Annotated in this window: 50 protein-coding genes, 4 tRNA genes and 1 pseudogene; 21 read left to right on the plus strand and 34 right to left on the minus strand. The window is 60.3% G+C overall.

Annotated features, from left to right (window positions below):
• Positions 1-39 precede the first annotated feature (39 nt).
• The 4 genes from K9857_RS07060 to K9857_RS07075 all read right to left on the minus strand — a co-directional run bounded on the left by K9857_RS07060 (position 40) and on the right by K9857_RS07075 (position 4345).
• Positions 40-1377: a sigma-54-dependent transcriptional regulator gene (locus K9857_RS07060; RefSeq protein WP_224534175.1), complete on the minus strand. Its 1338-nt coding sequence runs from the start codon at positions 1375-1377 to the stop codon at positions 40-42.
• Positions 1374-2963 carry a sensor histidine kinase gene (locus K9857_RS07065; RefSeq protein ID WP_224534176.1) on the minus strand — a complete coding sequence of 530 codons (1590 nt, stop codon included), beginning with the start codon at positions 2961-2963 and terminating at the stop codon, positions 1374-1376. Before K9857_RS07065 ends, K9857_RS07060 begins: the two co-directional genes overlap by 4 nt.
• Positions 2953-3186, minus strand: coding sequence for a PP0621 family protein (locus tag K9857_RS07070; protein WP_224534177.1), 234 nt, complete (start codon positions 3184-3186; stop codon positions 2953-2955). Before K9857_RS07070 ends, K9857_RS07065 begins: the two co-directional genes overlap by 11 nt.
• A gap of 136 nt (positions 3187-3322) precedes the next feature.
• Entirely contained in the window at positions 3323-4345 is a 1023-nt protein-coding gene (locus K9857_RS07075; protein WP_224534178.1) for an outer membrane protein assembly factor BamD, read from the minus strand.
• A 151-nt stretch (positions 4346-4496) separates the two neighbouring features.
• Here K9857_RS07075 and rluD point away from each other — a divergent pair, with 151 nt between their 5' ends.
• The 9 genes and pseudogenes from rluD (at position 4497) to K9857_RS30505 (ending at position 11360) form a co-directional block, all read left to right on the plus strand.
• Positions 4497-5459, plus strand: a complete 963-nt coding sequence (gene rluD / locus K9857_RS07080; RefSeq protein WP_224534179.1) for a 23S rRNA pseudouridine(1911/1915/1917) synthase RluD — start codon at positions 4497-4499, stop codon at positions 5457-5459.
• Positions 5456-6181 (plus strand): peptidoglycan editing factor PgeF, encoded by a 726-nt coding sequence (pgeF, locus tag K9857_RS07085; RefSeq protein ID WP_224534180.1) that lies wholly within the window; start codon positions 5456-5458, stop codon positions 6179-6181. The genes rluD and pgeF overlap by 4 nt, the downstream gene beginning before the upstream one ends.
• A gap of 130 nt (positions 6182-6311) precedes the next feature.
• On the plus strand, positions 6312-8876 hold the full coding sequence (gene clpB, locus K9857_RS07090; RefSeq protein ID WP_224534181.1) for an ATP-dependent chaperone ClpB: 2565 nt from the start codon (positions 6312-6314) through the stop codon (positions 8874-8876).
• Positions 8877-9182: 306 nt separating this feature from the next.
• Positions 9183-9258 (plus strand) — tRNA-Asn (locus K9857_RS07095).
• Between the two features lie 9 nt (positions 9259-9267).
• Positions 9268-9344: transfer RNA gene (locus K9857_RS07100), tRNA-Pro, on the plus strand.
• A gap of 5 nt (positions 9345-9349) precedes the next feature.
• Positions 9350-9425: transfer RNA gene (locus K9857_RS07105), tRNA-Lys, on the plus strand.
• A gap of 93 nt (positions 9426-9518) precedes the next feature.
• Positions 9519-9595, plus strand: a tRNA-Pro gene (locus tag K9857_RS07110).
• A gap of 139 nt (positions 9596-9734) precedes the next feature.
• Positions 9735-10505 (plus strand): annotated as a pseudogene (locus K9857_RS30500) (MCP four helix bundle domain-containing protein); the annotation flags it as partial.
• Positions 10497-11360 carry a methyl-accepting chemotaxis protein gene (locus K9857_RS30505; protein WP_411961549.1) on the plus strand — a complete coding sequence of 288 codons (864 nt, stop codon included), beginning with the start codon at positions 10497-10499 and terminating at the stop codon, positions 11358-11360. The pseudogene K9857_RS30500 and the gene K9857_RS30505, both read left to right, overlap by 9 nt.
• A gap of 264 nt (positions 11361-11624) precedes the next feature.
• Here K9857_RS30505 and K9857_RS07120 read toward each other — a convergent pair whose 3' ends face one another.
• Genes K9857_RS07120 through K9857_RS07135 form a run of 4 tightly spaced genes read right to left on the minus strand, consistent with a single transcriptional unit; the run spans position 11625 to position 14359 of the window.
• Positions 11625-12923 carry an NAD(P)/FAD-dependent oxidoreductase gene (locus tag K9857_RS07120; protein WP_224534183.1) on the minus strand — a complete coding sequence of 433 codons (1299 nt, stop codon included), beginning with the start codon at positions 12921-12923 and terminating at the stop codon, positions 11625-11627.
• Positions 12924-12983: 60 nt separating this feature from the next.
• Positions 12984-13157, minus strand: a complete 174-nt coding sequence (locus K9857_RS07125) for a DUF3094 domain-containing protein (protein ID WP_008022453.1) — start codon at positions 13155-13157, stop codon at positions 12984-12986.
• Between the two features lie 51 nt (positions 13158-13208).
• Positions 13209-13736 carry an MOSC domain-containing protein gene (locus K9857_RS07130; RefSeq protein ID WP_224534184.1) on the minus strand — a complete coding sequence of 176 codons (528 nt, stop codon included), beginning with the start codon at positions 13734-13736 and terminating at the stop codon, positions 13209-13211.
• Complete coding sequence (locus K9857_RS07135; RefSeq protein ID WP_007970534.1) at positions 13733-14359, minus strand: DUF1780 domain-containing protein; 627 nt, start codon at positions 14357-14359, stop codon at positions 13733-13735. The genes K9857_RS07130 and K9857_RS07135 overlap by 4 nt, the downstream gene beginning before the upstream one ends.
• A 208-nt stretch (positions 14360-14567) precedes the next feature.
• Between K9857_RS07135 and K9857_RS07140 the strand changes: the two genes are divergently transcribed.
• Genes K9857_RS07140 through K9857_RS07150 form a run of 3 tightly spaced genes read left to right on the plus strand, consistent with a single transcriptional unit; the run spans position 14568 to position 18423 of the window.
• Positions 14568-15920, plus strand: a complete 1353-nt coding sequence (locus K9857_RS07140) for an aromatic acid/H+ symport family MFS transporter (protein WP_224534185.1) — start codon at positions 14568-14570, stop codon at positions 15918-15920.
• Positions 15917-17137: a benzoate/H(+) symporter BenE family transporter gene (locus K9857_RS07145; protein ID WP_224534186.1), complete on the plus strand. Its 1221-nt coding sequence runs from the start codon at positions 15917-15919 to the stop codon at positions 17135-17137. Before K9857_RS07140 ends, K9857_RS07145 begins: the two co-directional genes overlap by 4 nt.
• 17 nt (positions 17138-17154) lie before the next feature.
• Positions 17155-18423: an OprD family porin gene (locus K9857_RS07150; RefSeq protein WP_224534187.1), complete on the plus strand. Its 1269-nt coding sequence runs from the start codon at positions 17155-17157 to the stop codon at positions 18421-18423.
• A gap of 8 nt (positions 18424-18431) precedes the next feature.
• Here K9857_RS07150 and K9857_RS07155 read toward each other — a convergent pair whose 3' ends face one another.
• Positions 18432-18674 (minus strand): DUF2790 domain-containing protein, encoded by a 243-nt coding sequence (locus K9857_RS07155; protein WP_224534188.1) that lies wholly within the window; start codon positions 18672-18674, stop codon positions 18432-18434.
• 270 nt (positions 18675-18944) lie between these two features.
• Here K9857_RS07155 and K9857_RS07160 point away from each other — a divergent pair, with 270 nt between their 5' ends.
• Positions 18945-19634 carry an energy-coupling factor ABC transporter permease gene (locus K9857_RS07160; RefSeq protein ID WP_224534189.1) on the plus strand — a complete coding sequence of 230 codons (690 nt, stop codon included), beginning with the start codon at positions 18945-18947 and terminating at the stop codon, positions 19632-19634.
• Between the two features lie 37 nt (positions 19635-19671).
• On the opposite strand, the gene yacG is transcribed toward K9857_RS07160, so the two are convergent.
• Genes yacG through pilB form a run of 5 tightly spaced genes read right to left on the minus strand, consistent with a single transcriptional unit; the run spans position 19672 to position 24283 of the window.
• Positions 19672-19875, minus strand: coding sequence for a DNA gyrase inhibitor YacG (yacG, locus tag K9857_RS07165; protein WP_175378811.1), 204 nt, complete (start codon positions 19873-19875; stop codon positions 19672-19674).
• Entirely contained in the window at positions 19872-20495 is a 624-nt protein-coding gene (gene coaE, locus K9857_RS07170) for a dephospho-CoA kinase (protein ID WP_224534190.1), read from the minus strand. The genes yacG and coaE overlap by 4 nt, the downstream gene beginning before the upstream one ends.
• Positions 20492-21364: a prepilin peptidase gene (locus K9857_RS07175; RefSeq protein ID WP_224534191.1), complete on the minus strand. Its 873-nt coding sequence runs from the start codon at positions 21362-21364 to the stop codon at positions 20492-20494. Before K9857_RS07175 ends, coaE begins: the two co-directional genes overlap by 4 nt.
• 1 nt (position 21365) lies before the next feature.
• Entirely contained in the window at positions 21366-22583 is a 1218-nt protein-coding gene (locus K9857_RS07180; protein WP_224534192.1) for a type II secretion system F family protein, read from the minus strand.
• Positions 22584-22585: 2 nt separating this feature from the next.
• Positions 22586-24283: a type IV-A pilus assembly ATPase PilB gene (gene pilB / locus K9857_RS07185; RefSeq protein ID WP_224534193.1), complete on the minus strand. Its 1698-nt coding sequence runs from the start codon at positions 24281-24283 to the stop codon at positions 22586-22588.
• A 227-nt stretch (positions 24284-24510) separates the two neighbouring features.
• On the opposite strand from pilB, the gene K9857_RS07190 reads away from it, so the two are divergent.
• Complete coding sequence (locus K9857_RS07190; RefSeq protein WP_224534194.1) at positions 24511-24924, plus strand: pilin; 414 nt, start codon at positions 24511-24513, stop codon at positions 24922-24924.
• 321 nt (positions 24925-25245) lie between these two features.
• Complete coding sequence (locus K9857_RS07195; protein WP_224534195.1) at positions 25246-25599, plus strand: BON domain-containing protein; 354 nt, start codon at positions 25246-25248, stop codon at positions 25597-25599.
• 264 nt (positions 25600-25863) lie between these two features.
• Here K9857_RS07195 and K9857_RS07200 read toward each other — a convergent pair whose 3' ends face one another.
• The 15 genes from K9857_RS07200 to dksA all read right to left on the minus strand — a co-directional run bounded on the left by K9857_RS07200 (position 25864) and on the right by dksA (position 46209).
• On the minus strand, positions 25864-26160 hold the full coding sequence (locus K9857_RS07200; protein ID WP_224534252.1) for a DUF2845 domain-containing protein: 297 nt from the start codon (positions 26158-26160) through the stop codon (positions 25864-25866).
• Complete coding sequence (locus K9857_RS07205; protein WP_224534196.1) at positions 26160-29114, minus strand: DUF748 domain-containing protein; 2955 nt, start codon at positions 29112-29114, stop codon at positions 26160-26162. The genes K9857_RS07200 and K9857_RS07205 overlap by 1 nt, the downstream gene beginning before the upstream one ends.
• Before the next feature lie 93 nt (positions 29115-29207).
• Positions 29208-30224, minus strand: a complete 1017-nt coding sequence (locus tag K9857_RS07210; RefSeq protein WP_224534197.1) for a class I SAM-dependent rRNA methyltransferase — start codon at positions 30222-30224, stop codon at positions 29208-29210.
• A 164-nt stretch (positions 30225-30388) separates the two neighbouring features.
• A complete protein-coding gene (locus K9857_RS07215; RefSeq protein ID WP_224534198.1) occupies positions 30389-31261 on the minus strand; it encodes an oxygenase MpaB family protein in 873 nt (290 codons plus the stop codon).
• 66 nt (positions 31262-31327) lie between these two features.
• Complete coding sequence (acs, locus tag K9857_RS07220; protein ID WP_224534199.1) at positions 31328-33265, minus strand: acetate--CoA ligase; 1938 nt, start codon at positions 33263-33265, stop codon at positions 31328-31330.
• A gap of 187 nt (positions 33266-33452) precedes the next feature.
• Positions 33453-35117: a glucose-6-phosphate isomerase gene (pgi, locus tag K9857_RS07225; protein WP_224534200.1), complete on the minus strand. Its 1665-nt coding sequence runs from the start codon at positions 35115-35117 to the stop codon at positions 33453-33455.
• A gap of 359 nt (positions 35118-35476) precedes the next feature.
• Complete coding sequence (gene panC, locus K9857_RS07230) at positions 35477-36337, minus strand: pantoate--beta-alanine ligase (RefSeq protein ID WP_224534201.1); 861 nt, start codon at positions 36335-36337, stop codon at positions 35477-35479.
• On the minus strand, positions 36334-37134 hold the full coding sequence (panB, locus tag K9857_RS07235; protein ID WP_224534202.1) for a 3-methyl-2-oxobutanoate hydroxymethyltransferase: 801 nt from the start codon (positions 37132-37134) through the stop codon (positions 36334-36336). Before panB ends, panC begins: the two co-directional genes overlap by 4 nt.
• Before the next feature lie 366 nt (positions 37135-37500).
• Positions 37501-37986 carry a 2-amino-4-hydroxy-6-hydroxymethyldihydropteridine diphosphokinase gene (gene folK, locus K9857_RS07240; protein WP_224534203.1) on the minus strand — a complete coding sequence of 162 codons (486 nt, stop codon included), beginning with the start codon at positions 37984-37986 and terminating at the stop codon, positions 37501-37503.
• A gap of 3 nt (positions 37987-37989) precedes the next feature.
• On the minus strand, positions 37990-39387 hold the full coding sequence (locus tag K9857_RS07245; RefSeq protein ID WP_224534204.1) for a polynucleotide adenylyltransferase PcnB: 1398 nt from the start codon (positions 39385-39387) through the stop codon (positions 37990-37992).
• Between the two features lie 756 nt (positions 39388-40143).
• Positions 40144-41586 carry a sigma-54-dependent transcriptional regulator gene (locus K9857_RS07250; RefSeq protein WP_224534205.1) on the minus strand — a complete coding sequence of 481 codons (1443 nt, stop codon included), beginning with the start codon at positions 41584-41586 and terminating at the stop codon, positions 40144-40146.
• A 22-nt stretch (positions 41587-41608) separates the two neighbouring features.
• On the minus strand, positions 41609-44563 hold the full coding sequence (locus K9857_RS07255; protein ID WP_224534206.1) for a sensor histidine kinase: 2955 nt from the start codon (positions 44561-44563) through the stop codon (positions 41609-41611).
• Positions 44547-44723, minus strand: coding sequence for a hypothetical protein (locus K9857_RS07260; RefSeq protein WP_003176118.1), 177 nt, complete (start codon positions 44721-44723; stop codon positions 44547-44549). Before K9857_RS07260 ends, K9857_RS07255 begins: the two co-directional genes overlap by 17 nt.
• Before the next feature lie 77 nt (positions 44724-44800).
• A complete protein-coding gene (gluQRS, locus tag K9857_RS07265) occupies positions 44801-45697 on the minus strand; it encodes a tRNA glutamyl-Q(34) synthetase GluQRS (RefSeq protein WP_224534207.1) in 897 nt (298 codons plus the stop codon).
• Positions 45698-45774: 77 nt separating this feature from the next.
• Positions 45775-46209 (minus strand): RNA polymerase-binding protein DksA, encoded by a 435-nt coding sequence (gene dksA / locus K9857_RS07270; protein ID WP_224534208.1) that lies wholly within the window; start codon positions 46207-46209, stop codon positions 45775-45777.
• A gap of 333 nt (positions 46210-46542) precedes the next feature.
• On the opposite strand from dksA, the gene K9857_RS07275 reads away from it, so the two are divergent.
• Together K9857_RS07275 and sfsA are read left to right on the plus strand one after the other, a co-directional pair.
• Positions 46543-47715: a pyridoxal phosphate-dependent aminotransferase gene (locus K9857_RS07275; RefSeq protein WP_224534209.1), complete on the plus strand. Its 1173-nt coding sequence runs from the start codon at positions 46543-46545 to the stop codon at positions 47713-47715.
• The gene (gene sfsA, locus K9857_RS07280; protein WP_224534212.1) at positions 47715-48428 is read left to right on the plus strand and encodes a DNA/RNA nuclease SfsA; all 714 of its coding nucleotides are present in this window, start codon (positions 47715-47717) and stop codon (positions 48426-48428) included. The genes K9857_RS07275 and sfsA overlap by 1 nt, the downstream gene beginning before the upstream one ends.
• Here sfsA and K9857_RS07285 read toward each other — a convergent pair.
• Positions 48425-48742, minus strand: coding sequence for a Rieske (2Fe-2S) protein (locus K9857_RS07285; RefSeq protein ID WP_224534214.1), 318 nt, complete (start codon positions 48740-48742; stop codon positions 48425-48427). The genes sfsA and K9857_RS07285 overlap by 4 nt on opposite strands.
• Before the next feature lie 156 nt (positions 48743-48898).
• On the opposite strand from K9857_RS07285, the gene K9857_RS07290 reads away from it, so the two are divergent.
• Positions 48899-49771: a hemin ABC transporter substrate-binding protein gene (locus K9857_RS07290; RefSeq protein ID WP_224534216.1), complete on the plus strand. Its 873-nt coding sequence runs from the start codon at positions 48899-48901 to the stop codon at positions 49769-49771.
• 282 nt (positions 49772-50053) lie between these two features.
• On the opposite strand, the gene K9857_RS07295 is transcribed toward K9857_RS07290, so the two are convergent.
• The 3 genes from K9857_RS07295 to K9857_RS07305 all read right to left on the minus strand — a co-directional run bounded on the left by K9857_RS07295 (position 50054) and on the right by K9857_RS07305 (position 52563).
• Positions 50054-50326 (minus strand): TfoX/Sxy family protein, encoded by a 273-nt coding sequence (locus K9857_RS07295; protein ID WP_007971093.1) that lies wholly within the window; start codon positions 50324-50326, stop codon positions 50054-50056.
• A 244-nt stretch (positions 50327-50570) separates the two neighbouring features.
• Entirely contained in the window at positions 50571-50915 is a 345-nt protein-coding gene (locus K9857_RS07300) for a pentapeptide repeat-containing protein (protein WP_224534217.1), read from the minus strand.
• Between the two features lie 91 nt (positions 50916-51006).
• Positions 51007-52563, minus strand: coding sequence for a bifunctional aminoglycoside phosphotransferase/ATP-binding protein (locus tag K9857_RS07305; RefSeq protein WP_224534219.1), 1557 nt, complete (start codon positions 52561-52563; stop codon positions 51007-51009).
• A gap of 116 nt (positions 52564-52679) precedes the next feature.
• On the opposite strand from K9857_RS07305, the gene mrcB reads away from it, so the two are divergent.
• Genes mrcB through K9857_RS07320 form a run of 3 tightly spaced genes read left to right on the plus strand, consistent with a single transcriptional unit; the run spans position 52680 to position 56105 of the window.
• The gene (gene mrcB, locus K9857_RS07310; RefSeq protein ID WP_224534221.1) at positions 52680-55004 is read left to right on the plus strand and encodes a penicillin-binding protein 1B; all 2325 of its coding nucleotides are present in this window, start codon (positions 52680-52682) and stop codon (positions 55002-55004) included.
• Positions 55005-55020: 16 nt separating this feature from the next.
• Entirely contained in the window at positions 55021-55770 is a 750-nt protein-coding gene (locus K9857_RS07315) for a tetratricopeptide repeat protein (protein WP_224534223.1), read from the plus strand.
• Entirely contained in the window at positions 55770-56105 is a 336-nt protein-coding gene (locus tag K9857_RS07320; RefSeq protein ID WP_224534225.1) for a YqcC family protein, read from the plus strand. The genes K9857_RS07315 and K9857_RS07320 overlap by 1 nt, the downstream gene beginning before the upstream one ends.
• Before the next feature lie 38 nt (positions 56106-56143).
• Here the strand turns inward: K9857_RS07320 and K9857_RS07325 are convergent, their stop codons facing one another.
• Positions 56144-56566: a DUF4124 domain-containing protein gene (locus tag K9857_RS07325; protein ID WP_224534226.1), complete on the minus strand. Its 423-nt coding sequence runs from the start codon at positions 56564-56566 to the stop codon at positions 56144-56146.
• Positions 56567-56643: the final 77 nt, after the last annotated feature.

A 56643-nucleotide genomic window follows, 5' to 3' on the forward strand; every position in this document is an offset into this window, starting at 1 on the left:
CACCGTCTGTAGGAGCGAGGCTTGCCCGCGAAAGGGCCCTCAATCCAGGCCCAATTTCTTCAGCCGGTAGCGCATCGACCTGAATGAAAGATTCAACCGCTGTGCCGCCGCCGTGCGGTTCCAGCGCGTCTCTTCCAGCGCCTGGAGAATCAGCTGGCGTTCGACATTTTCCAGATACGCCTCCAGATTATCGATCTGCGTGAGGTCCGGCACCCCGGCCTCTGCGCTACTGTTGCCCTCGGCCAGGCGCAGGTCGCCGGCTTCGATCTGCTTGTTCTCGCACAGCGTATGCGCCCGCTCGAGCATGTTCTCCAGTTCCCGTACATTGCCCGGAAAACGATAGCTTTTCAGCGCATCGAGGGCCTGCGGATGAAGTTTTGCCAACGGTTCGCCAGTGTCTGAAGCCAGGCGCTTGAGCATGTGGTTGGCCAGCGGTTCGATGTCGTCGCGACGCTCGCGCAAGGGCGGCACCCGCAGCTCGATCACGTTCAGGCGATAGTACAAATCCTGACGGAAGCGCTCGGCCGCGACTTCGGCAGCGAGGTCCTTGTGGGTAGCGCACAGGATGCGCACATCGACCACCACCTCCTGCTGTCCGCCGACGCTGCGCACGGCTTTCTCCTGAATCGCCCGCAGCAGTTTGACCTGCATCGGCAGCGGCAAGTCGGCAACTTCATCGAGAAACAGGGTACCGCCATGGGCGGCCTGGAACAGCCCGGGTTTGTCCTCGATGGCGCCGCTGAAGCTGCCTTTGCGATGGCCGAAAAACTCGCTCTCCATCAGCTCCGACGGGATGGCGCCGCAGTTGACCGGAACGAAGGGCTGATTGGCCCGTGGTCCGCGATCATGGATCAGTCTTGCAACCAACTCCTTGCCACTGCCGGATTCGCCGCTGATGTATACCGGCGCCTGGCTGCGCGCCAGCTTGTCGATCTGTTTGCGCAGGTTGCGCATGGGCAGGGAATCGCCCAGCAGGCGCCGGTCGATGGCAATGCCGGGAGCGGGCAGGAGCAGGGCGCTGGTGACCAGTTCGCGCAATCGGGTGAGATCCACCGGTTTGGTCAGGAAGTCGAACGCGCCGGCCTTGAGGGCATTGATCGCGGTGTCGACACTACCGTAGGCGGTGATCATCGCCACTGGCACGTTGGGGTAGCGTTGCTGGATGTGCTGGACCAGCTCAAGCCCCGTGCCGTCTGGCAGGCGCATGTCGGTCAGGCACAGGTCGAAGGCCTCGCGCTTGAGCAGGGCCAGGGCCTCCGCAGCATTGCGAGCGCTGCAGGTATCGAGTTTCATCCGTCCCAGGGTGATTTCCAGGAGTTCGCGGATATCCGGTTCGTCGTCGACGATGAGGACTTTTTGCCGTGGGCTCGTGTTCAACTTTGTTTCCGTCCGTGAGCAAAGGTGATGCGAAAGCAGCCGCCGCCTTGGCGTGGTTTGAAGTCTAGGCGGGCCTGGTTGCTTTCGCACAGCTCACGGGACAGATAGAGCCCCAGTCCAGTGCCTTGATGACTGGTAGTGAAGAACGGCTCGAACAGTTGCGCCTGATGATCGGGGGCGACACCGGGGCCGTCGTCGAGGATTTCCAGGATGGGCAGCTGGCTTGCGGCATCGATGAACAACTCAAGCCAGACCTGGGCCACATCGTGGTCCTGGGCGCTGTGACGCCAGCCGTTGCGGATCAGGTTGTCGAGAATCTGGTTCAGCTGGTTCGGGTCCATCAGGGTCGTGAAGTCCCCGGCAGCGATGCGCAGATGAACCTGTTGGCGCTCGGTCGCACCCTCGCGGGTTTCTGTGACGAATTGTTCCAGCCACGGCTTCAGGTCCAGGCGTTGCGGGACGCTTTGCTGGCGGCGGGACAGTTGCAGGACGTTTTCGATAACCCGATTCATTCGCTGAGAGTGATCTTGAATAATCTGAGTCAGACGTTGATCGGCGCTGCTCAGTTCCTCAGATTCTCGCAATAACTGCGCGGCATGACTGATGGCGCCCAGCGGGTTGCGGATTTCATGGGCGATACCGGCGGTCAGGCGCCCGAGGGCGGCGAGCTTCAGCTGTTGGGCCTGTTGAGCGATCTGGGCGAGATCTTCGAGAAACACCAGGGTCTGGTGCTGGGGGCTCGGGTCCAGCGCAATGAAGCTGGGTTGCAATTCCACGCCGCTGCCGGCGATTTTCAGGCTCTGGGGGCGCAGCGTCGGGTTGCTCAACCACAGCTCCAGGCGTTCGACCAGCGCGGGGAAATGTTCATCGATCAGGCAGCCTTCCAGATGGGCGCTGCCGAGCAGGGATCGGGCGCTGTGGTTGGCCAGTTGCACGCGCCGCAGTTCGTCGAGCACCAGAATCCCGGTGCGCATCCGTTGCAGAATAAGCGCATTGAGCGCTTCCAGGCCGACCACTTCGCTGGCCTTCTGCTCGGCCAGGGTTTCACTGACTTCCAGGCGTCGGATCAGGCCTTGCACCAGCAAGGCCGCGGCAAAGCACAGGGCGCCGTGGGTGCCGACCTGCAAATAGTCATTGGGGCTGGGAGGGTGGCTGAAGCTCAGCAGGAAACTCGAACCGATGATGCCAAGTGCGCCGATGGCGGCAATCAACAGGCCGATGCGTCTTCGCAACAGGGTGTTGCTGATGGCCACCGAGACGATCAGCAGATTGCCAAGCGCGCTGGCCACGCCACCGCCGGCGTAGAACAGCACGCACAGCAGCAGGACATCGAGCAGCGCCAGGCCAAACAATTGCGCCGGATGCCGGGTGTTCTCGAAGAACACCACCAGCAGGATATTCAGCACCAGATACAGCCAGCTGCCATTGCGCAACAGTTGGTCGTTGGCCGAGGTCAGCAACTGGTTGTCCATGTTGCTGGAGATCAGCAGCACCAGAAGGATGCCGACGCTTAAACGGTAGAGGTGATAAAGGCGCAGCAGTCGCTGGGCCTGTTTGTTGCCTTGACTGGACGCCTCAGCGATCACTGGAACCCGGGCCTTGCTCCAGGTGGGCCTGGCTGCAATACCATTGTTGTTGGTAGCTGACGGCGCGATCGCGCGGCAGGTGCACGCCGCAGTTGGCGCAGCGGACCATCGGTGCCGCTTCCAGCTCGGCGGGGGACTTGGGTACTGCGGCCTGGCCCTTGTACTTGCGCCAGAACCATACGGCGGCGGCAATCACCGCGATCCAGAATAATAAACGAAGCATGATGAGCAGCTTTCTGACTGATGAACCGGCAGTTTAGCCAAGGTCATGACGGGCGCACAGCGCAAATGCGCATGTCAAAAAAGGCGCAATAAAAAAGGGAGACTCAAGTCTCCCTTTTTCATTACCGCCGGTGTTTTCAGTCGAACACGCCGAAGGTCATGTAGCTGAACCACGAACGGTCATCGTTGTTGCCTTCCGCTTCATGGTTTTCTTCTTCGATCACGTCACCATCGGCATCTTTAGGCTTGAGCTCGTTCGGGATCGCGTCTTTCGCGTCCTGGAACTGCTTCTGCACGTCCTGGTTGGCGCGGGTTTCTCCCGGCGGCAGCGGCGGGCGGGATTCGATCAGGCCCAGGGTGGCCTTGCTCAGCCACGAACGGTTGTCGGCTTCGTCGACCGTCGGCACGAATTGACCGTCCACCAGGGTCGGGTGGTTCGGGTAGTTGAGCTTCAGGGTTTCGAGGCTGGTGGCAGCCAGTTCGTCCAGGTGCAGACGCTGGTAGGACTCGGTCATCACCGCCAGGCCGTCACCGACCGATGGGGTTTCCTGGAAGTTTTCCACAACGTAGCGACCACGGTTAGCGGCAGCGACGTAGGCCTGACGGGTCAGGTAATAGTCGGCAACGTGAATTTCGTAGGCGGCCAGCAGGTTGCGCAGGTAGATCATGCGCTGCTTGGCGTCAGGTGCGTAACGGCTGTTCGGGAAGCGGCTGGTCAGCTGGGCGAACTCGTTATAGGAGTCGCGCGCGGCGCCCGGGTCACGCTTGGTCATGTCCAGCGGCAGGAAACGGGCCAGCAGGCCAACGTCCTGGTCGAACGAAGTCAGGCCCTTGAGGTAATAGGCGTAATCGACGTTCGGATGCTGCGGATGCAGACGGATGAAACGCTCGGCAGCGGCTTTGGCAGCCTCAGGCTCCGCATTCTTGTAGTTGGCGTAGATGAGTTCCAGCTGCGCCTGGTCAGCATAACGACCGAACGGATAACGCGACTCCAGAGCCTTCAGCTTGGCGGTAGCGCTGGTGTAGCTGTTGTTGTCCAGATCAGCCTGAGCCTGTTGGTACAACTCGACTTCACTAAGGTTCTCGTCTACGACTTCCTTCGATGAGCAAGCAGCGGTCAATGCGAGGATGGCGATCAGCAGCAGGTGTTTCACTTGCATAGCGGCTTGCGTCCCTATGACGGCCGCTGTCTTGGGCGTGGCCGTCCTGTTATGATGAGCGCCCCGTTGAATAGCCTCGGGGCAAAAGACGCCGTATTTAACCACAAGCGCGCAGCCGAAACCAAAGGCTGTGCCGACGCCCAGTCCGAGCATGTCCGATAAAATTGAACTTCGCGCAGAGGTGCCGTCCGATTTGGGCGGCCAACGCCTCGATCAAGTCGCCGCCCAACTCTTCGCTGAGCACTCTCGCTCGCGCCTTTCCGCCTGGATCAAAGAAGGTCGCCTGACTGTGGACGGTGCGGTCATCCGCCCGCGCGACATCGTGCATGGCGGCTCCATCCTCGAACTGACCGCCGAGCAGGAAGCCCAGGGCGAATGGGTCGCCCAGGACATCGAGCTGGACATCGTCTACGAAGACGACGACATCCTGGTGATCAACAAGCCTGCGGGCCTGGTGGTGCATCCGGCTGCCGGCCACGCTGATGGCACCTTGCTCAACGCCCTGCTGCACCATGTGCCGGACATCGTCAATGTGCCCCGCGCCGGTATCGTGCACCGTCTGGACAAGGACACCACCGGTCTGATGGTGGTGGCCAAGACCATTCAGGCGCAGACCAAGCTCGTCGCCCAATTGCAGAGTCGCAGTGTCAGCCGTATCTACGAATGCATCGTGATCGGTGTGGTGACTGCCGGCGGCAAGATCAACGCGCCGATCGGCCGCCATGGCCAGCAGCGCCAGCGCATGGCCGTGATGGAAGGCGGCAAGCCGGCCGTCAGCCATTACCGCGTGCTGGAGCGCTTCCGCTCGCACACTCATGTGCGGGTCAAGCTGGAAACCGGTCGTACGCACCAGATTCGCGTGCATATGGCGCACATCAACTTCCCGTTGGTCGGAGACCCGGCCTACGGCGGTCGTTTCCGCATTCCGCCAGCCGCCAACCCGACCATGGTCGAGTCGCTGAAACACTTCCCGCGTCAGGCCCTGCACGCGCGGTTCCTGGAGCTGGAGCACCCGACCACGGGGCAGCGCATGAGCTGGGAGTCGCCATTGCCGGAAGACTTCGTCTGGTTGCTGACCTTGCTCAAGCAAGACCGCGAGGCGTTTGTCGGATGAGTGACTGGCTGATTCCAGACTGGCCCGCGCCGGCCGGGGTCAAAGCCTGTGTCACCACCCGTGCGGGCGGCGTCAGTCTGGCGCCGTTCGACAGCCTCAATCTGGGCGATCATGTCGAAGACAGCCCCGAGGCTGTCGCCGAAAATCGCCGTCGACTCACCGATCACTTCTCCATGCAGCCGGCCTGGTTGAAGCAGGTTCACGGCATTGCCGTGGCGCATGCCGACCCCAGCCAGGTCGTCACTGCCGACGCCAACTGGACGTCGACCCCCGGCATCGCCTGCGCGGCGATGACCGCCGATTGCCTGCCAGCGTTGTTTTGCGACCGTGCCGGTACTCGCGTCGCAGCCGCTCATGCTGGCTGGCGCGGACTTGCGGCGGGTGTGCTGGAAGCGACGCTGGATGTAATGGCTGTCGCGCCCGAGGACGTACTGGTCTGGCTGGGTCCGGCCATCGGCCCGCAGGCCTTTGAAGTCGGTCCGGAAGTGCGCCAGGTCTTCATTGAACAATTGCCTGAAGCCGCCAAAGCTTTTGTACCCAGTGCAAATGCCGGCAAATTCATGGCTGACATCTATACGTTGGCCCGCTTGCGCCTGGCCGCCCGCGGCGTCACAGCCGTTTACGGTGGCGGATTCTGCACCGTGACCGATCCACGCTTTTTCTCTTACCGCCGTGCATCGCGCACCGGCAGGTTTGCCTCCCTGGTCTGGCTCGACCGCTAGACTTGCCTGACCTGCATCAACACTCCGACGCTTGAATCTTCCAGAATCGGCCACATCTAGTGTGGTATCTGGCAGGTTTCTTCATTCAGGATGTTCTATAGGTCCGGCCTGCTCAAAAGGAAGGTGACCCATGCGTATAGATCGTTTAACCAGTAAATTGCAGTTAGCTTTATCCGACGCCCAATCCCTGGCCGTCGGTCATGACCATCCCGCCATCGAGCCGGCGCATCTGATGCAGGCCCTGCTCGAACAACAGGGCGGCTCGATCAAGCCCCTGCTGATGCAGGTGGGCTTCGACGTCAACAGCCTGCGTAAAGAGCTGACCAAAGAGCTCGACCAGCTGCCGAAAATCCAGAATCCAACCGGCGACGTGAACATGTCGCAGGACTTGGCGCGTCTGCTCAACCAGGCCGATCGCCTGGCCCAGCAGAAGGGCGACCAGTTCATTTCCAGCGAGCTGGTGCTGCTCGCCGCCATGGACGAGAACAGCAAGCTCGGCAAATTGCTGCTGGGCCAGGGCGTGAGCAAGAAAGCCCTGGAGAACGCGATCAACAACCTGCGCGGTGGCGAGGCGGTCAATGACCCCAACCACGAAGAGGCGCGCCAGGCCCTGGATAAATACACCGTCGACCTGACCAAGCGTGCCGAGGACGGCAAGCTCGATCCGGTGATCGGTCGTGACGACGAAATTCGCCGCACCATTCAGGTCCTGCAGCGCCGTACCAAGAACAACCCGGTCCTGATCGGTGAGCCTGGCGTGGGTAAAACCGCCATCGCCGAAGGCCTGGCCCAGCGCATCATCAACGGCGAAGTGCCGGATGGCCTGCGGGGCAAGCGTCTGCTGTCCCTGGACATGGGCGCGCTGATTGCCGGTGCCAAGTACCGCGGCGAGTTCGAAGAGCGGCTAAAAGCGTTGCTCAACGAGCTCTCGAAGCAGGAAGGGCAAATCATCCTGTTCATCGACGAGCTGCACACCATGGTCGGCGCCGGTAAGGGCGAGGGTTCGATGGATGCGGGCAACATGCTCAAGCCGGCTCTGGCACGTGGCGAGCTGCATTGCGTCGGTGCGACCACGCTCAACGAGTACCGCCAATATATAGAGAAGGACGCGGCCCTTGAGCGGCGCTTCCAGAAGGTATTGGTGGATGAGCCGAGCGAGGAAGACACCATTGCCATCCTGCGTGGCCTCAAGGAGCGTTACGAGGTTCACCACAAGGTAGCGATCACCGACGGCGCGATCATCGCGGCGGCCAAGCTGAGCCATCGCTACATCACCGATCGTCAGTTGCCGGACAAGGCTATCGACCTGATCGACGAGGCGGCCAGCCGCATCCGCATGGAAATCGACTCCAAGCCGGAAGTGCTGGACCGTCTGGAACGCCGTCTGATTCAGCTGAAGGTGGAATCCCAGGCACTGAAGAAAGAAAGCGACGACGCGGCGAAGAAGCGTCTGGAAAAACTGCAGGAAGAAATCGCTCGGCATGAGCGTGAGTACTCGGATCTCGAGGAAATCTGGAACTCGGAAAAAGCCGAGGTACAGGGTTCTGCGCAGATCCAGCAGAAAATCGAACAGTCCCGGCAGGAACTGGAGGCAGCGCGCCGCAAAGGCGACCTGAACCGCATGGCCGAGTTGCAGTACGGGGTGATCCCGGACCTGGAGCGCAGCCTGCAAATGGTCGACCAGCATGGCAAGAGCGAAAATCAGTTGCTGCGCAGCAAGGTGACTGAAGAAGAGATCGCCGAAGTCGTGTCGAAGTGGACCGGTATTCCCGTGTCGAAGATGCTCGAAGGCGAGCGCGAAAAACTGATGAAGATGGAAAGCCTGTTGCACCAGCGTGTGATCGGCCAGGAAGAAGCGGTAGTCGCGGTTTCCAATGCGGTGCGGCGCTCCCGTGCCGGGCTGGCCGACCCGAATCGTCCGAGTGGCTCGTTCATGTTCCTCGGCCCGACCGGTGTCGGTAAAACCGAGCTGTGCAAGGCGCTGGCCGAGTTCCTCTTCGATACTGAAGAGGCGATGGTGCGTATCGACATGTCCGAGTTCATGGAGAAACATTCCGTGGCTCGTCTGATCGGTGCACCACCGGGATACGTGGGTTATGAAGAGGGCGGTTACCTGACCGAGGCTGTGCGTCGCAAGCCTTACTCTGTGATCCTGCTGGATGAGGTCGAGAAAGCGCATCCAGATGTGTTCAACGTCCTGCTGCAGGTGCTGGAAGACGGCCGTCTGACCGACAGCCATGGCCGCACGGTGGATTTCAAGAACACCGTGATCGTCATGACCTCCAACCTGGGATCGGCGCAGATCCAGGAACTGATCGATGACCGTGAGGCCCAGCGTGCGGCGGTGATGGATGCGATTTCCTCGCACTTCCGTCCGGAGTTCATCAACCGGGTCGACGAAGTGGTGATCTTCGAGCCATTGGCACGGGATCAGATCGCCGGTATCACCGAGATCCAGTTGAGCCGTCTGCGCAGCCGTCTCACCGAGCGCGAGCTGAAGCTGGAGTTGAGCCCCGAAGCGATGGATAAGCTGATCGCGGTAGGGTACGACCCGGTGTATGGCGCACGGCCGCTGAAACGCGCGATCCAGCGCTGGATCGAGAACCCGCTGGCGCAGTTGATCCTCTCCGGTCGCTTCATGCCGGGAGACACGGCGAAGGGCACCGTGGAGAACGACGAAATCGTTTTCAACTGAGCCAAAACGGCGGTACAAAAAAAAAGGCCTCGCATTGCGAGGCCTTTTTTTCATTAGGTTGTTGAAGTTAAAGGAAAAGGCTTGTAAAGTGCGCCCCGCAGTAAGTCACCCGCCAGGGTTTCCGCTCACTGAGTAGAAATCTGAAATAAGTTGCAAATCATTAACTTGAAAGCAATTTAGGGGGTTGACAGAGGTGCTTAAGATTGTAGAATAGCGCGCCTCAGACACACGAACGCAGCGATGCGAACGAGTTGAAGAGAACGCTGTAAAGCACCAACGTTGTAGATGTAAATTGAAATGTGTAGTTCCGTGATAGCTCAGTCGGTAGAGCAAATGACTGTTAATCATTGGGTCCCAGGTTCGAGTCCTGGTCACGGAGCCAATTTCAAGCCGGGGTATAGCGCAGTCCGGTAGCGCGCCTGCTTTGGGAGCAGGATGTCAGGAGTTCGAATCCCCTTACCCCGACCATTTTTGGGTCGTTAGCTCAGTTGGTAGAGCAGTTGGCTTTTAACCAATTGGTCGTAGGTTCGAATCCCACACGACCCACCATTTTTGAGACCAGTTCGCTGGAATCGAATCTTAAGATCAGACGCCAAAAGCTCTGTTCGCAGAAGGCGCCTTTTAAAGGTGCCTTTTTTTTACCGGGGTATAGCGCAGTCCGGTAGCGCGCCTGCTTTGGGAGCAGGATGTCAGGAGTTCGAATCCCCTTACCCCGACCATATTAAAAATCCTCGTATCGAAAGATACGGGGATTTTTTTGCCTGCAAAAAAGCACTTCAAGTCATCGTACAACTTGCCGATAACGAGCTGTCGGGGTTCAGCCCTTCACTCAAGCCAATAAAAACAAAGGCGCTCGTTATGTTTCTTCGTCAGTTGAATATTGCCCCCCGTGCCGCACTGGGGTTTGCCTTGATCGCATTGCTCGTCGCACTGCTCGGGATTTTTGCCCTGGGACAAATGTCGAGCATCCGCGAAAGCGAGGTGGCGGTGGAGAAACAATGGCTGCCGAGCATTCGCGGCGGTGACGAGATCCGCGAAATCATGCTGCGCATCCGCACCATTTCCCTGCGCATGGCCCTGGACCAGGACCCAAAGAACATCGCGCAATACCGCAGCCAGATGGATACCCGGGACAAGGAGCTGAGCGAGAAAATCGCCGCCTACGACAAGCTGGTGACCTCGCCCGAAGGCAGGGCACTGTATGACCAGTTCAAAAGTACCTTCACCGCTTACCGCGCCGGCATTGCCCAGTCCTTCACGCTGGCTGAACAGGGGCGTCGCGACGAGCTGACCAAACTGTTGCTGGTCGATATGAAAACCGTGGTCGACGGCTCGGGCAAGCAACTCAGTGACCTGGCGGAACTCTTCACCCGTCAAGTTGCGGCCGAAAGCGAAAAATCCCGGGATCACTACGACACCTCGCGCACGATCGTCAGCCTGTTTATCGGCCTTGCGGCCCTGGCGACAGTCGCCCTGGCCTTGTTGCTGACCCGCAGCATCGTGCGCCCGCTGAGCGAAGCTGTGATCGCCGCAGAGCATGTGGCTCAAGGCGATCTGACTCGTCCGATCGAAACCCGGGGTAATGACGAAGTCAGTCGCTTGCTCAAGGCATTGGCCACCATGCAGCAGAACCTGCGGGAAACCTTGCAGGGCATCAGCCGTTCCGCGACTCAGTTGACCACCGCCGCTGACGAGCTGAACGCTGTGACCCTCGACAGCACTCAGGGCCTGCAACAGCAGAACAACGAAATCGAGCAGGCGGCGACCGCCGTGAATGAAATGACCAGCGCAGTGGAAGAAGTCGCGCGCAATGCGGTGTCCACCTCCGATGCCACTCGTCAGTCCAGCGAATCGGCGCAAATGGGGCAGGAGCGGGTCAGTGAGACGGCCAGTGCCATCAGTTCGCTGTCCGACGATGTGCAGAGCACCAGCGAGTTGGTGCAGTCCCTGGCCAATCAGTCTCAGGATATCGGCAAGGTATTGGATGTGATTCGTGCGATCGCCGAACAGACCAACCTGTTGGCACTGAACGCGGCCATCGAGGCGGCGCGGGCGGGGGAGAGCGGTCGCGGATTCGCGGTAGTGGCCGATGAAGTGCGGGCGCTGGCTTATCGCACGCAGCAGTCGACCCAGGAAATCGAGCAAATGGTGCAGGGCATGCGCAGCGGTTCGAGCCTGGCCCTGGATGCCATGAATGCCAGCGCGACTCGTGCTGCCAGCACCCTGGTTCTCGCTGAACGCGCAGGCCAGGCGCTGCAAACCATCACTGCTTCGGTGCACCAGATTCACGAGCGCAACCTGGTCATCGCCAGCGCGGCGGAAGAGCAGGCGCAAGTGGCGCGGGAGGTCGATCGCAACCTGGTGAACATTCGTGACTTGTCGGTGCGCTCGGCAGCCGGCGCGGATCAGACCAGTGCTTCAAGCCATGAGCTGTCGCAACTGGCCAATGCACTGCAGGGGATGGTGCGGCGTTTCCGAGTGTAAGCGCTGCTGAAAAAAACTGTGGGAGAAAAACCTGTGGGAGCGAGCCTGCTCGCGATAGCGTTCTACCAGTCGACATTGATGCCGCCTGATATGCCGTCATCGCGGGCAAGCCGCGCTCCCACAGAGTTTGTGTCGTAACCCGAAATTGCAGTCGACGCAAAACCTGTGGGAGCGTGGCTTGCCCGCGAAAGCGTTGGACCAGACACTCTGATGTTGGCTGATACTCCGCTTTCGCGAGCAAGCCCGCTCCCACACTGGACCGTGTCAGTGCAGCTTGAGCCTCGGCTCAGTCCCCCGCCCGATCTTGCTGCCCAGCATCAGCATGGCCGTGCGGAACCATCCGTACAGCGCCATCTGGTGCATGCGGTACAGCGACACGTAGAACATCCGCGCCAGCCACCCTTCCAGCATCACGCTACCGGTCAGGTTGCCCATCAAGTTACCCACAGCGGAAAAACGCGACAGCGAAATCAGCGAGCCGTAGTCGGTGTACTTGTACTCGGGCAGCGCCTTGCCTTCGATGCGCAGCTTCAGAGACTTGGCCAGCAGCGACGCTTGTTGATGCGCAGCCTGGGCGCGCGGCGGTACGTTGCGGTCGCTGCCCGGTTGCGGGCAGGCGGCGCAGTCACCGAAGGCGAAGATGTTCTCGTCGCGGGTGGTTTGCAGGGTCGGCAGCACTTGCAGCTGGTTGATGCGGTTGGTTTCCAGGCCGTCGATGTCCTTGAGGAAACCCGGAGCGCGAATGCCTGCCGCCCAGACTTTCAGGCCGGCATTGATGGTCTTGCCGTCGGCAGTAATCAGGGCGTCGGCCGTGACTTCGCTGACCGCGGCATTGGTCATCACGTTGACCCCGAGCTTTTCCAGGGTTTTATGCACTGGCCCGCCGATGCGCTCCGGCAGTGCCGGCAGCACCCGAGGACCGGCTTCGATCAGGGTGATGTGCATGTTTTCCGGCTTGATCCGGTCCAGGCCATAGGCTGCCAGTTCGTGGGCAGCGTTGTGCAACTCTGCGGCCAGTTCGACCCCGGTGGCACCGGCGCCGACGATGGCCACGCTGATCTGCTCGTCCTGAACGTTTTGCCCGGCGTGGGCGCGCAGGTAGTGGTTGAGCAATTGCTGGTGGAAGCGTTCGGCCTGTTTGCGGGTGTCGAGGAACAGGCAGTGCTGCGCCGCACCCTGAGTGCCGAAATCGTTGGTGGTGCTGCCGACGGAAATCACCAGGGTGTCGTAAGGCACTTCCCGCGCAGGCACCAGCTCCAGGCCGGCTTCGTCATAGGTGGCGGCCAGCTGGATTTTTTTCTGCGCGCGATCGAGCCCGCTCATGCGCCCCAGCTGGAACTCGAAATGGTTCCATTTCGCCTGGGCAACATAGTTGAGTTCGTCTTCGGAGGAGTTCAGGGAACCGGCGGCCACTTCGTGCAGCAGCGGTTTCCAGATGTGGGTCAGGTTCGCGTCGACCAGCATCACGCTGGCCGTGCCGCGCTTGCCCAGAGTCTTACCCAGACGGGTAGCCAACTCCAGACCGCCGGCGCCGCCGCCGACGATAACGATACGATGGGACATGGGGATAACTCGCAAGGCTAAAAGAAATCGGTGCGGTTACCCGAGCGAGCGCAAGGCAGCTCATAGCGTCAGGTAACTGATAAATCGGCTCAACAGGCCAAGGCCAATGGTCACTGCCAATACCAGCACAAGGAGCATCCACGGCCGGAATGGTCGGCGCTCGACTTGGTGCTGGGACAACTGCAGGTACTCTTCGACATGCTTTTGGTCATCGGGGTTCAGGCGGCTGGTCATAAAGGCCTCGTCAGGTAGACGTTGCTGAATGTGTAGAAGCTACAGGCAGATTCAATGAGCGATGAACGGAGCATAGCCGGTGTCCGGAATGGGCTCGACGCTCACCTTGTCGTCCAGGCGAATGATTCCACTTTGTAACACTCGGGCAGTGATTCCGCCATGTCCGCGCACCGCCTGAAATGTCCCGGGCCCGAGATTGCTCTGAAGGCGCGCGCACGGCTGACACCAGCCGGTGGTTTCAAAGATCGCCTGGCCGATGCGAAAACGCCGGCCCTTGAGGCTGAACAGGTTGATACCGCTGATAACGAGATTGCGCCGTAAATCTTCAGGCAGCACCGGTCTGTCATCAGGGCGTCCCATGAGCGAACTGATCACGGCCAGGTGTTCCCACTGAATCAAAGTCACCTGTCGCGCGTTGCGCACCCCGGGCTTGGCGCGATCACCGGTAAGTCCGGCCTCCAGTCGCGCTTCGACTGCATCGAGTTCGATCATCGGGGCGTGACGTTCAGGGCGTACACCGATCCATCGAACGCGACCGATTTGCGGGACTTCGGCAATTAGCTCCTGCAATGGACTCACAGACTGATCCCGACATCGAACACGATGCTTCGTCCCAGGTTGCTACGCAGAAAGTCCGGTGCATCGGGATGCGCGAACAGCACGCGAGCAAAGGTAGGTCCCACCAGCGACAGCGAGCGCCAACCCTGGCGCAGGTACTCGGTGGGCGGTGGAAAGTGGCTGTTGAGGTCCAGCACTTCGCGCTTGAGGCTGGCGAAGGCAATGATGTCCAGCTCCCCCAGATCCATGCCGCGTTCCTTGTAGTTGTGCGCTTTTTTGCGCAAGGTCGGCGCCAGTCGCAGCAGAAACTCGTTGGCCGGGATGCGCCGGGGCTTGGCTTCCCGGCGCACCAATTGGCTCAAGGAAAACGCACTGCGTCGACGTTGCAACTCATCGCGCCATTCATCGTTGAGGCGCCGTCCTTCGTCGAGGACGAAGAACACCTCGAAACTGGCATCACGAAACAGCACGTCCGGCGGCTCCCCGGCCGGGGCGAATTCGTCGGCGCGATAAGGAATGTTCAAGCCTTGCAGCAGGCGCTGGCAGACCCAACGCTCACGCTCCCATTTGCGGGCATTGGACAGGAAAGCGTTGGCCTGCTCGGCCGCAATGGTCAGCAGGCGTAAGTAATCTGAGTCATCCATAGGCCCAAGCTTAGCGCTCAAATGTGATCGCAAAGAAAACAGTTTGCCTCGCCAGTGCAATTCCTCGCTCGATATCCCCCTCTGCACAAAACGGATAACGATCTGCGCAACGCGGATATTGAGTCGCTTGCGGCATCTCTAGCATCGGCGGTACGGACGTTCGCCGTCTTACCGACGATCTGAAAAACAACAACAAGAGATAAATGCCATGCGCAAGATCGATGTACACAAGGTTATCGACAAGGCTCGATTCAACCGCTTTCACTGGATGGTGCTGTTCTGGTGTGCCCTGATCATCATCTTCGACGGTTACGATCTGGTGATCTACGGCGTGGTCCTGCCGATGTTGATGAAGGAGTGGGGGCTCAGTCCTCTGCAAGCCGGGGCACTGGGCAGTTACGCGTTGTTCGGCATGATGTTCGGTGCGCTGTTCTTCGGGCCGCTGTCGGACCGGATCGGCCGGAAAAAAGCCATCACCATCTGCGTGATCCTCTTCAGCGGTTTCACCGTGCTCAACGGTTTTGCCAGAAACCCCACGGAATTCGGACTCTGTCGTTTCATCGCCGGGTTGGGCATCGGTGGCGTGATGCCGAACGTCGTGGCGCTGATGAACGAATACGCACCTAAGAAAATTCGCAGCACCCTGGTGGCAATCATGTTCAGCGGATATTCGGTGGGCGGCATGCTGTCCGCCGGGCTGGGCATCGTGCTGATTCCGAGCTTCGGCTGGCAGTCGGTGTTTTACGTGGCGGTCCTTCCGTTGTTGTTGCTGCCGCTGATCATGTACTTCCTGCCCGAGTCGGTGGGCTTCATGCTGCGCCAGGGGCGTCATGAAGAAGCGCGCAACGTACTGCAACGCATTGAGCCGTCCTACGCCGCGAAAGCCGACGATCAACTGCACATGAGCGAAGTGAAGGGCACCGGCACACCGGTGTTGCAGCTGTTCCGCGAGGGCCGGGCACTGCGCACGCTGATGCTGTGGCTGGCGTTCTTCTGCTGTCTGTTGATGGTGTACGCCCTGAGTTCCTGGCTGCCGAAGCTGATGGCCAATGCCGGCTATAGCCTGGGTTCGAGCTTGTCATTCCTGCTGGTGCTGAACTTCGGCGCGATTTTCGGCGCGGTGGGCGGCGGTGTGCTGGGTGACAAACTCAACCTGCCGCGAGTGTTGGCTGTGTTCTTCGCGGTGGGCGCCGTCTCGATCACCTTGCTCGGCTTCAACAGCCCGATGCCGGTGCTGTACCTGCTGATCGCGATTGCCGGCGCCACCACCATCGGTTCGCAGATTCTGCTGTATGCCTGCGCCGCGCAGTTCTACTCCATGACCATCCGTTCCACCGGCCTTGGCTGGGCCTCGGGCATCGGGCGCAACGGGGCCATCGTTGGTCCGTTGCTAGGTGGTGCCTTGCTCGGGATCAGCCTGCCGCTGCAACTGAACTTCATGGCCTTCGCCTTGCCGGGTGCGGTTGCCGCCATCGCCATGACCGTGTTCGCCGTCAGCAGTCGACGTAGCGTCCGGCAATCGCTGGCGGCGCCTCAAAGCGCGGTTGGCGAGGTGTCATGAACAAGTTGCTCCGGGATTTTTCCCTGTCGGCAGCCGTGGCGGGATTCATCGCCACGGTGATTTCCTACGCCGGTCCCCTGGTGATCATTTTCCAGGCTGCCGATGCCGCCCATCTGTCGCGGGAGGTGTTGTCGTCCTGGGTTTGGGCGATTTCCATCGGCAGTGCGGTGCTGGGGATCGGTCTGAGTCTGCGCTACCGGGTGCCGGTGATCATCGCCTGGTCCGCGCCGGGCTCGGCGCTGCTGGTGGCGCTGCTGCCGGGGATTTCCATGTCCGAAGCAGTGGGCGCCTACCTGATCAGCAGCCTGATCGTGTTTCTGGTGGGAATTTCCGGAGCGTTCGACCGAATCATCGGCAAGCTGCCGGCAGCGGTTGCGGCCGCGATGCTGGCGGGGATTCTGTTCAGCTTCGGCACCGGGCTGTTCGTCTCGCTGCAGAGCAAACCGGCCCTGGTGCTGGCGATGTTTGCCACCTACCTGATCTGTAAACGGCTGGTGCCGCGCTATGCGGTGCTGATGGTCCTGCTGGTGGGATGTTCGATGGCGTTGCTCGCCGGCGATCTGCACCGCGAGGCGCTGGTCATCGGTTTTGCCACGCCGGTGTGGATCACGCCAGCATTCAGCCTGAGCGCGACGCTGAATATCGCGCTGCCGCTGGTGATGGTGGCGCTGACCGGTCAGTTCGTTCCCGGCATGGCAGTGTTACGCGCCAGCGGCTACGGCACGCCCTCCGGGCCGATCATCGCCAGCAGTGCCTTGGGCACTGCGCTGTTGGCGCCGTTCGGTTGCCATGGGCTGAACCTGGCGGCGATCACCGCAGCCATCTGCACCGGCCGCGAGGCCCATGAAGATCCCGGCAAGCGTTATGTGGCCGGGGTCGTGGGCGGCCTGTGCTACCTGGTGCTGGGCATCTTCGGCGCGACGCTGGTTTCACTGTTCTCGGCGTTTCCCAAAGAGCTGATTGCGGCCCTGGCCGGACTGGCACTGTTCGCCGCGATTGCCGGCGCACTGACCGGTGCGATGGCCGTGCCGAGTGATCGCGAAGCCGCACTGGTGACCTTCCTGACCACGGCCTCGGGCATGTCGTTGTTGGGGCTGTCCGCGGCTTTCTGGGGGCTGATTTTCGGCATGGTCACTCACCTGATATTGAGCGCCCGTCGTCCCGCCACCCGCAGCCAGAGCGCTGCACAAAAACAAGCTGTTCCTGTCGATCAATAAAAATAAGAGACAAAACGATGAAACAGATTTTTCCAGCAACCGGTTCCGTGTTGTCCCTGGCTGTCGCCTCGAGTTTTTCCACCGGCGCGATAGCCGCCGAAAAAGGCTTCATCGAAGACACCACCGCCACCTTGCAAGCGCGCAATTACTACTTCAGCCGGGACTACTCCGACATCGTCGGGACAAACCCGCAATCGAAGGCCGAAGAGTGGGCGCAGGGTTTCATCCTCAACGTCAAATCGGGTTACACCCAGGGCACCGTCGGTTTCGGCGTGGACGTGATCGGCCTGCTCGGGCTCAGGCTCGACAGCAGTCCGGATCGGGTCAACACCGGCTTGCTGCCGGTGGGCGATGACGGGCGTGCGCCGAGCAACTACAGCCGTCTGGAGGGCGCATTGAAAATGCGTTTCTCGAAAACCGAACTGAAAGCGGGGGAGCTGCAACCCAACCTGCCGGTGCTGGTGTTCAGCGATATTCGTCTGCTGCCGCCGAGTTACCAGGGAGCGAGCATCACCTCGAACGAGATCGCTGGCCTGACCCTGCAGGCCGGCCACCTGAGTTCAACCAGCCTGCGCAACGAGGCGGGGGATGAAAAAATGCAGGCCATGCTCGGCCATGTGCCGCAGCGTCAGGTCAGCAGCGACGGCTTCAATTTTGCCGGGGCCGATTACGCCTTCAATGAGAAACGCACTTCAGTGAGCGCCTGGTACGGGCAGATGGAAGATATCTACAACCAGCGCTTTCTCGGCCTCAAGCACAGCGAGCCAATGGGCGACTGGGTTCTGGGCGCCAACCTCGGCTACTTCGATTCCCGAGAAGACGGCAAGAAGCTGTTGGGCAATATCGACAATCAGGCGTTTTTCTCTCTGCTGTCGGCCAAGCGCGGCGGTCACACGTTCTATGTCGGCTATCAGGCGATGTATGGCGACACGGCGTTCCCGCGGGTCTTTGCCAACATCTCGCCGCTGGGCAACGAGGTGCCGACCTACGAGTTCGCCTTCACTGATGAGCGTTCATGGCAGGCGCGTTATGACTACGACTTCGCCGCCCTCGGCGTACCCGGCCTGACCAGTACCGTGCGTTACATCTCGGGCAACAACGTCGACACCGGCAAGGGCTTTGAGGGCAAGGATCGCGAGCGCGATCTGGATATTGGCTATGTCCTGCAGAGCGGCAGCCTCAAGGGCCTCGGCATCCGTGTGCGCAATGCCATGGCGCGCTCCAACTACCGCAGTGATATCGATGAGAACCGCTTGATCCTGAGCTACACCTGGACGCTGCTATGAGCGACTGATCACAGGTTGCTGGTGCAGTTGCCCATGACCTCGTAGGTCACGCGATGGGTCTGGCCCTGATGGTCCACATACACCATGGTCGCCGGCACCACGCCGCAGGCTGTCGCGGTATCCGATACGGAAACCACCTTGGCAATGTCCAGCGGTTGCGCGGGATTGTAAGGGACGGCCGAAGGCAGGTTGTCGGCGGCCATGGCCGTGGTGGCGATGAGGGTCAGAAACAGGCTGGTCAATGTTTTCATTTTTCTGCATTCCGGGTTGATCCTGATGTCTGAATTTTTAGGCATCGGCCTTGCGCGATAAAGATGGCTGGATCTGATTCAGTCTTGCGAAATACGTAACAATCAGCGCGCACTCCCCTGTAGGAGCGAGCACGCTCGCGATGGACGTCAACGATGATGCGGGCTGCCTGACACCCAGCGGTGTTCGGGCCTCCATCGCGAGCGTGCTCGCTCCTACAGGGGTTGTGGGTGCGGTGTAGACTGGGATCTCTTCCAGGGAGTGAGCCGCGCATGATCGGCGTCGAGTTGCTGTCACCCGAAACCCTCGCGCTGGGTTGGCTGATCTACGTACCGGTGCTGATCTGGGCGATCTGTCGCGCATCCTGGGTCGAGCTGTTCACTGACAGCCGTCGTCAGCATCTGGTGCTCGGCACGGTGTTCGCGCTGTTTCTGCTGTGGCTGGTGCGGCGGGATTTCGATACCGGCGTGTCTTATCACTTCATCGGCATGACGGCGGTAACGCTGCTGCTCGACTGGCCGCTGGCGATCGTTGGTGGGCTCATCGCGCAAACGGGACTGGTGCTGCTGGGGCGTCAGGACCTGACGGCGATGGGAGTCAATGGCGCACTGTTCATTCTGCTGCCGGTGCTGGTCACCGAGTGCTGTGCGATCGTGGTCGAGCGTGCGCAGCCGCGCAATCTCTTCGTATATATCTTCGTTTCCGGTTTCTTCGCCGCGGCGTTGTCGGCGTTGCTGTGCCTGTTGCTGGCGCTGACGGTGCTGTGGTTCGACGAGCGTTTTGCGATGCCGTACTGGCTCGAGGATTTCATCGGCTATTTATGGCTGATCATTTTTCCCGAGGCGTTCATCAACGGCATGGTGGTCAGCGCGCTGGTGGTGTTCTGCCCGGAATGGCTGGAGACCTTCAATCGTACGCGCTATCTGTCGGCGCCGTGGAAAGACGACGATCCCGGGTCCTGAGTCTGTTCAGGCCCGGGATCGGCAGGTGTTCCCGATATCAGTGATGGCGAGGTTCGAAGTCGCCACTGAACATTTCGTCTTCGGCATCCGGGGCCACCGGAATCTTGTGCTCTTCCGAAGCCCAGGCGCCCAGGTCGATCAGCTTGCAGCGGTCGGAGCAGAAGGGCCTGAACAGGCTTTCGGGGCTCCATTCCACAGGGGCGCCGCAGGTCGGGCATTCGACGGTTGGGTACTGGCTCATGACTGGCCTCCAGGCAAAGTAAGGTAAAAGTGATGCAGGCGTTCGACCTCGCTGCGCAGCCAGGCGAGGTCGCGGTCGTTGACCACCACATCGTTGGCATGACTCACGCGATCCTGGCGACTGGACTGGACCTTGAGGATCGCCTGGACCTGCTCTTCGCTGGTCTGGTCCCGCTGCAAGGTGCGTTCGATCTGCAGCTGTTCCGGGGCATCGATCACCAGCACCCGCTGGGTCATGGCGTACTGGCCGGACTCGATCAGCAGCGGTGAAACCAGAATGGCGTAAGGTGATTCTGCCAGTGCCAGGTGATGAGCGATTTCTTCGGCGATCAACGGATGCAGCAAGGCTTCGAGCCAGCGACGCTCATCCGCTACTTCGAAGATCAGTTTACGCAGGGCCGCGCGATCCAGCTGACCGTCGGCCTGCAACACGCCGGGGCCGAAGTGTTCGGCGATTTTCGCCAGCGCCGGACGGCCCGGCTCCACGACCCAGCGCGCGGCATGATCGGCATCGACCACGTGTACGCCCAGGTCGATGAAATGCTGGGCAGCAGCGCTTTTGCCGCTGCCGATGCCGCCGGTGAGGCCGAGAATCCAGGGTTTTTGCGCAGGGGTATTCATTTCAAACCGACAAACTGCCAATAGAAGTCGGTTATTTGACCACCCCAGAGCATGGCAATCCAGCCGGCAATTGCCAGATAGGGGCCGAAGGGGATGGGCGTGGAGGTTTTTGCCTTGCTCAGGCGCAGGTAAATCACGCCGATGATTGCTCCGACGAAGGACGCCAGCAGGATGGTCAGCGGCAGAATCTGCCAGCCACCCCAGGCTCCGAACATTGCCAGCAGCTTGAAGTCGCCATGACCCATGCCGTCCTTGCCGGTGATCAGCTTGAACACCCAGAACACCGACCAGAGCAACAGATAGCCGGCAATGGCTCCCCACAATGCGTCGTGCAGCGAGACGAACAGTTCGAGGCTGTTGACGATCAGACCCATCCACAGCAGCGGTAACACCAACACGTCCGGCAGCAGTTGATGGTCGGCATCGATCTGGCTCATCGCCAACAGACCCCAGGTCAGCAGCAGCGCCATGGCGGCTTGCCAGCCGAATCCGAAATGCCAGGCAACGAACGCCGACAACAGGCCGCAGGCGAGTTCCGTGAGTGGGTAGCGTTTGCTGATGGGGGTCGCGCAGGCGGAACAGCGTCCGCGCAGAAACAGAAAGCTGATGACGGGAATGTTTTCCCAGGCGCGGATGCGGTGTTCACAGCGCGGGCACTGGGAGTGTGGCAGCAGCAGATTGTAGGTGGGCTGCAGTGTTTCGTCGGGCATCCCGAGTATCTCGTGCGCCTGCATGCGCCATTCGCGTTCGAGCATCTTCGGCAGGCGCCAGATCACCACGTTGAGAAAGCTGCCGACCAGCAGCCCCACCAGCCCGGCAATCGCCACGAATGCCAGTGGGTAGAGCGTCATGATTTCGTTCAAGGGCATGTCAGATCGCTGATCCGAGTTGGAATATGGGCAGGTACATCGCAACCACCAGGCCGCCGACGATAACACCCAACACCACCATGATGAACGGTTCCATGAGACTGGTGAGACTGTCGACCATATTGTCGACCTCGTCTTCGTAGAAGCCCGCGACCTTGTCCAGCATGTCGTCCAGCGCACCGGACTCTTCGCCAATGGCGGTCATCTGGATCGCCATGGTCGGAAAAATGCCGGAGGAACGCATGGAGAAATTCAATTGCATGCCGGTGGAAACGTCCTGCTTGATCCGCAGCACCGCACGCTTGAAGACCACATTACCGGCGGCACCAGCCACGGAATCCAGGGCTTCGACCAGAGGTACGCCAGCGGCGAAAGTAGTCGAGAGGGTGCGGGCAAAACGAGCCACGGCGGATTTGTACAACAGGGTGCCTACCAGAGGCACTTTCAGCAGCCAGGCATCCATTCGGTCACGAAAGCCCTGGGAGGTCTTGAGTGCGTGACGAACCGCAAAAATCGCCGCGATCAACCCGCCCAGCATCATCCACCACCATTCCTGCATGAACCGCGACAGTCCGATGACCATCACGGTGAATGCCGGCAGCTCGGCGCCAAAGCCTTCGAACACCGACTGGAATTGCGGCACTACCTTGACCAGCAGAATCCCGGTCACGATGGCGGCGACGAAGATCACTGCCAGCGGGTAGGTCATGGCTTTCTTGATCTTGGCCTTGAGGCTTTCGCTTTTTTCCTTGTAGGTCGCCACTCGTTCCAGCAGCGTATCCAAAGCACCGGCCTGCTCGCCGGCATCCACCAGATTGCAGTACAGCTCATCGAAGTATTTGGGCTTTTTGCGCAGGGCCGCGGCGAAGCTGTTACCGGCCGCGACCTCCTGTTTGACCTCATCCACCAGCGCGCGCATGGCCGGGTTTTCAAAGCCCTCGCCGATGATGTCGAAGGACTGCAACAACGGCACGCCGGCCTTCATCATGGTCGCCATCTGCCGGGTAAACAGGGCGATGTCCTTGGCCTTGATGCCTTTGCCCAGACGGAGCAATGAGGGCGATTTCTTGCGGACTCTGCCCGGGTTGATGCCTTGCTTGCGCAGTTGCGCCTTGACCAGCGCAGGGTTCACGCCGCTCAACTCGCCAGTGATTTTGGTGCCTTTGCGGTCGGTGCCTTCCCAGAGATAGGTGCTGACTTTTGCTGCTTTGACCGCCATGTTCAATCCTTGGTAACCCGGTTGATTTCTTCAAGGCTGGTGATGCCCTGCATGGCTTTGTGCAGGCCCGAGGTGCGCAGATCATCGAAGCCGTCCTTGCGCATCTGATCATCGATCTGCAGCGCGTTGCCCTCGGCCATGATCAGCCGTTGCAGTTCTTGCGTGTTTTTCACCACTTCGTAAATCCCCACGCGTCCCCGGTAACCGCCGTTGCAGTGATCGCAACCGGCCGGCCCGTAGATCGTGAACGTGCCGATGCGTTCCTCGGGGAAACCTTCCTTAAGCAAGGCCTCACGGGGAATGTCCAAAGGAACGCGGCAGTGGCTGCACAGCTTGCGCGCCAGGCGCTGGGCGATGATCAGGCTGACGGAGGTGGCGATGTTGAAGCCCTGGATGCCCATGTTGTGCAGGCGGGTCAGGGTTTGCGCGGCGCTGTTGGTGTGCAGGGTCGACAGCACAAGGTGGCCGGTCTGGGCGGCCTTGATGGCGATTTCCGCGGTTTCCAGGTCGCGGATCTCGCCGACCATGATCACGTCCGGGTCCTGACGCAGGAACGAGCGCAGTGCCTGGGCGAAGTCCATGCCCTGTTTGGGATTGACGTTGACCTGGTTGATGCCTTCCATGTTGATCTCCACCGGGTCTTCGGCGGTGGAGATATTGATGTCGACGGTATTGAGAATATTCAGACCGGTGTAGAGCGAGACGGTCTTGCCGGAACCGGTGGGACCGGTCACCAGAATCATTCCCTGGGGCTGCTTGAGCGCCTCCATGTACAACGCTTGCTGCTCGGGTTCGTAACCGAGTGCGTCAATGCCCATCTGCGCGCTGGACGGATCGAGGATCCGGATCACCACCTTTTCGCCCCACAGGGTGGGCAGGGTGTTGACCCGGAAATCGATGGATCGGCTTTTCGACAGGCGCATCTTGATTCGCCCGTCCTGGGGCTTGCGGCGCTCGGAGATGTCGAGGCTGGCCATGACCTTGAGCCTTGCGGCGATGCGGCTGGCCAACTGGATCGGCGGCTTGGCGACTTCGCGCAGGATGCCGTCGGTGCGCACACGCACGCGGAAGACCTTTTCGTAGGGTTCGAAATGCAAGTCGGAGGAGCCGCTTCGGATAGCGTCGAGCAGCATCTTGTGAACGAAGCGCACCACTGGCGCGTCATCGGCATCCTGGCCGACGATGGCGTCCTGGCGGTCGTCGTCCGATTCGATGTCCACGCCATCGAGGTCAACGTCGCCCATCTCTTCCAGACCGCTGGAATGAGTGTCGAAGAATTTCTCGATGGCGTCGCTGAGCTTGTCTTCTTCGACCAGGATCGCTTCGGTGCTCAGGCCGGTGCTGAATTGAATGTCGTTGATGGCCTGGTGATTGGTCGGGTCGGAAATCCCCACGAACAACTTGTTGCCACGCCGCCAGAGCGGTAAGGCGTGGTGCTGGCGCACGAGCTTTTCGCTCACCAGTCCCTTGGGTTGGGTTTCCTTGTCGAGGTGATTGAGGTCCATCAGGGCCATGCCGAAATGTTCCGAGGCAATCTCGGCGACCTGGCGGCTTTTCACCAGTTTGTTCTGCACCAGATAGCTGACCAGCGAGATACGGTTGCGCTGGGCTTGCTGCGACGCCTGTTGCGCGCTTTTGTCAGTGAGCAGTTCGGCCAGCACCAATTGCTTGGCCAGACCGCTTAAGGCGATGTCATTCATTGGGAATCCGGGGGAAGACCGTTGGATGACTTATAGCCTAGTCAAGCGAAGGAGCCAAACCAGGCACGGTCGGGTGACAAAAAGTGTCAGATAGTGCGGATCCTGGGGGCCGTGCGGGGCGGCAACGCCTTCCAATGCCCCCGCCAATTGGGCGCACGGGGCTTGGCATGGGCTGTGCTGAGACAGATTCAGATCATGAGATTCCTACTCATGCACGGAGGCTGTCTATGAAGACTCAAAAAGGTTTTACCCTGATCGAGCTGCTGATCGTGGTGGCGATCATCGGGATTCTGGCGACGTTTGCGATTCCGGCTTATTCCAAGTATCAGGCGCGGGCGAAGGTGACGGCGGGGTTGGCGGAGATTGCCGCGTTGAAGGTGCCGTTTGAGGATTTGATGAATTCTGGTACAGCTGAGCCGACCACTCTGACGGGGGCTGGTACAACAACGCAGAACTGCGCCATTGCGGTAACTGGTACAGTTGCTTCCGGTGCGGGAACGATCGTTTGCACATTGCAAAAAGCTCCGGCCCCGGTTGCCGGGAAAACCATTACGCTTTCTCGTAGCACTACCGGCTGGTCGTGCGCGACCGGCGTTACTGCTGAATACGCGCCACCTGGCTGCACAGCAGCTGCCAGTTAAGTTACCTACCAAACATAAATGCCTCTATCGTGAGATAGAGGCATTTTTTTTGGGAAACATACAAGGAACTAATCGCATTCCTAATAACGTTGGAAAATCTCGCAAATTCATGGCCTTACGCCTGCTTTAAAGTCTGCAACTTGCAAGTCGAGAAATTCCAAGTCATGCAATTTGCATGGTTTCGAAAGAATCGTTTTTTCATAACTTATTGATTTTTAACGTTTTATCGGCAGTCTCAAACTTGGCACACCGTTCGCAATATCTCCTGTACCTGCTGACAAATATCCCAGCAGACTTTCCAGAAAAACAGGAGTTACTCGTATGAAGAAGTTCGCTATCGCTGCCGCTACTGCTACCGCACTGACCCTGACCATGGCCAATGCCGCGTTTGCACAGTCAGAAGCCACTCAGGCCCCACTGATGCTCGCAGCCGGTGAAATGACCCAAGCCAAGGAAGCTACTTCCGATACCTGGATTACCACCAAAGTCAAAAGCGACCTCGTCACCGAAAAAGGCATTCCTGGTACCGACATCAAAGTTGAAACCAACAAAGGCGTCGTGTCCCTGTCTTCGACAACTGCCGTGACTGAATCCCAGAAAGCCACCGCCGTGGCGATCACCAAGAAAATCAAAGGCGTGAAAGCGGTCTCCGCTGACGGCCTGAAAGCCGAGTAAGGCAAGCTTCTCGCCTGGACTGGGAGAAGACGCGACAGGCGGGCCGAGCAATACGTCTGTCGCCTCTTGGAGTTCATGCGAAAGGCCACAAGGAGGTGGCCATTACAGGCCCCGACAAGGATGTCGGGGCCTGTTCTATTTTGCGGCGATATAATCTGACTGTAGGAGCGAGGCTTGCCCGCGAAGAGGCCGGCACATCCAACATCGATGTCGCCTGACACTCCGTCTTCGCGGGCAAGCCTCGCTCCTACAGGTTCAATGTCCTTAATTGCCGCGTTTGCTGGTGATCTGCGTCAGCCGATTACCCTCGAACCGCAGGAACTGATACATCCCGCTTTTCGGTCCGTAGGTCCATTCCTCGACCGGAAACTCTTCCCGCCGATTCACACTGCGTTTGTAACCCAACATATCGCGACTGACCGGCTCACCGCATTTCTGCAGCACCTCCCCCGCACGATCACCGACGCTGATCAGCTGGCTGCCACAGCGCAATGTATCCGCCGCGAACGCCGGGCAGGCAGATGTCGCCAACACCAGCGCGAACAACAATTGCCGGCCCATCATTCGGCATCCAGATGCATGGGGGTGATGACCTTGCCGTCTTTCTCCGCCTCACCCAGTTGCGCGTCGATGAAGTACACGCGATCGTCAGCCAGTTGGCCCTTGTCCACCAGGTAATCCTTGATGCTGCTGGCGCGGTCCTGGCCCAGCTGGCGCAACAGCACTTCGCTGGAACTCCAGAACTGGATCACGCCTTCGCGCATCTTCGCCGTGCGTTCTTCCTTGCCCAGATCCGTCCATTCGGCCGGCGGCTGAGCCTTCAGGCGGGTGCGATAGATCCCTTCCAGCAGCGGGCCTTTCTCGCTCTCCGGCACTTGCAGCATGGAGGCCTGGGCCGGGACCTTGTCGCCGCGACGCTGGAGCATTTTGTAGTAGTTGTATTGATACTCACGCTCCAGACGCTGCTCGGCGATCAGCGGACCGTCGCTGCTCTTGGCGGCGGTGCCTTCGATTTCCAGGCGCAGGGCAGGGCGCTCTTTCAGGGCATTGGACAGTTTGACCAGCGCCGCTTCGGAGTCCTTGCTCAGGTCGCTGGAGCCCGGTGCGAACGCCACGGTGCCCAGGTCTTCCGAACCGCCACCAGCCACCAGGCCGCCGATGAGTTTGAACGGCGCAGCGGCCGCCTTGACGATCAGGTTACGCAGGGTCTGCCAGACGATCGGCATGACGCTGAACTGCGGATTGTTCAAGTCGCCGGACACCGGCAGCTCGATGGAAATCTTGCCGTCGACGTCCTTGAGCAAGGCAATCGCCAGTTTCAGCGGCAGGCTGACGGCATCGGGACTGTCGACCTTCTCACCCAGCTGCAGCTGCTCGACCACCACTTTGTTCTCGGCCTGGAGCTGGCCCTTGGTGATCTTGTAGTGCAGGTCCAGATTGAGCCGGCCCTTGCGGATGCGATAACCGGCGAACTTGCCGGAGTAGGGCGTCAGCGTGGTCAGTTCCACTCGCTTGAAGCTGGTGGCGATGTCGAGGCTGGCCATCGGGTCGAACGGGTTGACCGCGCCCTTGATGGTCACCGGTGCATAGCGATCGACCTTGCCCTTGACGTCGACGCTGGCCGGCTTGGCCTGACGACTGTCGATGGTGCCGATCTGGCCGTTGAGTTCCTGCACGGCGGTGGCGAAATTCGGCGTCAGGCTGAAGTCGGCGAAGTTGGCCGAACCGTCATTGATGGCTATGCCGCCGATATGGATACCCAGCGGTTTTTCCTTGCTCGCAGGCTTGGCGGCAGCGGACTTGGTGCCGGAATCCGCCGGTTGCGGAATCAGCAGGTCGTCGATGTTGGTGGTGCGGTCATCGTTGATCATGAACCGTACATAGGGCTGCAGCAGGTTGATCTTGTCGATCGACAGGCTGTCGCCATGCTGATAGTTCAGGCCATCGACCACCACCTGCTGCCATTTGAGGAAATCGCGGGTCTTCAGGGTGTCGAGGGTGTGCAACTGATCGATCTGTGCGCGGCCGGTAACGCTCAGGGCCAGCGGCTCGGTGCTTTTCAGATTCACCGCCAGATCGCTGCCCAGCATGCCGCTGCGCAGCTCCAGGCGAATGAACGGGCTTATGTAGGACTGCGCGACACGCAGATCGATGTCGCTGGTCTTCACATTGAGTCTGGCAGTCACTGGCGCCAGGTTGACCTCGCCTTCGGCGCTGAGCTTGCCCTGTTTGCCCACGCCGGTATCGAGCTTGAGCTGGAAGGGCGAGCCGTTGAGGCTGTCGAACTTCTGCAGGTCGAGATTCAGCGGGCCCAGTTCCAGGGCCACGGCCGGTTGGGCTTTGCGGTCAGCAAGATGCACCTGGTAATTGCGCAGTTGCACATCGTTGAGCAGCACCTGCCAGGGCTTGGAAGGTTGCGCTGCGGGTTTTGGTGAGTCTGCCGCCGCCGGAGCGCTGGCCGGCTCCTCATCAGCTTTGACTTTGGCGGCGGGCTTGGACGGCTGGCTGGCGAACAGTTTCTGCCAGTCGAGTTGGCCATCGGCTTCCAGGGCTGCCCAGGTTTCCAGTTTGTTGCTGCGGATCTTGCCGACGACGACTTGCTGTTTCGCCAGGTCGACCGTGGTTTCACTGACTTCCAGACGCTCCAGTTTCACCAGCGGCCGACCGTCAGGGGCCTTGATGGCGAAGGGCGCGATGGTGGCCGAGACATTGCTCAGCAGCAGTTCGGTTTCCTTGGACAGGTTGAGCTTGTAGTCGGTGCTCAGGCTGACGATACCCTCTTCGAGCACCAGCGGTACTGCATCGCGCACATAGGGCCAGAAAGCCTTCATCTTGCCGTCGGTGAGCTTCAACTTGCCTTCGGAGGCCAGGGGAATGAGGCTGAAATTGCCGGTCCAGTCGATCTGCCCGCCATTGGGGCCGACGGCCACCAGGGTCATGTCGGCGCTGTCTTCGGGCAGGGTGCTGAGATTTTTCAGTTCAAAATCGAGTTTGTCGTAGATGAATTCGATGGGCTCGCTGGGGCGTTCATCCAGAAAATGTACGCCGCCACCCGCCAGCTTGATGCTGTCTATGCGCAGTGGAAAAGGCTTGGCGTCAGGATCGGCCGGGGTGGGATCACTGGGTGGCAGTTTGAACAGGCCGAGCAGATTGAGTTTGCCGTCCTTGCCAAATACGACCTCGGTCTTGGATTTGTCCAGTTCGATAGCCGACAGATGCACGGCTTTGGTCCAGAGACTGTCCAGGCTCAGATCCGCGTACAGGCGTTCGAAGCCTATCTGTTCCTTGCCCGGCTCGCCGATGTTCAGGCCCCAAAGGGTCACTTCAAGGCTGAACGGGTTGAGTTCGATTCGCTGCAAGGACGCAGGCGTCGTGGCGTAGTTGGCCAATTGCTGATTGGCGATACGCAGGGCGACGCCCGGCAAAATCAGAAAGCCCAGCAGGCTGTAGAGGGCCAGAGCAGTCAACAAGGCGCCGACGGCGCGAATCAATCCTTTGTACATGCGTGGCTTCATCTGTCTGAATCGGAGTGCCTTGGAGTATGGCACGCGTTTCTGGTTCCGAAGTGAAAGCCCCGTCAACGAATTTTCAGATTTGTCTGACGCAAATCAGAGCTGCAGGATCAGGGTTTTCAACGGTGGTTGCTGATCCATCGATGGGAAGTCATCCGCCGGTTTCATCTCGGTCCACTCGCGCACCGGCCGCCCGGCTTTCTCGGCGCAACGCAAAACCTGTTCACGCCAATCGTCCATGCTGACTTTCGCCAGGTTGTTGCAGCAGATCAGCACGCCGTTGTCGGCGGTGGCCAGCAGTGCCGGTTTCAGCAGGCTCTGGTAGTCGCGCAACAGGTCGACGGTGCCGAACGCGCTCTTGGCCCAGGCCGGCGGGTCGAGCAGCACGAGGTCATATTGGCGTTGTTCCAGGCGTGGATAGCTCGGCAGTTTTTGTCCGCGACGCTGGCTGATCGGCAGGCCGGCCAGTTGGCGGATGGCCGGGAAATAGTCGGACTGGATGAATTCCATTGTTGGTAGTTGCGGGTTGAGCTCACCGTTTTCACGACCGACCGCCAGGTTGCCTTCGGCGAAATCCAGATTGCACACCTCGCGAGCGCCACCGGCCGCGGCGCTGAGGCCGACGCCACAGGTGTAGGCGAACAGGTTGAGTACGCTTTTGTTTTGGCTGTGAGCCTTGACCCAGCCGCGAGCGTTGCGCAGGTCGAGGAACAGCAGCGGGTCCTGTCCGGCATGACGCCCGCGCACCCGGTAATTGAGGCCCCATTCGTGACCGACGAGGTCTTGCAGGGCGGCCTCCTCGGCACGGTAGACGCTGTCTTCGCGGTCGATGCGCGAGTTGCCCCGGGAGCGGTCGTTATAGACCAGCAGGCTGTCGATGCCCAGGTGCTGATTGATGATCTCGTGCAGTTGCAGCAGCGCGTCGCGCTCCAGCGTCTGGTGGAAGCTCTGCACCATCAATTGCGGACCGTAGCGGTCGATGGTCAGACCGCCGGCGCCTTCCTGGCTACCGTGGAACAGCCGATAGCAATCGGTACCCTGGCTGTGCAGTTCAGCCAACAGGTCCTGGCGACGTTCAAGGGCGGCGCGCAGCGCCTGATTCAAGGAAGACATGCTGGGCGCCTTGCAGGTGGGAATTTGGCGCGGGAGTTTAGCAGCTTGGCGCGGGAACAGCCCCCTGTGGGAGCGGGCTTGCCCGCGAAGAGGCCGGCACATCCAACATCATTGTTGCCTGACATGCCGCCATCGCGGGCAAGCCCGCTCCCACAGGAGGGCAGTCAGGTCAAAAGTCCCATCCGCCGCTTCGCCCGCTGCACCGAGCCATTGCGCACCGCCCAGCGCAACATCGGCGCACTGCGGTTGACGCTGGCGCGGATCAGTTTGCGCTGCAGCGGGCTCTGGCTGACGCCGAGCAAATCGCTGGCCCAATCCGGCAACAGATCAATCCCGGCCTGCATCATCAGCCCGCCAAAAGGCTTGGCCAGGCGACTCGGCGAAGGAGCATTCAGCAACAGCCGCAGCACTTCGCGACTGCGCTCGTCACACAGCAATTGTGGCCGGATGCGTTCCAGGTACTCGGTAATTTCCTGCCGCGAGCGTGGAACGTCTCGAGCCCCCAAGCGTTCAGCGACCAACGCGATCTCTGCGTAATAGCGATCCTGATCGGCAGGCGATAAATGCGGATTGCGATACCGCAGATGCGCGGCCAGAAAGTTGCTGACCTCGGCCACATGCACCCAGGTCAATAGCTCGGGATCGCTGGCGGCGTAAGGCCGGCCATCGGGCGCGGTGCCGGTGATCTGCAGGTGAATGGTGCGCACTTTCTCGATCAGCCAGTCGGCGTCCCGGCTCGAACCGAAGGTGGTCCCGGAAATGAACTGCCCGGTGCGCCGCAACCGGCCGAGCATGTCCTCGCGAAAATTCGAGTGGTCCCACACGCCCGCCAGGGCCAGCGGGTGCAGTGCCTGCAGCATCAAAGCACTGATGCCACCGATGAGCATGCTGCTGAAATCGCCATGCACCTGCCAACTGATCGAATCAGGCCCGAAGAGGCCGGGATCGCCCTTGGGATTTTCCAGATCCAGCTTGCCCAGGGACAGGCCGGTCAGACTCATGATTTGGGTTTCGATGCGGCTGCGGATGAATTCCATGGCGACTCGGTAGTGCAAAGAGGACGCGGCCGGTGAAGGCCGCGCATGCTTTTCTGGTTCAGTGATTTACTGATTCAGGCGCTTGTCGATCAGGCCCTGCACCACGCTCGGGTCGGCCAGGGTCGAAGTATCGCCCAGGCTGTCCAGCTCGTTGCAGGCGATCTTGCGCAGGATGCGGCGCATGATCTTGCCGGAACGGGTTTTCGGCAAGGCCGGCGCCCACTGGATCAGGTCCGGTTTGGCGAAGCTGCCGATTTCCTTGCTGACCAGCGAGAGCAGTTCTTTCTTCAGATCGTCGCCGAATTCGACACTGTTCATGGGCGTGACGAAGGCATAGATGCCCTGGCCTTTGACGTCGTGGGGGTAACCAACCACCGCCGCTTCGGCCACGCTGTCGTGCAGCACCAGGGCGCTTTCCACTTCGGCGGTGCCGATACGGTGCCCGGAGACGTTGATCACGTCGTCGATACGCCCGGTGATCCAGTAGTCACCGTCTTCATCGCGACGTGCGCCGTCGCCGGTGAAGTAATAGCCGGGATAGGGTTTGAAATAGGTGTCGACCATCCGTTTCGGATCGCCGTAGACCGTGCGGATCTGTGCCGGCCAGCTGGATTTGATCGCCAGCACGCCGCTGCCGGCGCCTTTGATTTCCTTGCCTTGTTCGTCGAGCAGCACCGGTTGCACGCCGAACATGGGTTTTGTGGCGCAGCCGGGTTTGATCCGCTGGGCGCTGACCAGCGGGCTGAGCATGATGCCGCCAGTTTCGGTCTGCCACCAGGTATCTACGATTGGGCAACGCTCTTCGCCGACCGTGTGGAAATACCATTCCCAGGCTTCCGGGTTGATCGGCTCACCCACGGTGCCGAGCAGTCTGACGCTGGCGCGGGAGGTGCCCTTCAGCGGCTCCGGGCCTTCACGCATCAGGGCGCGCAGGGCGGTGGGGGCAGTGTAGAAAATATTCACCTTGTGCTTGTCGATGACCTGCCAGAAGCGCGAGACGCTGGGATAGCTCGGTACGCCTTCGAAAATTAGCGTCGTGGCGCCGTTGGCCAGCGGGCCGTAGACGATGTAGCTGTGGCCGGTGACCCAGCCGACGTCGGCGGTGCACCAGAAGACTTCACCGTCGCGGTAGTCCAGCCAGTACTTGAAGGTCATTGCCGCTTGCAGCAGATATCCGGCAGTGGTGTGCAGCACGCCCTTGGGTTTGCCGGTGCTGCCGGAGGTGTAGAGGATGAATAGTGGATCTTCGGCGTCCATCGGTTCGGGCGGGCAGTCGTCGCTCACCTCGCGCAGGGCCTGGTGATACCAGATGTCCCGGCCTTCGACCCAGTTCACCTGATTTTTGGTGCGCTCGACCACGACCACGGTGCTGACGTTCGGGCAACTTTGCAGGGCCTTGTCGACGTTTTGCTTGAGCGGGACGGATTTGCCGCCGCGCACGCCTTCATCGGCGGTGATCACGGTGCGGCAATCGGCATCGAGAATGCGGTCGCGCAGGGAGTCAGGGGAGAAACCACCGAATACCACCGAATGCACCGCACCGATACGCGAGCAGGCGAGCATGGCGTAGGCCGCTTCGGGAATCATCGGCATGTAGATGCACACCCGATCGCCTTTCTTCACGCCACGGCTTTTGAGCACGTTGGCCAGGCGGCAGACGTTCTGATGCAGTTGTTTGTAGGTGATTTGGGAGGAGTCGGCGGGATCGTCGCCTTCCCAGACAATGGCGACCTGATCGCCGCGTGTTTCCAGGTGCCGGTCGATGCAGTTGTAGCTGACATTCAACTTGGCCCCGGCAAACCAGCTGGCGTCACCGGTTTTCAGGTCATAGCGCTGGACAGTGTCCCAGGGGGCGATCCAGTCGAGGAATCGGGTGGCCTGTTCGGACCAGAACTGGCTGGGGTGTTCGATGGATTCGCGGTACAGGCGGTGGTAGTCGTCTTGACTCAATTGTGCAGCCCGGCGGACGGCATCGGCTTTGGGGAACGTGCTGATATCGAACATGACGGTTCCTTATTCTTGTTGTGGTCAACAGGTAATAAAGATGCGCCGAGTGCCCGGCTGGTTCAAGAGGGGAGCCGTGCGACCCTCGTAGGAGCGAAGCTTGCTCGCGAAGAACGATGACGCGGTGTACCTGATACACCGCATCGTCTGATTCGCGAGCAAGCTTCGCTCCTACGGGGTTGGGGGATTACCCGCGATGACGCCCGCGGAAGTAATTGATCAGCCCCTGAGTGGACGGGTCTTCAGCTTCGGTTTCCTCGCTGCCGACGAGGCGGTTGTACACGCCCTTGCCCAATTCCTTGCCCAGTTCCACGCCCCACTGATCGAAGGCGTTGATGCCCCAGATCACGCTTTGCACGAAGACCTTGTGTTCGTACATGGCGACGAGCGCGCCCAGACGGCGCGGGCTGATGCGCTCGACCACCAGAGTGTTGCTCGGACGGTTGCCCGGAATCACCTTGTGCGGTGCGAGTTTCTGCACATCGGCTTCGGCCATTCCCTTGTCGCGCAGTTCGGTCTCGGCTTCGGCCAGGGTCTTGCCCAGCATCAGCGCCTGGCTCTGCGACAGGCAGTTGGCGTACAGCCACTGGTGGTGGTCGGCTACCGGGTTGAAGCTGACGATCGGCACGATGAAGTCGGCCGGGATCATTTGGGTGCCCTGGTGCAGCAACTGGTGATAGGCGTGCTGACCGTTGCAGCCCACGCCGCCCCAGATCACGGGTCCTGTGTCGGTGGAAACCGGCTTGCCGTCCTGACGCACGCTCTTGCCGTTGGATTCCATGTCCAGCTGCTGCAGGTGCTTGGTGATGTTACGCAGGTAGTGGTCGTACGGCAGGATCGCGTGGCTTTGCGCGCCCCAGAAGTTGCCGTACCAGACGCCGAGCAGCGCCAGCAGCACCGGCATGTTCTGTTCGAACGGGGCGCTCTGGAAGTGCTGGTCCATGGTATAGGCACCGGACAGCAGTTCCTTGAAGTTCGACATGCCGATGGCCAGGGCGATTGGCAGGCCGATGGCCGACCACAGCGAGTAACGCCCGCCGACCCAATCCCACATCGGGAAAATATTCTCTTCACGGATACCGAACGCAACGGCCGCGGCGTTGTTGCTCGAGACCGCGATGAAGTGACGGTGCAGCTCGACTTCCGAACCACCCTGGGCCAGGTACCAGGCACGGGCGGCTTGGGCGTTCTTCAAGGTTTCGAGGGTGTTGAAGGATTTCGACGAGACGATGAACAGCGTGGTCTCGGCGCGCAATTTCATGGCCAGCTCGTGGAATTCGCTGCCGTCGATGTTCGCCAGATAGTGGCAGCGCACGCCTTTATGGGCGTAGGCCAGCAGGGCTTCGGACACGAGCTCAGGGCCGAGGAACGAGCCACCGATGCCGATGTTCACCACGTCGGTGATCGGCTTCTCGGTGTAACCGCGCCACAGACCGTCGTGGATGCGGCCCACCAGGTCGGTCATCTGGTTCAGTACCTTGTGCACTTCCGGCATCACGTTGACGCCGTTGACCGACAGCTTGTCGCCGACCGGACGGCGCAGCGCGGTGTGCAGGGCAGGGCGACCTTCGGAGGCGTTGACGATCTCGCCGTCGAACAGCGATTTGATCGCACCCTTGAGGTCGACTTCGTTGGCCAGACCTACCAGCAGATCGCGGGTCTGGGCATTGATCAGGTTCTTCGAATAGTCGAGAAACAGGCCGCAGCTGCTGAGAGTGAATTGAGTGAAACGCTGCGGATCGGCATTGAAGGCCTCGCGCATGCTGAAATCCTGCATGGCTTGGCGGTGGTCATTCAACGCCTGCCAGGCGGGCAGAGCGGTAACGTCATGAGGAGTGCGGTAGTACGCCATCGCTGCGGGTTTCCTTATTACTTGAACGGCCTTTTGAACACGAAAAATCCCGGAGCGCTGTGGGTGGGCGTCCCGGTCGCCTGCGTCGACACGATTTCATGGCGCAGGGCGACTACAGTAAACCCCGCGCAATGATCTGTCTTGACTTTGTCTGACCCGTTTCCGGTACTTTTTTAACATCCAGGTTAGAAACGGTCCGACAAACGGACAGGGCAGGCTCGGATCAGGCCATCTGGACTTCAACGGCAGGAGATTACTTGTGGGAGCGGGCTTGCTCGCGAATGCGGTAAGTCAATCAACGGTGAGGTTGAATGACACTCCGTATTCGCGAGCAAGCCCGCTTCCACAGGTACTTTTGTTCAGGCGGGGGTATCGAGGTTCAGGTGCAGGTTGTCGATCAACCGCGTGGTGCCGAGGAATGCCGCCACCAGGATCACCAAGTCGCGATCTTCTGCCGTTGCCGGACGCAACGTCAGGGCGTGACGGATTTCCAGGTAGTCGGGACGCAGGCCAGCCGCTTCGAGCTGTTTGATCTGCGCGGCGATCAGCGCCGGGAAATCCCGATCGCCCTGTTTGATCGCCTCGGCAATCTGGCTCAGGGTGCGATAGACCACCGGCGCGGTGGCGCGCTGCTCTTCGCTGAGGAAGCCGTTGCGCGACGACAGCGCCAAGCCATCGGCGGCGCGAACGGTCGGCTCGCCAATGATCTGGATCGGCATGTTCAGGTCATGCACCAGGGCGCGGATGACCGCCAGCTGCTGAAAGTCTTTCTGGCCGAAAATCGCCAGGTCCGGCTGGACCATGTTGAACAGCTTGCTGACCACGGTCGCCACGCCTTCGAAATGCCCCGGACGGCTGGCGCCGCACAGGCCTTCGGACAATTGCGGGACGCTGACCCGGGTCTGGCCGGTCATGCCGTCGGGGTACATTTCTTCGACCGTTGGCGCGAACAGCAGGTCACAACCGGCTTCCAGCAGCTTTTCCTGGTCCGCGGCGAGGGTGCGTGGGTATTTGTCGAGGTCTTCACCGGCGCCGAATTGCAGCGGGTTGACGAAAATGCTCGCGACCACGAAATCGACCCGCTGGGTCGCCTTGGTGATCAGCGCGACGTGCCCGCTGTGCAGGTTGCCCATGGTCGGCACGAAGCCTATGCGCTTGCCTTCGCTACGGGCGCGGGCAACGGCGGCCCGCAGTTCGCGTACGGTCTTTACGGTGTTCATGCGGAGAATCCATGTTCGATGCCAGGGAAGGTCGCCGCTTTGACTTCAGTGACGTAGGCGCTCAGGGCGCCGTTGATGCTTTCCTGGCCAGCCATGAAGTTCTTCACGAATTTGGGCACGCGACCGGTAATGGACAGGCCCAGCATGTCGTGCAGGACCAGTACCTGGCCATCGGTGCGATGGCCGGCACCGATGCCGATCACCGGAATGCTCACCGCCTGGGTGATCTCTTCAGCCAGTTCGCTCGGCACGCACTCGAGCAGCAGCATGGCGGCGCCGGCCTGTTCCAGGGAAATCGCGTCGGCGCGCATCTGGCGGGCCTGGTTTTCGTTGCGGCCCTGGACCTTGTAGCCGCCGAGGATGTTCACCGCTTGCGGCGTCAGGCCCAGGTGCGCGCACACCGGGACACCACGCTCGGCCAGCAGGCGAATCGAATCGGCCAGCCACAATGCACCCTCGACCTTGATCATGTGCGCACCGGCCTGCATCAACAGGGCGCTGTTGGTCATGGCTTGTTCAGTGGTGGCGTAGGCCATGAAGGGCAGGTCGGCGAGGATCAGCGCATCGGTGTTACCGCGCTTGACCGCCGCTACGTGATACGCCATTTCGGCGGTGGTGACCGGCAGGGTGCTGTCGTGGCCTTGCAGAACCATGCCGAGGGAGTCGCCCACCAGCAGCACTTCGACGCCAGCCTGGTTGCAGGCGTGGGCGAAGGTCGCGTCATAGCAGGTCAGCATGGTGATCTTTTCACCTTTCTGCTTGAGGCTCTGGAGCGTGGTCAGGGTGATGGCTGGCATGTCAAAAAATCCTCGTTCAGGCGCTCTGGAAACTACTGCGAGTAACGCGCGTGATTCGTCATCTACTCAGGCGCACGGTCTTTTGTCGTGCTTATAAGGCCTGGATTGCGCCCTTTTAGTGCCGTGTTGACGGCAGCGGGACGCCTATAGTCGTGAGGAGAACCCGGGAAGTCAATTGCGTGTGTTACCGCATTGTTACGTCGGGGGTGTTACCGAAGGGGACTGATGCGATTCAGCAGATTCTGTAGGAAATGGCGCAAGCCAATGTGGGAGCGGGCTTGCTCGCGATAGCGGAGTGACATACAGCAACATTGTTGACTGATACGCCGCCATCGCGAGCAAGCTCGCTCCTACAAGGGGTTTTGATCAGGCTTGGGGCAAGCGTTCCAGGCCGACGAACGGGCAGGCAGCGAGCAGGTCCGCGAGGGTGCGGCCATCGGCCAGGCGCAGATCAGCAGGTGCCAGTTCAGCCAGGGGATAAAGAACGAAGGCGCGTTCCTGCATGTGATAGTGCGGGACCTTGAGCCGCGGCTCGTCGATCAGGCGATCACCGAACAGCAGGATGTCCAGGTCCAGGGTACGCGGGCCCCAGCGCTCGAGACGCTCGCGGCCCTGTCCGTTCTCGATGGCTTGCAGCGCATCGAGCAGCTCCAGCGGCGCGAGGCTGCTGTCGAGGGCGGCGACCGCGTTGGTGTAACGCGGTTGGCCGGGCAGCAGCGAGTCGCTTTGATAGAAGGCCGACACCCCGACCAGTTGCGTTTGCGGCAGCTGCGTCAGCGCGGTAACAGCACTGCGCAGCTGTTCGGCAGGTTCAGCCAAATTGCTGCCCATACCGATGTAGATGCGTTCCATGGATTACTCGCCGCTACCCGATACGCCCGCTGCGCGTTTGCGCTTGGAGCCGCCGCTGCGGCGACGCTTGCGTGGCGCGCCGGTGCCTTCATCCTTGCCGCTGAGGTCGCGAATCATGTCGCGGCGCTCGCTTTCGTTGGCGTCCTGATAATCCGTCCACCATTCGCCGAGGCCATCGGTCTGCTCGCCCGCGCTTTCGCGCAGCAGCAGGAAGTCGTAGCCAGCACGGAAGCGCGGATTGTCCAGCAGCAGGTCGGCACGTTTGCCACTGCGGCGCGGCAGGCGCTCCTGCATGTCCCAGATCTCGCGGATCGGCATGGTGAAGCGTTTTGGAATCGCGATGCGCTGGCACTGTTCGGCAATCAACTCGTGCGCCGCTTCCTGCATCGCCGGAATCGGCGGCATGCCGCGATCCTGCAGGCGCAGTACGCGCGCCGGCAGGGCAGGCCACAGCAAGGCGGCAAACAGGAACGCCGGTGTGACCGGCTTGTTCTGCTTGATGCGCAGGTCAGTGTTGATCAGCGCTTCACTGATCAGGGTGTGGGTGTAGGTCGGGTTGTGCTCCAGGGCCTCGGTACTGGCCGGGAACAGCGGATCGAACAGTTGCAGGTCAACCAGCATTTCGAAGGTGTCCGCGGCGTAACCCGAGAGGAACAACTTGAGCACTTCTTCGAACAGACGCGCCGCCGGGATTTCCCGCAACATTGGCGCCAGCTCGCGAATCGGCAAGGCGCTGTGCTTCTCGATACCGAAATTCAACTTGGCCGCAAAACGCACGGCCCGCAGCATGCGCACCGGGTCTTCCTGGTAGCGTTGTTTCGGATCGCCGATCAGACGGATCAGGTGATTGCGAATGTCATGCACGCCATTGGCGTAGTCGAGGATGCGCTCGCTGACCGGATCGTAATACAGGGCGTTGATGGTGAAGTCGCGGCGCTGCGCGTCTTCCTCAAGGGTGCCGTAGACGTTGTCGCGCAGAATACGCCCGCTCTCGTTGCGCGAAGACTGGTTGCTGTCTTCGTCCTCTTCGTTTTGCGGGTGATTGGCCCGGAAGGTCGCGACTTCGATGATTTCGCGGCCAAAGTGGATGTGCACCAGCTTGAAGCGACGGCCGATGATTCGCGCATTGCGAAACTCCGCGCGTACCTGCTCGGGAGTGGCGCTGGTGGCGACGTCGAAATCTTTCGGGGTAATGCCCAGCAGCATGTCGCGCACGCAACCGCCGACCAGATAGGCCTGGTAACCGGCACTTTGCAGGCGTTCGACGATATTCACCGCGTACCGGCTGAATTGCGCCTTCTGCAGCGAATGTTGGCCGCTGTTGAGCACTTCAGGCGTGCTGCGAATGTGTTGCGTGCGACGCACGGGGGGACGGAATGACTGGAACAGCTTCTTCAGCATGGGATGCACTGTTTGAAGGAATGTTCGGCCAAAACGAAGAATTGACCGCATGATGGGCGGGGATTCTAGCATTTAGTCGGGGGATGGTGTAGGACGCAGAAAATATGAGCTGCCCCCTGTGTAGGAGCGAGCGTGCTCACGATGGACGCGAATGATGATGCGGGGAACCGGATTTGCCGGCAAGACAGAAACTACAAGGGGAGCCGAAGCTCCCCAAGAAGTAGTTGCATGCTCTATTTTTGTTATTGGTTTCGGGCTTTTTGTTTTTGTTAAGTGCCCACGCCATGAAGCTTTTCCTTCATGACCCTCCCAATCGGGAGCCAAGAGCAAACGGATTGCTTTGGTCGCTGAATTGCAGTGATCTTTCGATCCAACCAGTACAGGCTCTGTCTTAAGACAGTTTTTTGTTGTTCTCGGCCTGGTCGTGGGGCAAGCCCCAAATACAACGCCTCTCCAAAAGAATCAGTTAGCTGCGCCTCTCGCCGTCTTGTTTTTATTGTGCGTGAGTCGATTCGTCTTATTTTTATTGTCTTGTACGTTGCTTGTTATTGTTCTTGTACCAAACATATAGCAGGGTGCGTGCCAACTTTTGCAAACCCCAGTAAAACAAGGGGTTGTGCGTGTGTGGCAGGTTTTCGAGGGCGAAAAAAAGCCGGGGTTTCGTTACCGTAAACCCCGGCTTCTGTTACGTGAAAAATCTGAGGTAACAGTTTTTTCACAAAATCGCGTGTTACCCGCACATCAGACAGCTGTGGTTCAGCTCTCGCTGGCTACACCCGTCTTGCGCCGCGGAATGCCCAGGCGCTGACGGCGTTCCCACAGGCATTTGCGGCTGACCCCAAGCTTGCGGGCCAGTTCGGTTTCGGTCATGTGGTCCTGGTGCTCGAGTACGAAGTGCTGGAAATAGTCTTCCAGTGACAGGTCCTCGGTCGGCTCATGATTGCTGTTGGCAGCGCTGCTGGAGCCCTGTTGCGGGGCCAGGCCGATGAACTCGTCGTCTTCCAGATCGCCCAGTTCGATGTCGATGCCCAAAAGCTCGGCGGAAATCTCCGGGCTCTCGCACAGGATTACCGCGCGCTCGACAGCGTTTTCCAATTCACGAACGTTACCCGGCCATGAGTAATGGCGAATGGCTTGTTCGGCGTCGGGGGCGAATTTCAGATCGGTGCGGTTGATCCGCGCGCTCTGACGCGCCAGGAACGCATTGGCGATTTCGTTGACGTCGGCACCACGCTCGCGCAGGGCCGGCAGTTTCAACGCGATCACGTGGAGGCGGTAGTACAAGTCTTCACGGAACTGGCCGATCTTCGCCAGGTTCTTGAGGTCACGGTGGGTCGCGGCGATCAGGCGCACATCGACCTTCTGCGACTGGACCGAGCCAACCCGGCGAATTTCGCCTTCCTGCAGTACCCGCAGCAGACGCGCCTGGGCTTCGAGAGGCAGTTCGCCGATTTCGTCGAGGAACAGGGTGCCGCCGTCCGCCGCCTCCACCAGACCGGCACGCCCGGCGCTGGCACCGGTAAACGCGCCTTTTTCGTGGCCGAACAGCTCGGACTCGATCAGGCTTTCCGGAATGGCCGCGCAGTTCACCGAAATCATCGGCGCCTTGGCGCGTTTGGACAGGTTGTGCAGGGCGCGGGCCACCAGTTCCTTACCGGTACCGGATTCACCCTGGATCAGCACGTTGGAATCGGTAGGAGCGACTTTGCGGATCTTGCCGTAAAGGTCCTGCATCGGTGGGCAGGAGCCAATGATGCCGATCTCGCCGTTGCTGTTGTCGGTGCCCGATTTGGCCGCACCATTGGCGGCTTTGCCGGCCACCAATGGTTCGCCGCTGGCTTGCAGCGTCTGGCGATCGCGCAGGATGCGTGCGACCGCCTGGAGCATTTCATCGTGATCGAAAGGCTTGGCGATGTAATCCACCGCGCCCATCTTCATCGAATCAACTGCCGAGCGCAGGCTGGCGTAGCTGGTCATGATCAGCACAGGCGTACCCTGGCCGAGTTTGATCAATTCGGTGCCCGGTGCGCCCGGCAGACGCAGGTCACTGACAATCAGGTCGAACGTGGTAATGGTGAAACGTTCTTGTGCTTCCTGCACGGATCCGGCTTCGCTGACCTGGTACTGATTGCGTTCCAGGAGGCGGCGCAAGGCAGAGCGGATAATGGTTTCGTCTTCGACGATCAAAATGTGCGGCATTGATTCGATACTCTCGACGGTCTCAGTTCACAGCGGACGTCGCTTCGACATGACGCGGTAATGTCACCCGGATTCGGGTGCCGCGCTGGCTCTGAACATCAGCCGGGCTGTCGATGGTGATTTGTCCATAATGCTCTTCAACGATGGAATAGACCAGTGCAAGGCCCAGACCGGTGCCTTCGCCAGGGTCCTTGGTGGTAAAGAAGGGTTCGAACAATCGGTCCATGATGCTCGCTGGAATCCCGCTGCCTTCGTCCTCCACGATCAGGTCGACCGTGTGTTCGCCGGCTTCGCTCTTGACCCGCACGGCACTGCCCGCAGGCGAGGCGTCACGGGCGTTTGAGAGCAGATTGATCAGTACCTGGGCGAGCCGCTGCGGGTCACCTTCGACCCAGTGTTCGGGGTCGCACAGGTTATAGAACTGCACTTCGAAATTGCGTCGGTTCAGGGCCAGCAGGCCAATGGCGTCCTGGGCCACTTCCGCCAGACAAACGGCTTCATCGCTGTGCTGATGACTGCCGGCATGGGCGAAGCTCATCAGCGATTGCACGATGCGCGAGACGCGTTTGGTCTGTTCGAGGATCTGCCCGCTGATTTCTGTCAGTTCGCCATCCTCTTCACGCTCTTCGCGCAGGTTCTGCGCCAGACAGGCGATACCGGTGATCGGGTTGCCGATTTCATGGGCCACACCGGCGGCGAGGCGGCCGATGCTGGCCAGGCGCTCGGAATGCACCAGTTTGTCTTCGAGCATCTGGGTTTCGGTGAGGTCTTCCACCAGCAGTACCAGGCCACTGTTGCCGGGGGCGAGCGGTTCGTCGATCGCCGCTTTGTGCAGGTTCAGCCAGCGGGTCTGGCCGTCGAGGGCCAGGTGCTGCTTGTGCAAGTGCTCGTCCGGAACGTTGATGAAGCCTTGCAGCAGCGCTCTCCATGGATCGGCAATGGTGCTCAGGCGCGAACCGACCACGCGCTGCGCGGCGATTCCGGTCAGTTCCTCCATGGCCTTGTTCCACATGAGGATTTCCTGATCCTTGGCCAAGGAGCAGACGCCCATCGGCAGTTCCTGCAAGGTCTGGCGGTGGTAACGGCGCAGGGCGTCGAGTTCGGCGGCCAGGCCGGTCAGGCGCGAGTGATAATCCTCAAGACGGCTTTCAATGAAGTGGATGTCTTCGGTGACATAGTTCTCGCCGCCGGCCTTGTAGGGCAGGAAGGTTTCGACCATGTCCTGGGCCACGCTCGGCCCCATCAGGCCGGAGAGGTTGGCCTCGATACGGTCACGCAGGCGGCGCAGGGCATACGGGCGGCGTTCATCGAATGGCAGGTAGAGATCACGCAGGGCCTGTTCGACTTCTTTTTGTGCAGCCTTGGCACCCAGGGGTTTTGCCAGTTGAGTGGCGAACTCCTGAGGCGAGGCGGCGTGCAGTTCGCGGCGTTGCGGGCGACGCACATTGTCCACGGCGCAGGCTTCGGCGGCGCTGGCTTCCTCGGTGCTGGCGTTGGTGAACAGCGAGATCAGGGTGAACATCAGCACGTTGGCGGCCAGCGAGGCGATTGCCGCCATGTGCCAACTGGTGTCGTCCAGCACGTAAATCATGTTCAGCAGCGGAATATAGAAACCCTGCAGATTGCCCACCAGCGGCAGCAACATGGTCACCAGCCAGACCAGGATCCCCGCCAAGAGACCCGCGATGAAGCCGCGGCGGTTGGCGGTCGGCCAGTACAGGACCGAGAGCACGCCCGGCAGAAATTGCAGGGTGGCCACGAACGCGACGATGCCGAGGTTAGCCAGGTCCTGCTCTGCGCCCAGCAACAGGTAGAAACCGTAACCGGCCATGATGATCGCGACGATCAGTGCCCGGCGTGTCCATTTCAACCAACGGTAGATGTTGCCTTCAGCCGGTGGCTGGTAAAGCGGCAGGACCAGGTGGTTCAGCGCCATGCCCGACAACGCCAGGGTGGTGACGATGATCAATCCACTGGCAGCGGACAGTCCGCCGATGTAGGCCAGTAGCGCCAGCGCTTCGCTGTTGGCGGCGATACCGATGCCGAGGGTGAAGTATTCCGGGTTGGTGGTAGCGCCCAGTTTCAGCCCCGCCCAGAGAATCAGCGGCACCGCCAGGCTCATCAACAGCAGGAACAACGGCAGGCCCCAGCTGGCGCTGACCAGCGCGCGCGGATTGAGATTCTCGGTAAAGGTCATGTGATACATGTGCGGCATCACGATCGCCGAGGCGAAAAACACCAGCAGCAGTGTGCGCCACGGGCCTTCCTGCAGTGGCGTGTGCAGGGCGGCGAGGGCGGTCTGGTTTTGCAGCAGCCACAGCTCCAGCTGTTGCGGGCCGTCGAATACGCCGTAGAGCGCATACAGGCCGACGCCGCCGAGGGCGACCAGCTTGATCACCGATTCGAAGGCGATCGCGAACACCAGCCCTTCATGCTTCTCGCGGGTGGCGATATGCCGGGAGCCGAAGAAAATCGTGAACAGGGTAATCAGGGCGCAGAAGCTCAGGGCGACGCGATGCTGAACCGGCTCGCGTGTGAGGATGCCGATCGAGTCGGCCACCGCCTGAATCTGCAAGGCCAGTAACGGCAGGACGCCGATCAGCATGAAAATCGTGGTCAGCGCACCCGCCCAAGTGCTGCGGAAGCGGAACGCGAACAGGTCCGCCAGGGACGACAGCTGATAGGTGCGGGTGATCTTGAGAATCGGGTAGAGCAACACCGGCGCCAGCAGGAATGCTCCGGAAACCCCCAGATAGCTGGACAGGAAGCCATAGCCGTATTGATAAGCCAGGCCTACAGTGCCGTAAAACGCCCAGGCACTGGCATAGACGCCCAGCGACAGGGTGTAGGTGAGCGGGTGACGAATGATCGCCCGGGGGATCATGCCCCGTTCACTGATCCAGGCCACGCCGAACAGCACCGCCAGGTACGCGGCGCTGATCAGGATCATCTGGGTCAGGCTAAAGCTCATCGGCATCTTTTTGGCTCTGCAGGATGAAGGTCACGACAATCAGGATCAGCCAGAGCAGATAAGGGCGATACCAGGCGCCAGTGGCGTCGATCCACCAATCCATGATGGCCGGGGAAAACAGATAAATCCCCACTACCAGGAGCAGGACCAAGCGATAGATGTACATCCCGGCCTCTCTTTTTTATGCCTGTGCCCGAAAAAGTGCGGCGATGGTAACGGATGGGGGCGCCACTGCAAGTCTGTTCACTGTAGCTGCGCCTCGGGCAGGCTCAATGTGCGCGGGATCAGGCTGGCATCCCAGTGCTCGATGCCCCAGGCCAGCACTTCTTTTGGCGTGGCGCAGGTCAGTTCGGCACCGGGCGTTTGCCCCAAAGCGCGCAAGGCCCGCAACAACAAAGGCGTAGCTTGATCTTCGGTCAACGGCGGCGAACGGTAAGACTTGCCGAGCTTGTTGCCATCGGGCTGGGTGATCAACGGAATGTGCAGGTAACTCGGTTGGCGCAGGCCGAGCAATTCCTGCAGATAAAGCTGGCGCGGCGTGGAGTCGAGCAGGTCGGCGCCGCGCACGATGTCGGTGATGCCTTGCCAGGCATCGTCCAGTACCACCGCCAATTGATAGGCGTAAAGCCCGTCGCGGCGACGAATCACGAAGTCGCCGACATCCCGCCCCAGGTGCTGATGGAACTGGCCTTGCACCCGATCGATAAAGTGGTAATCCAGTTCGGGTACGCGGATGCGGATCGCGGCGTCTTCGACACCATGCCCGGCATTGCGGCACAGCCCCGGGTAGATGCCGTGGTATGGCTCCAGTTGCTTGCGCGAGCAGGTGCAAGCGTAGGCCAGACCGTGATTGAACAGGCGATTGAGGACTTCGGCGTAGGCTTCATGACGGTCACTCTGACGGACCATCTCGCCATCCCACTCGAAGCCATAACTCTCCAGCGCCTTGAGAATCGCGGCCTGGGCACCGGGTTCTTCGCGGGGCGGATCGAGGTCTTCCATGCGCACCAGCCAGCGCCCGCCGACCGAACGAGCATCCAGATAAGAAGCCAGCGCGGCAACCAGCGAACCAAAATGCAGGTGACCGCTGGGTGTTGGGGCGAAGCGCCCGATGTAGGAGGAGTGGGGGATGGCAGTCATGAATGCATTTAAAGCCAAAAAAACATCAGAAACAAAAACGGAGCGTTCGCACGCTCCGTTCTTCATTCAAGTCGCCATTACTTGCCGACTTGTTTTTCCTTGATTTCCGCCAGGGTCTTGCAGTCAACGCACATGTCGGCTGTAGGACGGGCTTCCAGACGCTTGACGCCAATCTCGACGCCGCAGGACTCGCACCAGCCGTATTCTTCGTCTTCGATCAGTTGCAGGGTCTTGTCGATCTTCTTGATCAGCTTGCGCTCGCGATCGCGGGCTCGCAATTCGAGGGCGAACTCTTCTTCCTGGCTGGCACGGTCTGCCGGGTCCGGGAAGTTGGCTGCTTCGTCCTTCATGTGGTCAACCGTACGGTCGACCTCCTGCATCAAGTCCTGCTTCCACTTGTTCAGGACTTTGGTGAAGTGAGCGCGCATGGGCTTGCCCATGTACTCCTCGCCCTTCGTTTCAACGTAGGGTTCAAAGCCGCTGATTGGCTGTTGCTTTGCTTGGGTGGACATGAAATAGACCGCCTCTACTCTTGTAATCCATCTGCGCAGGATTGCTCCATCACCGACACCCGCCGGCCCTGCGGCTGCAAGCGGGCGAACTTACCAGATCAAATCAGGCCGCGCTACTCCCGGATGTCGAGGCCGCGACCTGTGGCGCCTGTCGATGGTGGCAAAGCGCTGTCTGGTGGCTCTGGAGCCCTGATCAATTATTGATTTTAGTCAAACCTTGAGCGCTCGCTTGAGTCGTTTCGGGCCTGGGTTATACGGCTCTGACCGCTTTAGGTTCTCGCTCGTTCCTGCGCTTGGGTAGAATCGATTCTTTTCTTCGTTGAAGGAAGGCCAATGGCACAGTCCTACAGTGCTCGCAGTCGCGCGATCGAACCCTTTCATGTCATGGCGCTGCTGGCGCGGGCCAATGAGTTGCAGGCCGCGGGCAAGGATGTGATTCACCTGGAAATCGGCGAGCCGGACTTCACCACCGCCGAGCCGATCATCCGTGCAGGCCAGGCCGCGCTGGAGTCGGGCAAGACGCGTTACACCGCCGCCCGGGGCATTCCTGAACTGCGTGAGGCGATTTCGGGTTTTTATCAGCAGCGCTACGGCCTGGACATCGATCCGCGGCGCATCCTGATCACCCCGGGTGGTTCCGGCGCGCTGCTGCTGGCCAGTGCCTTGCTGGTGGACCCGGGCAAGCATTGGCTACTGGCGGACCCGGGATATCCCTGCAACCGGCATTTCCTGAGACTGGTCGAAGGTGCTGCTCAGCTAGTGCCGGTAGGGCCGGACGTACGTTATCAACTGACCCCGGACCTGATCCAGCGCCATTGGGATCACGACAGCGTCGGCGCGCTGGTGGCCTCGCCGGCCAACCCGACCGGGACCATCCTCACTCGCGACGAGCTGGCAGGTCTTTCCACCGCCATCAAGCAGCGCCACGGTCATCTGGTCGTGGACGAGATCTACCACGGCCTGACCTACGGCACCGATGCGGCCAGCGTGCTGGAAGTCGACGACAATGCTTTCGTGCTGAACAGTTTTTCCAAATATTTCGGCATGACCGGTTGGCGTCTCGGCTGGCTGGTGGCGCCCGATGCGGCGGTCAGTGAGCTGGAGAAACTTGCCCAGAATCTCTACATCAGTGCGCCAAGCGTCGCCCAGCACGCCGCGCTAGCCTGTTTCGAGCCATCGACCATCAGCATTCTCGAAGAGCGCCGCGCCGAATTCGGTCGCCGCCGCGACTTCCTGTTGCCGGCCCTGCGTGAATTAGGCTTCGGTATCGCCGTGGAGCCAGAGGGCGCGTTCTATCTGTACGCTGATATCAGCAAGTTCGGCGGCGATGCCTTCTCGTTCTGCCGACACTTCCTCGAAACCGAGCACGTGGCATTCACCCCAGGGCTGGACTTCGGGCGCTATCAGGCGGGGCATCACGTTAGGTTTGCCTACACGCAAAACCTGGAGCGCTTGCAGGAAGCGGTAGGGCGTATCACCCGTGGCCTGCAGAGCTGGCAAGGCTGATGCACTTTTATCCTCCGCTGGAAGAAGGTCGCCTGATTCGTCGATACAAGCGATTTCTCGCCGATATCGAAACCGTTGGCGGCGAGTTGCTGACCATTCACTGCCCCAACACGGGCTCGATGCTCAATTGCCAGGTCGAGGGCGGGCAGGTCTGGTTCAGCCGCTCCAATGACCCTAAACGCAAGTTGCCCGGGACCTGGGAAATCGGAGAAACCCCGCACGGGCGGCATTTTTGCGTCAATACCGGTCGCGCGAACACGCTGATTGAGGAGGCATTGCTTGCCGGGGTGATCACCGAGCTGAACGGCTTTACCGGGCTCAAGCGCGAAGTGGCGTACGGGCAGGAAAAGAGTCGCATCGATTTTCGTCTCGAGTACCCCGATGGGCCGGCTTACGTGGAAGTCAAAAGCGTCACCCTCGGTTTTGAAGGTGATGCGGTGGCGGCATTTCCCGACGCAGTGACCCAGCGCGGTGCCAAGCACCTGCGTGAGCTGGCTCATCTGGCTCGGGATGGCATTCGCGCGGTGCAGTTGTATTGCGTGAATCTCACGGGAATCGATGCGGTGCGTCCGGCGGACGAAATCGATGCAGCGTACTCTCAAGCCTTGCGTGAGGCCGTATCGTGCGGCGTGGAAGTGCTGGCCTACGGTGTGCGCCTGACCCACGAGGAGATGGTGGTTGATCGGCGCCTGGAAGTGATACTGGGCGTTTAAGGGTTGATCCAGATGCCGTGAGCATCCTCGCGGCATTCGACCTGGGTCAGCGATTGCCCCGCGCAAGGGCCGGCGACACATTCGCCGTCCTCGATCAGAAACAGGGCGCCATGGGTCGCGCACTGGATCAGGCTGTTACTGGGGTCGAGGAACTGGTCGGGTGTCCATTCCAGCCCGACACCGCGATGCGGGCAGCGATTGATATAGACGTATACCTGGCCGGCCCGGCGCACGGCGAAAAGCTTTTGACCATCGATCTCGAATCCGCGGCTGCTGGCGTCGGCCAGTTCAATGCCCTTACACAGAAATTTCATGCCTATCCTCAGGGTGTGCAGTCAGGCATCCGAGCTTGACTCGCAAATGCAAGCGATTATCAAATGGCGGGCTTGCCCAACAGATGCAGTAGCCAGGTGCACAGGATACTTGGCCTGCCGCTTTGATGCCCGGTTAACCCTTGAAGGAAGCTGTTTATGCGCCTGAGTATCCGCGTCGCTGCGCTTTGTGTCGGACTTTTCGCCAGTCATCACGCCGCTGCAGATGAACTGCCGCAACGCTGGGTCAGTGCCGGTGGGGCGCTTTCGGAGTGGGTCTGCGCGTTGGGTGGCGAGGCGAAATTGGTGGGAGTCGATACCACCAGCCAGCATCCTGCTGCGCTCAAAGCCCTGCCCAGTATTGGTTATCAGCGCCAGTTGTCGGCGGAAGGGGTGCTGAGTTTGCAGCCGCAAATTCTGGTCGGCACCGAAGAGATGGGGCCGCCGCCGGTGATTTCGCAGATTCGCGGTTCGGGAGTGACGGTAAAGATGTTCTCGGCACAACCGAATATGGCGACGCTGCAGATCAACCTTCGGCAATTGGGCAAGTTGCTTGGCGCTGAAGAAAAGGCGGAGCAGGTGCTGGCCACTTATCAACAGGCGCTTGAGCAGCAGAAGGTCTGGGTGACACGGGCGCAGTTGAAGCAGCCGTCTCCTGGTGTGCTGCTGGTGCTAGGGCATGCAGGTGGCAAGCCACTGATCGCCGGCAAGGACACTGCCGCAGACTGGCTGCTGCAACAGGCCGGTGCGCATAATCTGGCAACCCATAGCGGTTACAAGCCGTTTTCCAATGAATCGCTGGTGAGTCTGGACCCTGATGTGCTGGTGTTCGCCGATCGCGCGCTGTCCGGCAGTGAAGCCCGCGCGGCGTTGTTCAAGGAGAATCCGATTCTGGCCTCGACTCGCGCAGCCAGGAACGATCGTGTTCTCGAACTTGACCCGACCTTGTTGGTAGGCGGTCTGGGGCCGCGACTACCGGAGAGCCTGAAAAAGCTGTCCGAGGGTTTTTATCCCGAAACTGCTGGCCAATAAACCTGGGCCGTCGCTGCGTAAAAGGGGCGGCGGCTTTTTCATGGGCAAAAAAAGACCCGGCAGAGCCGGGTCAAATAACCGTGATTAGCCTGATGAGGAGATAATCTGAGAGTCCGAACCAAGGGCTTTCCAGAATATCGACCAGTCTCGCGACCAGTTGTGATAATCATATCGATTCTCATTACCAAGTCAACCGCTGATTTTCATTTGGCTTGTTGGGTGTCGCACGATCCCGGTAAGTACTTGTATTCATTGATTATCTAAAGGTCGTTTTTAGAGAGATCAATTTTTGTGACGTGACGAGATCGCTTCCAGCTGCTTGTTCAGCGCTTCTTTTCGTTCTGCCGGAATGTCATTCCAATGCACATCCATCAATGCCCCCTCGATCGCGTACAACAACACCTTGGACGCCCGGAACCCGCGCGTGCGCACGGCCCGGTAGGCGTCCACCGCCCCCAGGCGACGCAAGTCCGAGGCGCTGTGAATGCCCACGGCATGCAGCCACTGCGCCGACGTCTTGCCAAGATTCTTCAGGTGTTGCAGTTCATCATTCATCAAGCCTCCTTGCGATGGCCGAATGGTGCGTGGGCAAGCCTCTCAGGAGTGTAGCCATCAGTAGGAAAAGCGTGATTCTTTGGTCGTTTTCGACGCAAACGCTTCTAAGCGGAGGGATCTGGCTAGGGGAAGAACGTCGGCGAATGACCGGCGAAAGGATCGGAATGAGCGGGATTCAGGGGCAAAACGTCCCGAAGTCTGGCGCAAGGGCAGGGGCGCCAGACTTGTCAATTCACGCTAGGGCTCAGCGTGTGCGGTAGCGCAAGCGGGTTCCGAAGTTCATCGACATCAGGATTTCGTCGGCGCTGAGCTCAACCGGGAAGTACGCACCCGAGATCTGCGCATGAGCCAGGCTCGCGCCTTCAAGCTTCGCTTTGGTGAAGTCGATGCCGCGCAAATCGGCGGAGCGAAAGTACGCATCGCGGAAGTCGATGCCGTCGGCATTCAGTTCCCGCAAATCCAGGCCGCGGAAGTCGCCACCGACCATATCGATCGGACCATCGGCCGGGCGTTCTTTATTGAAGCCTGCGATGTCGTCTTTGTGCAGCAAGGCGTAAAGCGGAGTGTCGAGAAGTTTCGGCTGGCTCATGGCATATCACCTGTTGGTTTTATGACGCCAGTATAATGCCACTATTTGACAGCCGTGAAGCGAGCGAACGCTTCACGGCTGAAAATAGTTTTTACAGACCTGGCAGGCGCTGGCGGATTTGCGCTACGACTGTGTCGAGCGTTCCGCTTTCGTTGGTCTTGACGTGTTTGCTGTAGAGGATTTCCGCTGGCGTCAGGGCTTCACGATTGGCCTGCTGGGCCTGAATGACCTCCAGCGTGGCGTCGGATGGATCGATCTTGTCAGCCTGGCGTTGCGCCAACCAGCTCTCGATGACCGCTTGCGGTGCTTCGCAGTCCAGAATCAGGAACGGAGTGCCTGTGGCTTCTGCGATTTTCGCTGCGCTGATGCGCTGGTCGTGCTTGAGGTAAGTGGCGTCGATCACCACCGGGAAACCGGCATGCAGGATAACGGCGGCAATTTCATGCAGGCGATTGTAGGTCGCGGTGCTGGCGTCGGCGCTATAGATGCCGGATTGCACATCGTTGGCGGCGGTTTGCTCGCCGAACAGTCGCTTGCGTTCTACATCGGAGCGCAGGCGAATCGCCCCCAGTGCTTCTACCAGGCGCATGGCCACATGGCTTTTGCCGACCGCGGAAACGCCGTGGGTAATCGCCATGAAGCGCGAAGGAATGGTGCTGTAGCTTTCCGCCAGGTTGGCGTAGGTGCGGTACTGGCGCAGGGTGGTGGAGCGCTGCACCGGAGTAGCGTCCGCCGGCATGCTGAACAGGCTGACCTTGGCGCGAACCAACGCGCGATAAGCTTTATAGAAGTTGAGCAGCTCCAGGCCCTGGTAGTCGCCGGTCAGTTCCAGGTACTGGCTGATGAAACGACGGGCCAGGCACTTCAGGCCGCGGTCTTCCAGGTCCATCGCCAGGAAGCCGGCGTCGGCATAGACGTCGGTGAAGCGGAAAGGCTCGTTGAATTCGATGCAGTCGAAAATCACCACGTTGTCGTCGATGATTGTGGCGTTGCCCAGATGAATGTCGCCATGGCATTCGCGGATGAAGCCGTCCGCCTTGCGCTGGCTGAGAACGGGCTTGAGACGGTCGAAGCTGCTTTCGGCCCAGGCTTGCAGGGCGTCCAGTTGCAGCAGGTCAGCCTTGTCGCTGAGGAACGGGCGAATCTGATCGAAGTTCTGCCGTACCGGCGCCATGACGCTGTCGGGAGTGCCGGCTTCGTGTTCGGCAGGCACTTTCGGCGCGTTGAGGTGGAAGCGGGCGATTTGCGCTGCCATTGCATCGATGTGGGCAGGCGTCAGTTCGCCATTGGCCTGGAGCGTGCTGAGCAAGCCACCCTGTGGGAACTGGCGCATTTTCAGTACGTACTCGATGGCTGGACCGTCGCCGCCCAGTTGCGGGGCTTCGACGCTGCCGGTGACCGGCAACACTTCCAGATACAAGTCATCGGTCAGGCGCTGGTTCAGGCGCAGTTCTTCGCCGCAGAAATGCTCGCGAGCGTCGAGGGTGGTGAAGTCGAGGAAGCCGAAGTTGACCGGCTTCTTCACTTTATAGGCATAGGGGCCGGTGAGCAGGACCCAGGAGATATGGGTCTCGATGACCTTGAAGCCGTCTACCGGATGCGGATAGAGGGCCGGGTTTTGCAGCGCGGCGATCAGGGACTGGCTCACGGGGTGATCCTTCAGAGTCGGGAAAAATTCAGGTCGTCATTATGGCGGCTAGCCAGCTCAACGCAAACTCGGAGGGCTCCTGTTGAGTATGAATAAAGTGCGTATAATCCGCCGCCATGACACGTACTCGAACTCCCCGTACCCCCAAAAAACCACCCTCCAAAGGCCTGCGGCCCTGGCTGGGCTGGGCCCTTAAACTCAGTCTGGTCGGCCTTGTGGTGCTGGCCGGATTCGCGGTTTACCTCGATGCCATCGTGCAGGAGAAGTTTTCCGGCAAGCGCTGGACGATTCCGGCCAAGGTATACGCGCGTCCGCTCGAGCTGTTCGTCGGACAAAAGCTCAGCCGGGACGACTTTCTGACCGAACTCGATGCCTTGGGCTATCGCCGTGAAAGCGTGGCCAACGGTCCGGGCGCGGCCTCGGTCAGCGGCAATACCGTCGATCTGAATACCCGTGGCTTCCAGTTCTATGAAGGTATGGAGCAGGCACAACCGGTTCGGGTGCGTTTTTCTGGCGACTACGTTGCCGAGTTGTCGGGTTCCAGCGGTTCGAAGTTGTCCGTGGTGCGTCTGGAGCCGTTGCTGATCGGTGGCCTGTACCCGAAAAACCTTGAAGACCGGATCCTGATCAAGATCGATCAGGTGCCGCCTTATCTGCTCGAAACCCTAGTGGCTGTCGAAGACCGCGACTTCTACCACCACTTCGGCGTCTCGCCGAAGTCGATTGCCCGCGCGATCTGGGTCAACGGCTCGTCCGGGCGGATGCGCCAGGGCGGCAGTACCCTGACGCAACAGTTGGTAAAGAATTTCTACCTGACCAACGAGCGCAGCCTGACCCGTAAGCTCACTGAAGCGATGATGGCTTTGCTGCTTGAGATGCACTACGACAAGCGCGAAATCCTCGAGGCTTACCTCAACGAGGTGTTCATCGGCCAGGACGGCCAGCGCGCGGTGCACGGTTTCGGTCTGGCCAGCCAGTTCTTCTTCAGCCAGCCACTGGCCGAACTCAAGCTGCACCAGGTGGCATTGCTGGTGGGCATGGTCAAGGGCCCGTCCTCCTATAACCCGCGTCGTTATCCTGAGCGCGCCCTTGAACGGCGCAATCTGGTGCTCGACGTGCTGCAGGAGCAGGGCGTCGCGACGCCCGAGCAAGTCGAAGCCGCGAAGAAAATGCCGCTGGGCGTGACCAAGCGCGGCAGCCTGGCCGACAGCTCGTTCCCCGGCTTCCTCGATCTGGTCAAGCGTCAGCTGCGTGAAGACTATCGAGATGAAGACTTGACCGAAGAGGGGCTGCGGATCTTCACCAGCTTCGACCCGATTCTGCAAATGAAGGCCGAAGCCTCGGTCAACGACACCTTTAAACGCCTGGCCGGGCGCAAGGGTTCCGAGGATGTTGAGGCAGCGATGGTCGTGACCAATCCGGAAACCGGTGAAGTCCAGGCCATGATCGGCAGTCGTCAGGCCAGCTTTGCCGGTTTCAACCGGGCACTGGACGCGGTGCGACCGATCGGCTCGCTGATCAAGCCGGCGGTCTATCTGACCGCGCTGGAGAAACCTAGCCAATACACGCTGACCAGTTGGCTGTCGGACGAGTCGTTCTCGGTCAAGGGTGCGGACGGTCAGGTGTGGAAGCCGCAGAACTATGATCGTCGCTCCCACGGCACAGTCTTCCTTTATCAAGGCTTGGCGCACTCCTACAACCTGTCGACCGCGCGTCTGGGTCTGGCGGTGGGTGTGCCGAACGTACTCAAGACCCTCGGGCGACTTGGTGTGAGTCGTGAGTTCCCGGCCTTCCCGTCGATGCTCCTGGGCGCCGGTGGCATGACGCCAATCGAAGTGGCGACCATGTATCAGACCCTGGCCAACGGCGGTTTCAACACGCCGATGCGCGGTATTCGCAGTGTGCTTACGGCCGAAGGTGAACCGCTCAAGCGTTATCCGTTCCAGATTCAGCAGCGTTTCGATCCGGCCTCCATTTATCTGATCCAGAGCGCCATGCAGCGAGTGATGCGCGAGGGCACCGGCAGCTCCGTTTACAACGTGTTGCCGAAAACTCTGACGCTGGCGGGCAAGACCGGTACCAGTAACGATTCCCGGGACAGCTGGTTCGCCGGCTTCAGTCAGGATCTGCTGGCGGTGGTCTGGCTGGGGCGCGATGACAACGGCAAGACGCCGTTTACCGGGGCAACCGGTGCGCTGCAGGTCTGGACCAGCTTCATGCGCAAGGCCGACCCGTTGCCGCTGGACATGCCGCAGCCGGATAATGTCGTTCAGGCCTGGGTCGATTCGCGGACCGGTCAGGGCTCGGATGCCAATTGCCCAGGTGCTGTGCAGATGCCGTATATTCGCGGCAGCGAACCGCCTCCCGGTGCCGCTTGCGGCAGCGAAAATCCTAACCCCGCCGAAACGGTGATGGATTGGGTCAAAGGCTGGATGAATTAAGCAAAGAGGGTTTCAAGTGAACAAGTGGTTGATTCCAGCGGTTACCGCCGTGGCTTTGCTCAGCGGTTGCTCCACAGTACAGCGTGGCTCGATTCCGGTTGTCGACTCCGGTACCGCTGTTTCCAACAGCGAGCGGGTTTCGGCGAACGGAGGTTATCGCCAGACGACAGTAAAACGCCCTGCGCAAGCTCAGGTTCAGGAGATTCCACAGGGTGATACCGGCGTTGTGGTCATGGTGCCAGGTGGCGGCGCAACGACGTCGACTCCGATCAGCACTTCGCCTATCACTCCAGGCCCGATCAGCTCGGGTCCGATCACGCCAGGTCCGATAGATACGTCGCCAGTGCAATCGGCGCCCATCAATCAGGGCAGCTACAGCATGCCTTCGACCCCGAGCGGGATTCCGTCGGCCAGCGCCGGTGGCCTGTCCGCCGACGAGCAGCTCGACGGTCCGGTACTGGCGCTGTTGACCACGGCTCAACAGCAGCAATCCAGCGGCGATCTCAATGGTGCGTCTTCCAGCCTTGAGCGCGCCCAGCGTGTCGCTCCGCGCGAGCCGCAAGTGCTTTATCGCCTGGCGCAGGTTCGTATGGCCCAAGGCGATGCGCCGCAGGCCGAGCAGTTCGCCCGTCGCGGCCTGACCTTGGCCAATGGTCGTCCGGCGCTTCAGGCCAGTCTGTGGGAGTTGATTGCCCAGGCCCGCGAGAAGCAGGGTGATTCTGCTGGCGCCGCTCTGGCTCGTCAGAAAGCCAAGGTTACTTCGTGATGGATTCGCGTTTTCCGGTAATTGCCGATCATCTGCTGTTGATCGAGCGTGAATTACGCCTGCAAGGCTGGTGGGATGAAGTCGCGCCCTCGGCAGAAGCGCTGTCCAGTGTTGAGCCCTTTTCCGTCGATACGCTGGACTTCGAGCAATGGCTGCAATGGATCTTCCTGCCGCGCATGAAGGCGATCCTCGAGCAGGACCTGCCTCTGCCGAATGCGTCGGGGATTCAGGAGATGGCTGAAATGGTCTTCGCTTCCCGCAACGTTCAGGGCAAGGATCGGCAGTTGCAACTGCTGCTCAAAGAGTTCGATCAACTGATCACCGCTACTCGCTGACCTCGAGCGCTCGCGGAGCCGTTCGGCTCCTGCGGGTGCTATTGGCAGTTATCTGCGATCTGCTTCTGCGTTTCACTCAGGCGTTCCTGCCGTTGAGCGTCGTCCAGGCGGCGCAACTGTCCATCCACTTCCTCTCTGAGCCGCGGATTGTTCTGCAACTGCGCCAGGTTCGTTCGTGCCTGATCGCAGAACACCTTCAGCTCCGCCTGCTGCTCGGCCACCTGCCTTTTCACATCCTTGTCGATGGCCTGTTGATCGCCTATCGCTGCGCCGCTCTTACTCGGAGGGGGATGTGGGGCGGGTTGGGAGGGTGTCGCGACAACGGTGGATGGCTGGCCTTGGGGTGGTTGGGCATCGAAATGGGTAACGCCTTGGGCATCGACCCACTTGTAAATCGGCGCGGCAATGCTCAAAGGGCTGATGCAAATCAGCAAGCTGGCGGTCAGGAAGAGCGCTCGCATGTCATTTCCTTATATCCGGATGCGCAATTGAAGTTAACACACTTGCGGTTTCGCGGTTTTTTCTTGCTTTCTCATGC

Source organism: Pseudomonas sp. REP124 (assembly GCF_020164475.1).
Lineage (GTDB): Bacteria > Pseudomonadota > Gammaproteobacteria > Pseudomonadales > Pseudomonadaceae > Aquipseudomonas.

Excerpts from the sequence above, each read along its gene's own strand:
- mrcB (WP_224534221.1), top strand. The coding sequence starts at position 52,680 with ATGACACGTACTCGAACTCCCCGTACCCCCAAAAAACCACCCTCCAAA.
- K9857_RS07255 (WP_224534206.1), bottom strand. The coding sequence starts at position 44,563 with ATGCCGATGAGCTTTAGCCTGACCCAGATGATCCTGATCAGCGCCGCG.
- K9857_RS07250 (WP_224534205.1), bottom strand. The coding sequence starts at position 41,586 with ATGCCGCACATTTTGATCGTCGAAGACGAAACCATTATCCGCTCTGCC.
- acs (WP_224534199.1), bottom strand. The coding sequence starts at position 33,265 with ATGTTCGATATCAGCACGTTCCCCAAAGCCGATGCCGTCCGCCGGGCT.
- K9857_RS07125 (WP_008022453.1), bottom strand. The coding sequence starts at position 13,157 with ATGACCAGCCGCCTGAACCCCGATGACCAAAAGCATGTCGAAGAGTAC.
- K9857_RS07180 (WP_224534192.1), bottom strand. The coding sequence starts at position 22,583 with ATGGCGGTCAAAGCAGCAAAAGTCAGCACCTATCTCTGGGAAGGCACC.
- K9857_RS07260 (WP_003176118.1), bottom strand. The coding sequence starts at position 44,723 with ATGTACATCTATCGCTTGGTCCTGCTCCTGGTAGTGGGGATTTATCTG.
- coaE (WP_224534190.1), bottom strand. The coding sequence starts at position 20,495 with ATGAATACCCCTGCGCAAAAACCCTGGATTCTCGGCCTCACCGGCGGC.
- K9857_RS07320 (WP_224534225.1), top strand. The coding sequence starts at position 55,770 with ATGGATTCGCGTTTTCCGGTAATTGCCGATCATCTGCTGTTGATCGAG.
- K9857_RS07215 (WP_224534198.1), bottom strand. The coding sequence starts at position 31,261 with ATGGAATTCATCCGCAGCCGCATCGAAACCCAAATCATGAGTCTGACC.
- sfsA (WP_224534212.1), top strand. The coding sequence starts at position 47,715 with ATGCACTTTTATCCTCCGCTGGAAGAAGGTCGCCTGATTCGTCGATAC.
- pgi (WP_224534200.1), bottom strand. The coding sequence starts at position 35,117 with ATGGCGTACTACCGCACTCCTCATGACGTTACCGCTCTGCCCGCCTGG.
- K9857_RS07285 (WP_224534214.1), bottom strand. The coding sequence starts at position 48,742 with ATGAAATTTCTGTGTAAGGGCATTGAACTGGCCGACGCCAGCAGCCGC.
- pgeF (WP_224534180.1), top strand. The coding sequence starts at position 5,456 with ATGAGTGACTGGCTGATTCCAGACTGGCCCGCGCCGGCCGGGGTCAAA.
- K9857_RS07145 (WP_224534186.1), top strand. The coding sequence starts at position 15,917 with ATGAACAAGTTGCTCCGGGATTTTTCCCTGTCGGCAGCCGTGGCGGGA.
- K9857_RS07160 (WP_224534189.1), top strand. The coding sequence starts at position 18,945 with ATGATCGGCGTCGAGTTGCTGTCACCCGAAACCCTCGCGCTGGGTTGG.
- K9857_RS07120 (WP_224534183.1), bottom strand. The coding sequence starts at position 12,923 with ATGTCCCATCGTATCGTTATCGTCGGCGGCGGCGCCGGCGGTCTGGAG.
- K9857_RS30505 (WP_411961549.1), top strand. The coding sequence starts at position 10,497 with ATGCAGCAGAACCTGCGGGAAACCTTGCAGGGCATCAGCCGTTCCGCG.
- dksA (WP_224534208.1), bottom strand. The coding sequence starts at position 46,209 with ATGTCCACCCAAGCAAAGCAACAGCCAATCAGCGGCTTTGAACCCTAC.
- K9857_RS07300 (WP_224534217.1), bottom strand. The coding sequence starts at position 50,915 with ATGAGCCAGCCGAAACTTCTCGACACTCCGCTTTACGCCTTGCTGCAC.
- gluQRS (WP_224534207.1), bottom strand. The coding sequence starts at position 45,697 with ATGACTGCCATCCCCCACTCCTCCTACATCGGGCGCTTCGCCCCAACA.
- pilB (WP_224534193.1), bottom strand. The coding sequence starts at position 24,283 with ATGAATGACATCGCCTTAAGCGGTCTGGCCAAGCAATTGGTGCTGGCC.
- K9857_RS07275 (WP_224534209.1), top strand. The coding sequence starts at position 46,543 with ATGGCACAGTCCTACAGTGCTCGCAGTCGCGCGATCGAACCCTTTCAT.
- K9857_RS07210 (WP_224534197.1), bottom strand. The coding sequence starts at position 30,224 with ATGTCTTCCTTGAATCAGGCGCTGCGCGCCGCCCTTGAACGTCGCCAG.
- K9857_RS07150 (WP_224534187.1), top strand. The coding sequence starts at position 17,155 with ATGAAACAGATTTTTCCAGCAACCGGTTCCGTGTTGTCCCTGGCTGTC.
- rluD (WP_224534179.1), top strand. The coding sequence starts at position 4,497 with ATGTCCGATAAAATTGAACTTCGCGCAGAGGTGCCGTCCGATTTGGGC.
- K9857_RS07140 (WP_224534185.1), top strand. The coding sequence starts at position 14,568 with ATGCGCAAGATCGATGTACACAAGGTTATCGACAAGGCTCGATTCAAC.
- K9857_RS07155 (WP_224534188.1), bottom strand. The coding sequence starts at position 18,674 with ATGAAAACATTGACCAGCCTGTTTCTGACCCTCATCGCCACCACGGCC.
- K9857_RS07075 (WP_224534178.1), bottom strand. The coding sequence starts at position 4,345 with ATGCAAGTGAAACACCTGCTGCTGATCGCCATCCTCGCATTGACCGCT.
- K9857_RS07175 (WP_224534191.1), bottom strand. The coding sequence starts at position 21,364 with ATGCCCTTGAACGAAATCATGACGCTCTACCCACTGGCATTCGTGGCG.
- K9857_RS07290 (WP_224534216.1), top strand. The coding sequence starts at position 48,899 with ATGCGCCTGAGTATCCGCGTCGCTGCGCTTTGTGTCGGACTTTTCGCC.
- K9857_RS07205 (WP_224534196.1), bottom strand. The coding sequence starts at position 29,114 with ATGAAGCCACGCATGTACAAAGGATTGATTCGCGCCGTCGGCGCCTTG.
- clpB (WP_224534181.1), top strand. The coding sequence starts at position 6,312 with ATGCGTATAGATCGTTTAACCAGTAAATTGCAGTTAGCTTTATCCGAC.
- yacG (WP_175378811.1), bottom strand. The coding sequence starts at position 19,875 with ATGAGCCAGTACCCAACCGTCGAATGCCCGACCTGCGGCGCCCCTGTG.
- panB (WP_224534202.1), bottom strand. The coding sequence starts at position 37,134 with ATGCCAGCCATCACCCTGACCACGCTCCAGAGCCTCAAGCAGAAAGGT.
- K9857_RS07200 (WP_224534252.1), bottom strand. The coding sequence starts at position 26,160 with ATGGGCCGGCAATTGTTGTTCGCGCTGGTGTTGGCGACATCTGCCTGC.
- K9857_RS07070 (WP_224534177.1), bottom strand. The coding sequence starts at position 3,186 with ATGCTTCGTTTATTATTCTGGATCGCGGTGATTGCCGCCGCCGTATGG.
- K9857_RS07245 (WP_224534204.1), bottom strand. The coding sequence starts at position 39,387 with ATGCTGAAGAAGCTGTTCCAGTCATTCCGTCCCCCCGTGCGTCGCACG.
- K9857_RS07195 (WP_224534195.1), top strand. The coding sequence starts at position 25,246 with ATGAAGAAGTTCGCTATCGCTGCCGCTACTGCTACCGCACTGACCCTG.
- folK (WP_224534203.1), bottom strand. The coding sequence starts at position 37,986 with ATGGAACGCATCTACATCGGTATGGGCAGCAATTTGGCTGAACCTGCC.
- K9857_RS07295 (WP_007971093.1), bottom strand. The coding sequence starts at position 50,326 with ATGAATGATGAACTGCAACACCTGAAGAATCTTGGCAAGACGTCGGCG.
- K9857_RS07135 (WP_007970534.1), bottom strand. The coding sequence starts at position 14,359 with ATGGATGACTCAGATTACTTACGCCTGCTGACCATTGCGGCCGAGCAG.
- panC (WP_224534201.1), bottom strand. The coding sequence starts at position 36,337 with ATGAACACCGTAAAGACCGTACGCGAACTGCGGGCCGCCGTTGCCCGC.
- K9857_RS07190 (WP_224534194.1), top strand. The coding sequence starts at position 24,511 with ATGAAGACTCAAAAAGGTTTTACCCTGATCGAGCTGCTGATCGTGGTG.
- K9857_RS07325 (WP_224534226.1), bottom strand. The coding sequence starts at position 56,566 with ATGCGAGCGCTCTTCCTGACCGCCAGCTTGCTGATTTGCATCAGCCCT.